The following is a 57,671-nucleotide window of genomic DNA, read 5'->3' on the forward strand; positions in this document are numbered from 1 at the left end:
GTGAAACGCCCTGTGCGGAGCCGCATGCAGGGTGTTGTGGGAGCTGGAGGTTAGACACCTCCGGCTACCCGATTATGCATTAAGCCATTTCTATTTTCCATACATTAACAGCAGCATCTGCTAATTTTAGCTGGCGATCTTCTATACTTTCTTTATTCCATACGCATACATCTGCGATGCTTTTTGTAAATTTAAACTCTTCTTGAGTTGAAAAAAGCTCTGATTTCTTTTCTTCGAAACCTTTGGCTCCTACTCGCTTGTTCTTTTCTTTTGAAACCAAAGCCATATTCCCCAGAAGGTTTACGTAATAGCTTCTTTCATCACTATTAACACCGGTATAGCTCTCATTCCAATTTTGATTAATCTTTTTCGGCATGACATGCTCTAAGTTCACCTTTTCTGGATCTGAATTGACTACTTTTTCTTCCCCACTGGCGTGATTTTCTATTTCTATAAGTAAATATCTGGCTCGTTTAGTATCTGATAATGATTTTGACAAGAACGAATTTTTAAATTCGTCATCGCTCGGGTAAATTGATTTCAGATGTTTAAAAACGTGCGAGGCCTTTTGGTAATCTCCTGAATTTATTTTTCTTGGTATTTCAGAGTAATAGTTTGACGATACTCCTGTCCTCCCTTCGCAAATCAAATTATACCTTACGGCCATTACGACCATAATCCACGCCAACTTTTGAAACTCCTTAGCATCAAATTTTCCCGAAGCCGCCATCAACACAGGTAAACTTTGCTGTGAATCCAATAGCCTTAACACGAGGATATGCTTTTTAGTTTTCTTCTCATGAGAATCCCAATAACTACTCTCTGGATTTTGAAGAGCAGCGTAGACTCTCGCGGAAGAAGCTAGCTCAGTGGCAAATTTTACAGCGTTAGCTGAACTATCTATTTGATCCCTTATAATTCTAAACAAACCTGTTTTAGAGCTACGGCCATATTTGGAAGACCAGAAATGCGACAAAAATCTATTCTTTGGGTCTATTTCAAAAAGCTTTTCTTTTACTATACTCCATTTCTCTTTGACTTCTGGCAGATAGCTCTTTGATTTTGAAAATAGGTGATTTTTTAATAAGTCCATCGTATCAAGGGTTTTCCCTCGATCATTTAATGTTTCAAAAATGACGTAAGCATCAGCCTCATCCTGGACTGTCAACACAAGGACCTTTACCTTTTCATAAAGAAAATTATGGAGTTCCAATAGCTTTTCATTTTTTGAACCAATATGATTTTCTACCAGCTCCCAAAGCGTCAGTATTGATTGAAGCAATAGATAATTTGAGTTCTTTTTAAGATACTTCTTTTGTTCGTTTTTTATATTTTCTTTGGTTGAGTCGGCTATAACAAAACTTCTAAATGTTTCGTTATTTTCCTCGTTCATGAAAAACTTCTCTGATGTTTTTAAAGTTACAACATCCTGCTTCCCAAAGAATTCATTCCTAAACCAGTCTGCCCTCTCATTATCACCGCTAAACCGAAACACTCTCCTAATAATACTTATCAAAATAAGGGAGGTAGTTAATCTTTGTTGGCCATCAATAACCTCTAACGATTCTTTGTTGTTTTTAACAACAATTGGACCGATGAAGTATTCGTTTTTATTGTTTTCTATTGCTTCAACGACGTCATCCCACAGCTGGGATACTTCATCCTCAGACCATGCATAGCTTCGTTGAAACTCTGGAACCTTGAGTATTTTTGACGTTGCAAGATATTTACTAATCGGCAACATCTCTGTTTCGATAAAATTAGCCATTGTCTATTTTATATCTCTTAAAGTTGGTCTGTGAGAAATCTCTTATTGCATAACGCTTACAATAACGGGAAAAGCTGAGCGACAGCGAGGCTTTTTCCCAATGAGCGAAGCGAATGTTGTTTATTGTTTTGTTAGGTTTGCGTGGCAATTATTACACCCCCTACCGTAGCCCCAAAGAAATAAATCAACATCTTAAAAATATCACTCACCATAAGACTTGAATGGTAATTTATAAAAACCTTAGGCTCAGAATAAAGTTTAGAAATTGGATACTTTATTCTCTTCGCAATACAGTCAAAACCAAGAGTAAATAAAAACATACTAAGTAAAAAATACACTACTAGAATCAAACTCGCTTGACCGTCAGAGATAAGAAAAGTGTTATTACCATCTGAATTTCTGTTGTTCAGCCAAATCATCGCACTCCCAATGGGAATACCAGATAAAAAAGCTGAAAATTTCGATGGACTAAACATTATAAAGAGTAAACCTAACGATTTGCATATGGGGATTTTAGGAGCGCTTTTTCAGCGAGTAAAATTCCGACCATGATGCACTTGTTATAAGGCAATTTGCACTGCCTGATGTTTATACTTTACTACAAAATCCTTAGCTTCAGCTAATGACTTAGGATAACTAATTTTATAGTAGCCAGAATCATCTCTTTGCTCGTAGATGGTTTGAAATACAAAACCATGCTCAACTAGAAACTCTATCTTTTTCCACTGAGCTAAGTCTGTTTTTTTGGGTGGTTTGAAGTGTCTACCAAAGTTAAATGCAACACCGTTACAAATAGGACATTCCATAGTATCGGGGTAATCGCAAGGCGCTTTGTCAAAGTACCTCATATTTGATGTTTTGCAGTTTAAACAGGCAAAGGACATAGCGTATTCGGGCCCTAACACCTTCACCTTAGGTTTAGGCAAATCTCTAAGACCAGTTTTTCTTCGAAGCTCCATCCTCGATTGTTTATCCATAAGTGATTAAGCCTTATAACGCTTATTATCGAGCATGTCGTATATGTAACTTCTCGATTTGATTTTTATTTCCGTTATTTCCAGTTCTTACCGTTTGATTTCATTGAATATTTTTTGTTTTTTATGCCATCAAAACCGCAAAGAATTGAAAAGCAAAAGGAGACCTGAATTTAACGCGACTTTTCTGCTTCCTATTAAAAACCATGAGCAAAATATTTTCCATAATTAAATTAATAACTTAGTGATTTTCTGAAAAACAAAGTGAGACTTAGAAAATTTACATAATAGGAAGCAATAAGGACAATATTTTACTATTTCCATTATACCTGTATATATTGACAGCCCTTCAATTAGCTAAAATACATCGATGGTAAAATTATTTAATAAACAACTGAATGTCTGCTTTCTTAAAATCATCATTCATTAGAGCCACTTTGCTAATGGTCGGCTTTTCGCTCTCAGCAGTTTGTCGAAATAGCTTGAGGTTTATCTACTCAAATTACCAGTTCAAATGTGAGCTGCTAAAGGTGAAGTGCCCATCAAATCTTAAATAATGGATTTTTAACTAAGTGTTAGATTAGCTATTGTTTAACTGTGTAATGCCCATATAAATATCTGTTATTCTTTGCGCAATATCATCATTGTTTTTTTACCCTTAAAAAGGAAGTCTATGCCTGGGTTACATCGCATTATTCTTATAAATTGTCACCTTCCTGGTTTTGTTGAACTTGATGTGTCTGGACACAGCAATATTTGTGGTACTAACGCTTCTGGGAAAACCACCTTACAGCGTTTGATCCCTGTTTTTTACGGTGAACTACCTAGTAAAGTCGTACCTAAAACCCGTAAAAAGTTTGACGATTTTTACTTACCTCATGCTAACAGTTATCTAATTTATGAATATCAAAGAGAAGATGGACAAGACTGCCAAGTTGTTTTGACTCGTAAAGGCTCTGACGGTGTCCAATATCGTTTAGTGGCGGCTCCTTATCATCAAGAGCAGCTGTTAGTGGATACTGAACAAGGTAATGTACAAGCTATGTTACCAGAGCAGTGGATCAAGCAGCTGCGTCAATTGGGTATCGATTTTTCTCATAAAATTCAATCTACTAGCGAGTTTCGTAGCATCATTCAAAATGATGCTAGTGTGGGCAGGGCGGTTGGGCGTGAAAACACCAAGCTTAGGCAGTTGGCGAGTCGTTATAGTTTGGTATCTAGCCAGCATCGTATTAGACACATGGAGAAGTTAGTCAGTGCGGTTCATGCTAAAGAAGGAAAGATGGATACCTTACGTACTATGCTTGCTGCTATTTTTGAAGAAGATGGTTTAGTACAACCTACTACTACAGTTAAAAATACCAAAGCCCGGGAATGGATCACCCAAATGCGCCAAACTATGCGCTTGCAGGCTATGCAGAGTGAATATCAAAACATTCAGGCTCAGACCGATAAATTGAATGCAATTGAAAGTCAGTTGTTGCAGCTTAAACCTGTTTTAGAGAAAGACTTACAAGCCCTAATTACTCAAAAAGCGGATAGCCAAGAACAGCGCAATAAAATCAAAAGTCAGCAAAGTAGTGAAAAAAGTGCTTTTGAGCTTGCTGAAGGTGCGCTTAATAGCCGCGTGAGCGAAACCGTTGAAAACCTTAAAGCAAAATCTTCTAGGCTTGATCATATTCAGCAACAATATGAAAAATATCAAGATTCAGATATTGAGCAGCTTCAAAAAGATACAGACGCATTACCTCTGAAGCGAGAGGAGTACGAGCAAAAGTTAGAGCAATATAACTTACTTATTGAACAACATAAGGATTTACAAAGTCAGCTTGAACAGCAAAAGCTTAAGCTTTCTGAATCACTAGAGCGTTTGTCTCGTAAAAACCAAGCGCAAGTTAAAGCCATTGGCCTACAAAAAGAAGCGAAACGGCAAAGCCATAACGAAAAAGAGCTGGAATTAAGAGGCCAGTTTGAACAACGTAAAGAGCTACAATCTGCTGAGTTTGATTCAGAATTATTAGTGCTAGAACGCAGTATTGTTCGTCATGAGCATCAAGCGAAACTGGCTACTCCAACTGAGCTAGAAGTTGAAAACGGCTCGTTGGCGGATAAACGTTTAGAACTAGCGCAGCGTGTTTGGCAGCAAACATCTAGTGCCAAGCAGCAAGCCGAGAGTGTATACCAACAGCAGCGCAGCATACGTGATAAGGCTGATAAAGACCTGCAGCAAGCCAGACAAACTACTAGGCAAGCTAAAGAGCTTTTAAGTCAGATAAATAAACAAGTTTCACCTGAACAAGACAGTTTGAGGCAGTTTTTACGGGACAATAAACCTGGTTGGGAGCAAAATATTGGGCGCATGATCCATGAGCCATTATTAGACCGTAAAGACTTATCCCCCCAGGTTTTAGCATCAAGCAAGAATAATGAAGCTGAACTCAACAGTTTATTAGGTGTGCAGTTAAATCTTAGTGTGATTGACGCACCTGATTATGCCCAAGACGAAGCTGCGTTAAGTTTGGCGTTAGAGCAGGCTCAAAAGCATTTGTTGGCTGCCGAAAAACAGCAAAAACAACATGAGACTGAATTAGACCAAGCCCACCAAGAAGCAGAGCTGAAGCGAGAAGCTGTAGCTGAGCAAAATCGTTTATTTGAGCAAGCTGAGCAAGAAGTGGCCTACGCTCAAAGTGCTAAGCAACGTTTTGCTGATGAATTAAAAGCTGCCTTGGCGAAACGTAAACAACAAGCACAACATGCCCTTCAAAAACTTTTAGGTGATAAAACTCAAATACTTGAGCAAAAGCAAGCAGCTATTGATTTGTTAAAGTCTAATTATGAAGAGCAGTTACTTGAGTTTAAAAGTGGCTGGCAAGATGAGTTAGCTATTTTAGATGAACAAATTGAAGAGTTGGAAAGTCAGGTTGAAGCTAAAAGGCAGCAAAACCGCGAACAAATTAAACAGTTAGAACACGCATTTAATCAAGAGCTAGCTGATCAAGATATTGATCCCAATACATTGCGAGAACTAAAACAACAAATTGAGGGCCTAAAAAGCCATATTCAAAGTGTTGTGGTAAGGCGTGATGAATTAAATGAATACAAAACTTTTGTGCAAACTGATTGGTTAAAGCAGCGCCCAGAGCTTCTAGAGCAAGAAGCCGAATTAAAGTCTTTGAGCCAGCAATTGCAACAGCAACAGTCTAGTTTGGTAAGTCAGTATCAAAGTAAACGAGCTGAATTATCGGCGGCCTTATCTACGACAGAAAAAACACTATCTAGTTGTGGCTCTTTGATTACTGAAATTGAGCCTATGGTACGTCAATTAAACCATATTGTGTTTTCATTTGAGCCAACAGAGCAAGCAAACATTAACTTCGGTGATCAGGCTGAGCGAATAAGCCGAGCTAATGAAGGGCTAGAAAGTCGTAGTCGCGGTGAGAAAAAGTTAAAAGAATCACTCACTGAATTTGAGGGAGTACTTGGGAAAGATGCAGGTAAAGACTTCCTTGATACTATGCATCAAGCTTTTTCTGTTCTAGACGAAGACGCTAATATTCGTGAACGTTTACCAATTTTACAGCGTTTATTGAGTATTTTAGAGTCTCGCCAGCGTCAAATTGTGGAGCAGGGCGAAACCATAGGTGGCGACTTAAATCGCTTCTTTACTGTGTTTAGTGATATTAACCGAAAAATTGCGCAACAAAGTAAACGCCTTACTGAAGAAGTGTCTGATGATTTAAGTTTGGACGGTATTGCTCGCTCTGAAGTGAAAATTATTTCTACAGTGGATGAACTGAATTTCTGGACCCCATTAAAACGCTTTGCACAGCAATACGATAATTGGAATAAATCTGATGATTATCTTCCAAGTGAAGCGTACTTAGATAACTTGGCTGATGTGGTTGAAGTATTACCCAATGATGCTAATTACAGTATCGAGTCCTTGTTACGTTTAGAGTTACATCTAAATGAAGGTGGTTCAGACCTAGTCATTAAAAATGACAGGCAATTACTTGAGTCTTCAAGTCATGGTATGGCCTACTTAATATTATGTAAGTTCTTACTAGCTTTTACTCGTTTATTACGAAATCACGCTGATATTCATATTCACTGGCCCATAGATGAAATTGGTACCTTGGCTTATCACAATGTTGAAAAACTATTTAAAGCCTGTGATACCAATAATATTCATATTTTAGGGGCATTTCCGAACCCAGAGTCTGAAGTCTTAATGTTGTTTAAACATAGATATTTGATTGATAAGCAAAAGCAGCAATTAGAAAAAATTGAGCCCAAATTGAGTCGAATCGCTGAGCGTTTACAGCAAAACAAAGCCGCAACCACAGAGGTGAAAGCATGATCGAACACGGCCCACTATTAGAACGCCTACTTGAAGGTGAGTTTATATGTACTGTGACAGACGAACACAGTTTTCATAAGTTACAAAATGAAGCGCTGGTGGAAGAGTTTAATCATTTTTTACGACCCTTAAATAGGCGCGTGGCAAAAAGTGAAGACAGCTCAGTTTATTTTCTGGCTTACTGTGATTTAAATCAAAATGCGCGGCACCACCTCAGTGGACAGTTTGCGAGTACGGTACAGTCTCTATTGCCAATGCTTGAATGGATGCAACTAGTGCAAGAAGCCCTTGGTCGTGATGGGGCTTTAAGTGCAGGTGATACTATTAAACTACAAGACTTTGAGTCTAAAGTGGTAGACAACCAATCTTTAATGCAGCGCTTAGCCCATCTTGCTGCAGACAAGGTATTTAAATCCAGTAGTGATAAAGCTGATATGCAAATTAAACAAGTGTTTAAACGAATTAAAGAATTGGGCTACTTGCATCAACCTCATAAAGATAGGCTATTTTATATTGTTACCGGGAAAATAGAGCACCTTATAGAGCTAGTGCGTTTTATCAAAGATGAAGAAAACTTGCCCATTGATGATGTACCTGAGCAAGAGGCGATGTTTTGAATCAAGCTTCAAAATCAAATAATACCTTACAAAGTAACCCGCTTTTTGAGTTAGGAAAAGAGCGGTTAGAGCTTATTGGTAAACATGCTGATGCTTTAATGCAGGGCTATTTACAAGGTCATGTAGACGAAGCTGCGTTTACTGTGCAGGCATTAGATAAGTTAATTAATGGGCGCATTTTATGGCGCCCCGACGAGCAACAGCCTTTAGCTTTAAGGCCTAATGTAAATGATTTAATTGCTAGCTTGACCCAAGATGAGCGTAAACGCCAAATTAACTCTGACGTGGGTGAGCATCTAGATCAAATTCACACTCGGGTGCAGTCATTACAAGCGGCCCGGCAAAAAGGCGATTACGCTGCCACCGAGCATCATATGCAACTGTTAACTGAACGTGTATATGACATGACAGGGCAGTTTGGTGATGCCATTGAAAGCTTGTGGCATAGGTTAAATACTGAGTTTGGCTTTGTAAGCAGCTTAGATGACAAAATACTAGAAATTGAACTCGCCCAGCGTCAATTACGGCGCATACTTGATGGGTTTAGCATTATTAATTTTGATGATTTAATTCAGCTAGCAGGCAGCGACGGTGCCTTGCGAAAGTTACTGGTGAGTCAGTTACAAGCCCGTATTTCGGAACACTCTGGCTCCTTGCTAGAGGTTCAAAAGCGCTTAGTACTTTTAATGGCGCGTTTTCGCCATCAACAAGACAGGGCCTTGTTAATTAATCGTATGAGTGCCTTTTTACGGCAACACCCGAATTTTCAAGTGGGAGATTATCCAAACCGCAGTCAGGTGCCCGCAGTTGTTAATCAAGCCCATGGTATCAAAGCCCAAGCCTTTGTTGCTTTAGACAGAGCTCAAGATGGCTATGCTTTAGCTGAGCTCGCCAGAGCGGTACCCAGAGAGCCAGAGCAAGGTTCACAATCAGAAACCCAAACCGAAGGGTTTGCTGTGGCAGTACAAAGCTTAGTGGCAACAGAGCAAAAGCAACTTGCTAAAGATGTTGAAGATTTCTTTATTAGGGTAATAGAAAGCCCAGAGCCATTAAGTGGTGTTGATTATCTTGCTGAGCAGGAGCTAACTTGGGATCCTGAAATTTGGTTATTCCAAGTGGTAGCCGAATATGAAGGCTTACCGCAGCAAAGTAAACAAAGTTTTATGCTTGAAAAAGAGCGAACCCCTAAAAGCCGGTTTAATCAGTTGTATATTATTAAAGACGTAAAAGTAGGGATGCGCTTTTTTGGTGACTTTCAGGCGGTCGGATAACCTCTATGGCAGCCTCGCTCACACCTAAAGCTAAGGCCTTGTTGTTAGAGCAGAATACCAAGCTTAAGTTTGATGATAGGGCTGCCACCACTGCTGTTGCAGCGGTTAAAGAGATACTTATATGGTGTGACAATGAAGATATTGTACCTGGCAAGTGGCTTGTTAAGGGCAAAAAGTACCGTTTCAATCGACAAGGCATAGATAAAATACAAGAGGCTTACCAGAGTGCTATGTCTGAAAATATCTTTGATGATTTTAGCCAAGATGATCATCAAACTGCATCAACAAAAAGTACTAATGAAAAACAAGGTAAATTAAAGCCAACCGCGCACCTTATTCTTGCAGCAGTAATAAAAGGTGCGAGTTATGATGGCTTTCACCGTGAGTTTTACCCATGTCATCAAGTTAACATTGAACTTAATATTAACGAGATTAAATTATCTAGGTATGACGCTTTAATCATGGTTGAAAATCGCGATAGTTTTAATGATTGGTATAGGTTTCAGGCTCAAATCACCCACAATTTTGGAAAAGTATTAGTTATCTATCGTGGTGACAGTGATTACTCTGAAGCTGCCTCATCGTTCTTAAAATTATGGCGAGTTCATGGGCCCAATAAACCAGTAGTATATTTCGGTGACTTTGACTTGTCGGGTTTGAGGTTAGCAGTATCGGCGAAGTGTTCTCATCTCTTATTGCCCAGCTATGAGTTTTTAAGAAATAATGTTATCTCTCATCACTATCCTGATGAACAGCAAAAATATTTAGTGGGTTTAGAGCGTGATTGCGCTCAAGGTTGGCAAGCATTATTGAGTTTGATGTATACACAGCGGGCGGGCTTAAGGCAGCAACGAATGTACAATACTGCCTTCGTTTTCTATAACTGCTGATAGACTAATTAGAAGGTGTAAGTCAGGCCCAGCGTTATACGCTTGTCGGTAATATCACGGTCTGCAGAGTCAGAACTCCTATCTAACAACCGTGCTCCTAAGTTAACCTTTAAGCTCTTAGCTACTTCACGGGACACATCTATGCTAGAGGTTAGGATGTTATCAGTATCATCTGAGCTTCTGGGTCTTGTTCTAGCGTATCGAGAACTAAAGTTAACATCTGTCTTTTTACCCAACTCGTAAGCTATAGTAATTTTTGCACTTCGCGTGGTCTGAAGTTGTCCTGACTCTAAGTACTCAGTTTCACCATAGGAAAGGGTTAACGCTGTTTTTAATCTACGTTTGTCATAACCAATGTTAAAACTTCCGGCCTTGCGTAAAATAATTTCTTCACTAATGTCGGTTTCGATATCCGTAGAAGCTATATACTCTTCACCTGCTTGTAATTCATAATTGAGTGAGTCAGGTTGAAAACACTCGCCTAAATCAACACTTCCAAAGGGACATACAAATAGTGTGGTACTGCCCTCACCGTAGGATAAGCGTGAAAACGAGGTGACTTGTTCAGAGTATGCTATTGAGCTTCTAAAGAATTTTAAGTTATGACTAAAATCTACAGTGTATGCGTCACCATAGAATTTTTTACCGTAGTTGAAGTTTAAAGCGGTTCTACTAGAAAACGCCCAATCTACATCTAAGCCAAGGTACTTAGTGGTGTTGTCACCTTCTTCCAGCTGATTATAGGTAACAGACACACTACGTTCATTCATGGGCTGCCAAGTAATACCTGCACCATAACTTGTGGTATCCAAATTGGTTCTAGTTGCGAAACCACTGGTGTCTACATCATATTTTGAAGAACTACCTTGAACAATTAAGCTAACTTTTTGACTTATGGGTATCCCTATGTCTCCACTTACTTCGGTGGAAGAAAAATCCTGAAAACTGGCTCGTGTGGTGTCATTATAGTTTGCAGACAAATTAAAACTAAAATTATCGATTTTTCTCCCTTCTGATATAGATGCAGATAATGCTGTGTTGGAACCATCTACACCAAATTCACTTTCTATGGATTCGTCAGTTGTTGTTTCAGAGTAACTAGTTTGAATCGCTAATCCTACGTACTCAGGATTTGGGGTGACAAAATTTAAAGCTGCAGCAGTATTTCTGTACTTAGTTAAATCCCCAGAAGCTAGTACTTTGTCACTTACATAATCTTGTTCTTGATTAATCACTCGGTAGTTTTCTTTGCCGCTAAGTGAGAATGTTAACGTGTTGTCTATTAATGTAGTTAAACCATCAAATGAAAATTCAGTATATTCTTTGTCTGCATCAACATTTCCGGATATTTGCTCAACTTTGATATGTTCAGCATTGACTGACATATTCATACGTCTATTTGAATATGTAGCTGTCACGGATGGAGTAATAGAGGCTACTTTATTGGTTCCGGATTCTTCAGAACCAGTTTCAGTTTGGTACGCATAGCCAGTTGTGGCTACTTTGCCTTCAACATCTAGGTCGTTAGCCTTTAGCTGACCGGAAGCGCTCACTAATGTAATAAGTGATAATTTAAAGACCTTATTAAATGAGTGTAAATGTCTGAACGACACTCTAATTAGCTCCTGCGTAATAGTATCCGTATCCAGAACCATCAGAGTTAGCTTTTTCAGCTTTATTGACAACAAAACCTATAGCCATGTCTGGATTGAGCTGTTTAACTGCATTAGAGACATCAGCTAGTTTAGTTTTTGTTTCTTCAACTACGACTAAAGCTTGGCCTGCTAAGTTCGCTAAAATTGCCGTTTCGTTAATTCCTAAAAGAGGTGGAGTATCTACGATAACGACTCTATCTGGATACCTATTTGCAAACTCTTGCACTGCTTCTTGCATTTTTTCACTCGCAAGTAATTCAGTTGATAGGTGATGTGATTTACCTGCTGGGATAATACGTAAATTTTCTAAGTTAGTGGTACACATAACCTCGGATATATTATCTTTTTCACCTAAAAGGAACTCCATCAAACCTACGGTATTCTTTTGTTCTAATGTTCTCATTACATTTGGTTTTAAAACATCAGCATCAACTAAGAGTACGGTTTTATCTTGCTCAAGGGCAATACTTAAGGCTAAGTTTACAGCTGTAAACGTCTTACCTTCACCTGGTCTGGAACTGCTCACCATAATAATATTGCTATTGTTTAATGACTTAGATAACGGACCAAAGGCATTGTCTAAAAGCTTTCTTTTTATGGCTCTATATTCTTCATTAATAATTGAACGTTGCGAATTGGTTGAAACAAACCCTTTCTTATCTAATGTCTCAAAATCAATTTCTATATCAACTTTACTTACTTGTGCTTTAGTTGGTTTAACACTAGCTGCGGCTTGGGTGTTAAGTGCTTTTTCTATAGAGCTAGTTGCATCGTCAGCTGAACTTGCGACTTCTTTTTGGGATTGCTCAGATGCTTTTTCATTTTGCTTCTGTAACGCTTTTTCAATTGAGTTCAAGAGAAAACCCTCCCGTAAATATCAATTTGCATGATTTCTGCTGCCATTAATGCGCTGTATAAGCCAAAAATGAGTAGTGAAGAAAGTAAAAACACCAGCAACCTTGAACGATTGACTTTATTAATATGTTTCTTGTTCAAGTGGCTAACTGTTCCCAATACAGGGTAATTAGTCAGAGCCGTTAACTGACTAGCTCGAATGACTACTGGTGTAATTTGACTGACTAAGAATGCCACGCCTAACCCAGCTGAAAACCCTAAAAACAGCACTACAGTGTAGTTTAGTAATCTATTGGGGCCAGCAGCATTTTTAGGGGCTAATGGTGGGTCAATAACACGAAATTGTACATTTTCATTTGAGACATCTGCCTTTTGCGCTAACTCTGCCGATTCTTTTCTCCCCAATAGCTCTTCATATTTTCTTTTGGTAATTTCATAGTCCCTGTTCAAAGCGGTTCTTTCAGCTTCTACTTGAGGCACTAAATCAATTTTTTGTTTAAGGGTTTCTATCTTGTTGGAGTAATCAGACTCTCTTACTTTCATCGAGGCAATTTGACTTTCTAATCGACTCATTTCTAGTTTTAATTCACTGGCTATTGAGCCTATTTGATCAGAGTTGTCGCCGTTGCTACCAGACAAATATTCAGCAATTTCTTTTTCACGGGCTTGCCTCAAAGAATCTAGTAAATTGTTCGCTTCGATTACATCGGGGTGAAGATCTGTATATCTAAGTGATAGCTGATCTAGGTTTTCTTCAAGGTTTTTAATTCTGTCATCATATCGAGTGGTTAGCTGAGACTGTTCATCTGATGGGCGAACCGAGAATTCATCTGACTTAGCGTTGTTACCATTTATTTGAGTAGATAAAGAAGCGATTTGTTGTTCTGTTTCCTTAATTTTCAATTGGATTTCTTCTAACTGTGACTCTAGCTGGGAATAGTTTTGGTAGAAGGTCCCTTGGTTAGGTAACAGTGCTGTATATTTTCGTTTGAAATTTGCGAGTCTCTGCTCTGCTGAAGCTAATCGGCTTTCGTATTCATCAATTTGTTCATCGATGAACTGACTAGCAGAATCTGAATCTTTTCTGCTATTACCTTTAGTGCCTTCAACAAATAAATCTAAGGTTTCTTGAACCACAGTTCGTGCCATTTCTGGGCTTTTATGATTATAAGAAATGGTATAGAGATTATCTCTGCCCGTTGATTTCAGTTTTATGTTATTAGATAAGGAGTTAATTAGATTTTCATATTGAGTCGGGTTAGTGGTGGTGATGTCTAGATCCGATTCCCTGGCAATGATTTCTAAATTAGGTCTACTCAATAAAGTTTTAACCATCATGGCAATTTCTTGTTGAGGGTTCGTTTGTATCGCTAGACCTCTCAATAAAGGTTGTAAAACCGAACGTGTATCTACATATACTCTAGCTTGTGATTCATATACATCAGGCATTGATGCTACGTAAAAAAAGCCAATCGGGCAGATTAACCATGAACAAATAATAATGTAACGCTTTTTTACCCACACACCCTTAATATACCCAATTAAGAGTTCGAGAGTTTTTTGAATATCCTGCATCTATTTATAAATCCATCTGTAGTTAGGGTCTAAAACCAAGCTTCTGGAATAATGATGATATCACCTGGGAGCATATCAATATTTTCTTCAATATCTCCATTTTTAATAAGGTCGTCGATACGTATGCTAAAACTTTTTTGTTCACCAGCAACCATTCTGACTAGTTTAGCATCGTTACCGTCAGCAAACTCGGTTAAGCCTCCCACAGCAATCATTAGATCTAATAAAGTCATACGTTCGGTATAGCTGACTGCACTAGGATTAGTTGCTTCACCTATCACTCTTACCTGCTCGCTTAAAGGGCCAGTGAAATTAGTGACACTCACAGTTACTCTCGGGTTGTTAATATATTTGCCTAATTGCTCTTCAATTTCTCTGGCTAACATAGTTGCGGTTTTGCCCGATACTTCAATATCTTCAACTAGAGATGTAGTAACTTTGCCATCAGGGCGGACGATAAATGAGCCTGATATATCAGGGTTTCGCCATACAAAAATTGATAGATTGTCTCCCGGCCCGATAAGATATTGATAATCATCAACCGAGGTGGTTATGGAAGTATATTTGGTTGCGCTTGGCAGTTTAGTTAAATTACTAGCACATCCAGTTGTTAATAAAGTTAGAAAAAATATCAATTTTGACAATGCTATTTTGTTAGTCTTCATGTAGATTACTATCCCGTAAGTTTGAAGTCGCTTACACTCAATGTAGCAAGTTTTACTCTTGCTAGACAACCTTAATATGATGATTATATTGAAAAAAGAATTTGATATAATGTTATTGGTTATCAATTGATATACAAGAGTTCGTATACTAATACATGGTTGGAAATGATAAATGAGTTTTGGAAGTAAAAAAGAAATTAGACGCTCAAATATATTGATGGCGTTGGAAGCTTTAATGATTGGCTATGTCGGGTATTTAGCATCTTTACTGATAAAACATTATTTAAACGAATCTTATAACATTATTCCAACAATAGACTTTTTTGTACAAATTGGTTTCTTTACAATTTTGGTAGTTGTGTCTGCACTTTCAGTGGGCTTATATGAGTCTAAGCTTCGTGAAACGTTCCGAGGAATTATAAGGCGCATTTTTGTTAGTGTGGCAATAGGGTACTTTGTTACCGAAGTAATAAGCAGTAGCTTGTTTCAAAGCACTGAAATTAGTGAGTTTTACCTTCCTATCTATGCTGGCTTCACGATTGTTGCTATGGTTTTTCTTCGCTATTTCGTGAATAGACTTGGCATTCTCGGTCTTGGTCAGGCAAAAATTATTGTTATTGGGGCGGGTGAGAGAGCCTCTATCATTGAAAAAAGAATGCGACGTGAAGTGGATAGGTTTGGTTTTGAACTGGTAGGCTTTATTCCTATTCCTGGTGATAACAGGGAAGAAGGCATACAGAATGAAAAGCTTATTCATGTCAGAATTGATGAAAATTTTAGAAACTTTATTACTGATAACGATATCGATGAAGTCATTATTGCCTGTGATCAAAGGCGCGGTACATTGCCGGTTGAAATCCTATTTGACTGTCGTTTAAGAGGAGTGGAAGTCACTGACCTTTTAGACTTTATGGAGCGTGAAACGGGCCAAATTGTCGTAAATCTAATGTATCCAAGCTGGGTAATTTATTCAAACGGCTTCAACTCTCAAAACTATTTAAGAGACGCTCTGGATTACACAGTTAATTGTCTTCTGGCTACTATAGTATTGTTAATGACTTGGCCTTTTATGTTGATAACCGCTTTGATTATCTTTTTTGAAGATATAAAAGTTAAAGGTGCTTCTGTTTTTTATAAACAAGAAAGAGTCGGGCTCAATGGTCGTCTTTTCAAAATTATTAAATTTAGAAGTATGCGACCTGATGCAGAGAAAGACGGTGCTAAGTGGGCTACAACAAATGATTCAAGAGTAACTAAGACTGGAGCGTTTATTCGCAAATATCGAATTGATGAGTTGCCCCAGTTGTTAAATGTCTATCGTGGTGAAATGTCTTTTATCGGCCCCAGACCAGAGCGCCCTCAATTTGTAGAGCAATTGATTAGAGAAATTCCATACTATAATCAAAGGCATAATGTTAAGCCCGGTTTAGCTGGTTGGGCGCAACTTAACTATCCCTATGGAGCCAGTGTTGAAGACTCCATGGAAAAATTGAAGTTTGATCTTTATTACGTCAAACATCAAAGTGTGATGTTAGATATTTTGATTTTAATTCGTACTGTAGAAGTCGTGCTCTTTGGCAAAGGAAGATAATTGTGGCTATACCCATTCTTAATGCTATGACTGTCGATGTAGAAGATTTTTTTCATGTATCAGCATTCGAGTCCGTAATTGATCCTTCACAATGGAAAGAGTATCAACCTAGGGTTGATGTTAATACTCGCAGATTGTTAGAGTTGTTTGCCAAGTATAATGTAAAGTCTACTTTTTTTGTTCTAGGTTGGGTGGCTGAGCGTTTTCCTGAGCTTATCACTGAGATTCATCGCCAAGGTCATGAAATTGCTAGCCATGGTTATGCCCACAGAAGGGCAACTTCGCAAAGTCGGAATGAATTTAAAGAGGATGTTATGCGCTCCAAGGAGCACCTTGAAGGGCTTATTGGAGAGAGAGTGACAGGTTACCGGGCTCCCAGTTTTTCAATTGGATATGACAATGAATGGGCCTTTGAGGTATTGACAGAACTAGATTTTGGTTACAGCTCTAGTACCTACCCAGTTAAACACGACCTTTACGGTACACCTGACTGGCCGAGGTTTACCTACAAACGTAAAGAAGGAATTGTTGAAATTCCTATACCAACTTTAAAGTTTATGGGCAAACAAACACCTATCGGTGGTGGTGGATATTTTAGGCTCTATCCTTATGCATTGTCTAAATATTTAGTTTCTAGTTACCTTAAAAAAGAAAGACAACCCTATTCGTTTTATTTTCACCCTTGGGAAATAGATAGCGAACAGCCTCGCCTTGCTAGTGCGCCCCTTAAATCTAAGTTTAGACATTATGTAAATCTAGATAAAACATACGGCAAGTTGGAAAAGTTGTTACAGGACTTCTCATGGGGAACCATGAAAGATGTGTATAATATACCATCCAAATAAGGAGACTGTATTTTGAATGGAGGCTTAGTAGTAAACAGAGAGCAACCTCAATTTAAACCTGTCATTCTTAGCTTATTTGCGATTCTAGCCTGTTGGGTCTTTGTGTTTTGGCAAGGCCTGTCAACTGCTATTGATATTTGGCTTATTTCTGAAATTTTCAATCATTGTCTATTTGTATTGCCCGGTACTGCCTACCTTATATATTTGAAAAAAGACCAACTAGATCTTAATCAATTAAAACCTAATTATTTTGTTTTACCTTTATGTTTAGGTAGCTTGTTATTGTATGCAATAGGCCTTGCAGGTGACGTACAGTTATTTATGCATGTTGCAACCTTCACCTTTTTACCCCTAGTGTTGTGGGTTTATCTTGGCAATAAACTCGCCTTGCAAATACTATTTCCTCTGACTTTTATCTTGTTTTGCATTCCTGTTGGAGAGGAGTTAATTCCCACATTGCAAGAGGTCACGGCCGACTTATCCATGGTTATGTTGAATTGGACGGGTATTCCTATTTATAGAAGCGGTTTGTATATCGAAATTCCCCAAGGCAGGTTTTTGGTCGCAGAGGCTTGCTCTGGAATTAGCTTTTTTATTGCTTCCATCGTCATAGGCTCCTTATATTCATATCTTAATTTGAGAAGCAATACACGGCGTATCGGCTTTATGCTTATATCTATTATTTTCCCGGTAATAGCAAATGCAATACGTGTATTTGGTATTATTCTAACGGGGTATTTGTCTAATATGGAGCATGCAGTAGGAGCCGACCACTTAATTTATGGTTGGATATTCTTTTCTTTGGTTATTGTATGTTTATTGGCAATTGGAGAGTTAGTTCGAGAAAATCATAGTAACCCCGTAATCAATACAGAAAAAACAGAGCCTTCCTCCAAGGTCAATGTGAAAGGTTGTTATCAAGCATCAGCCATTACCATAATTATTATGTTCGCCTTCTTTGTTTGGTTTAATTCAATTAATACTCAATTAAGTTTACGTGATACAACAGGTCATAACCTAAAAGCCTTGTTAATGACAGAGCAATCTATACCTTCAACTAATTATGAAAGTACATGGAAACCAGAATTTAACCTGCCTTATCAAGAATTTCAGTTTTTGAAAAAATTGAATGGTATACCAGTAGATTTATATATTGTGTGGTACCCAAAAGGTCATGGAGAGTTAATTAGTTCTCTTAATAGGTTATATTCTCAGAAAGTATGGACGTTAGAAAGTAAAAGCTCTTATCAGCTTGATGACAATCTCAATATCGATTTATCTATGATTGTTAACCCTCATGGAAAGCGGTTATTAAGTTATTGGTATGTTGTCGATGGTAAGGTGTTTACCAATAACCGAATGGCTAAACTCTATGAAATTTATAAAATATTAATGGGTAGTTATATGGGGAGTGGTTTAATCGCAATCTCTCAAACCACTGATGCTGTATCTATAGAACAAGATAAGCTTTATTTTAGCCGTTTAACTCAAGATAATTTCGTAGAGTTAAGTCAATATTTTGATTTTTAAAAAGTCAGGTTTACCGATGCAAGCATTTCAACTTTTCCCCTCTGGAGTCAATTATATTTTGACTACTCTGCAAAAAACTGAGTGGCGAGGAAAGTATAAGGTGTTTGTTTGGTTATCTAAACTTTTTCCCAATAAAGTAATTGTACATAACATAGATAATAGACGATTTTGTGTACCCGTGAGTGAATGGTGTTTTTGGCTAGAAAAGGGTCCAGAAAATTACTATCTAGGTGAATTTTTGCCTTTTTGTGATGTGTTGAACAATCTAAAGGCTCCTTTTACCTTTTTTGATTTAGGGGCTGACATCGGTGTAGTGTCATCATTAATAATTTCTCATTGCTCTAAAGTGAAGAATATAATTGCTATTGAACCAAACCCACATTCATTTCAAATATTGAAAGCCAACTTAAAAGAAATGGGTAAACCATATGAGTGTAAACAGGCTGCAGTCTCTAATTTTGATGGGAATGCTAAGTTCTACTTTAATGAGAATCGCTCGAATGATCATGAGGGTTATATCGATGAAACTAGAGAGGGCGCAACAGAGGTTCTTACATTAGATGTATGGTATTCGGGAAAAAACGCTGGTTTTTTGGAAAATACATTAGTATTCAAGATCGATGTGGAAGGGCAAGAGCTAGCTGTATTCGAAGGAGCCAAACGTTTAATTTCGCAAGCTAAATCTTGTATTGTTTTATTAGAGATACATCCTGATGTGCTAGAGAGAATTGGGCAGACTCCTGAAGATATTTTTATTGCGGCTGAAAATACTGCGTGCTTTAAATGGTTTGTACCTGAATTGGGAAATAAGCCAATAGCCCGAAACTCTGCTTTTTATGAACAATTTGAATTAAAGCAGTACGATGTAATTGGTGTATCTCAAAATGGTGATATTTGAAACGTAAGTTGATAACAAGTGCGGCTTTTTCTAGTGGAGCTAAATTTTTAAGTCGCGTCATCGGATTAATTAGTACGCTTATCCTAGCGCGTATTCTCACACCAACAGATTTTGCAATGATAGCTATTATTGCAATTGTCATACATCTCTTCGATATACTGTCCCATACAGGGGCTGAGCAATATATAGTCCAAAAGTCTAACGTATATGACGAAGACTTAAATACCGCATGGACCTTGGATCTTTTATTAAAAGTGTTGGTATGTTTCTTATTAGTTATTTTGGCTCCATTCATCACCACTTTCTTTGATAAACCTGAGCTTACCATTGTTATACAAGTCGCTTCGACTACGCTTATTTTTAATGCCTTAAGAACCCCAGGGTTATTACTATTAAAGAGGGGGTTAGAGTATAAAAAAATATTTTATCTATCCTTAGTGCAAAGAATTATTAGTTTTATCATTGTTATTTTTGTTGCTTTTTACTGGCGTAATTACTGGGCTTTTGTGGTGGCTGACATGGTTGGAGCAATAGTTTTTACTATAGGCAGTTACAGGATCCACACTTATCGTCCTTCTTTAAGTTTAATTAAGGTGAGTGAGCAGTGGCTTTTTTCTAAATGGCTTTTAGGTAAATACATTGTCGGTTATTTAGGCTCGCAAGTTGATACTGTACTTGTTGCTAAGTTTTTTGGAAATATCCAATTAGGTAATTACCATATGGCAAGAGATGTCGCTATGTTGCCTGGACATAATATTATAGGGCCAGCCATTGAGCCTCTTTTAGCCGACTTTAAAGATTATAAAAATACTCCCAATAAACTGGGTAGAAGAGTAAGTAAGGTATTGTGTCTCGTAGCTTTCATTGTCGTTCCTATCACTTCTTATATGCTTCTTTACCCTAGCTTGATTATAGATGTATTGCTAGGTAAGCAATGGGTAATAGCAGGTGAATTGCTTGGTGTTATGTCATTATTATTCTTTTACTATTGTTTTCTCTTGGTTATTGAAAGTGCTTTGACGGCTATAGGTCGAGTGAGAGTTCTTTTTTACTTTGATATTTTTAGTTTGATTTTGGTTGTAGTTACGCTACTGACTTATTTACAAATGTTTAATGATTTACATCTTACTGTATGGTTGCGAGTGTTGATTGGCCTTACATTAACATTCTTGATTACAATGATATTGCATTCTTTTGTACCGCTTAAGTTTATACAAGTTGGCATCACACTAGTATTATCAGCTGGGATATCTGGTATCTCTTTAGCTTTAAGTTATTGGATAACAATGCAGATAGAGATAGGTCAAGTGATGATGCTTTTAGTCTCAGGGTCAATATTTTGCGCTACATATACAGTTGTAACTGTTACCTTGTTGCCCATGCTAATGGGGACTACTTTAGGTAATCTTATAAAAAAGTATCGTTAAGCTGAATTTTTAGAAATAGTGCTGTGCCTCTGAGTTGGATAGTGTTGCTATGGCCCTTTGCCAGAAATGCTATCCTGCTTTTGGGGTTTTAGCTTTTGCTTTGTAATAATGTCATATTCTCTTGAAACTCGGTCGCTTACCGCCGATTCTTTTAAACTTCTCTACTTCTGATTATTTTAGCTGGGTTACCGGCAACGATTGCATAGTCTGGCACTTCGTTCACCACTACAGAGCCAGCCGCTACTACACATTTTTTTCCGACACTAGCCATAATTATCGAGCCGTTTCCTAACCAGCTATCCTCTCCAATAGTCACTTTTTCAAACTTGCCTCCTTGATCCTTTAATGGGGTGTTAATATCATCAAAATTATGTTGGCCTTTTCCACTTAGTATGTGTACCCCACTGCCTATTAAACAGTTTCTGTTAATAGTCGATTTTCCGATGTTGCATTGAGGGCCAATATAAGTACCTGAGTATATTTCGGTGTCTTGTTGAGAAAATAAAGTGCCAAATCCTACTACTACGTCGTTATCGCAATAGGTCATTGCAAATCTATAAAATGCGGCTCTTAGATATACACCAAACATACCTGGGAAAAGACTGAAGAATTGTCCAAAACTGGAAAACAAACCATCTGCAGAGCCAACTAAAGATAATAGCCAAAACAAACAATATATCGGTAACGCTAATAATTTGAATAAAATATGGGCTGCGGATTTTAATATGTTTTTCATTAGCTATTTTGGACCTTAACGCTTGTAACTTCGTTTAAAACTCTATCAAAAGGAGCAAGCACTCCCTCCCAAGCGTAATGTTGTTGTATTATTGCTAATGCATTGCCTGCAATTTTTTGGCTTAGTGCTTTATCTAACGTTAGGGTTGCAATTTCATTTATAAAGTCTTCCGGTGTATTTGCAAGTAATATGCTTTCTTTGTCTTTACACCTTATGCCTTCTGCTCCCATCTTGGTAGATATTACCGGTATACCACAAGCGAATGCTTGTAACACTTTATTCTGCACGCCACGTGCGATCCTAAAGGGTCCTATAAAGATGGTAGCTTGGTGAAAATATGGCAAAATATCATCAACAAAACCAGTGACAATAATTCCCTTCTGTTTACTTAAATTATTTACTTTATCAGATGGCGACATTCCGACAATATAAAATTTTGCTTCAGGCCATTTCGCTAATACTTGAGACCAAGCGTTTTCAACAAACCATACAACAGCATCGACATTTGGTGCGTAATTCATTACACCTGTAAAAAGTAATACCGGTTGTTCTGAATGGATAGGGAGGAGAGCCGGTTTAAAAGTCTGAGTATCCATCCCGTTTTCAACAGCAAAAATATTATCTGTATTAGGCGCCCCTTTGTTGAACAGCTCTTTCTCAGTATTGGTAATAAAAAAGCAGGCATCAAAACGTTCAGCAATATTAATTTCGAACTTGCTGATTAGTCTAGTTTCACGTTGATAAACCCATTTCATTGGTAAGGTTGAACGTTCAGAATATTGTCGCCATTTGTCTGAATCTAAATCCATAAAATCCATCAAAAGGGCGGGGCATGGGTTTTCTGCAAGCCAATGACTTTTAAAAATGTATTCAGCCATACTAGAAGCTGTACATACTATGGCATCGAATTTTTTGTTTTTGACTAGTTTATCAAAAGTCTGTTGTAAGTTTTTGCTATAAAAATTAGCCACACTAAGGGCTTTGCCTTTTACTAAACCAGTACTTAGCCGAAGTAGTTTGTTAGATAGCTTTACACCATCGGCTACCTGGCAATATTGCTGCTCTAGTGTTTTAAAAAAATCGAGTTCTTGCTCTTCTTCAAATGGGGCTAGTACATGAATGTTATGTCCACTATCACCAAGAAATTTAAGTTGATTAAAGGTTCGTATTTTTTCCCCTTTATTAGGTGGAAAAGGCACTCTGTGAGACAAAAATAAGATATTCATTATCGTGGATTCACTTGTTTTGATTGGTTAAGAACGACTTATTTCGTTAATGTTAAGTCTTCACCGATTTATTGCTGACAAGAAAAAACAATAACATAAAAAACAGACTACTCACTCGGCTAGAATCCAGTGGGTCGCCAAACAGCCCAAACGCTAGGTAAGCTAATATTATACTTGCGATTGCCCCATTTAAAGGTTGGCTCTCTATGGGGCTGGCAATCACTTTTTTGGTCGCAATCCCTAACATAATTACAAACAGCAGACTACCTATTGCACCTAACTGATAGAATACGGATAAATATATGTTTTTTATGTGCCATGGTAAATGTTCAAAATCATGGTAGAAGAACCAATGGTCAGTTCCTTTAGAAAAGTGACTATTAGTAACAGTTGACTCCAAGCTATCATCTAATAACTCAATACTCTTTATCGCTAGTGGGGCTGGCCCTTTCTTGTATCTTAGTAGCATAACAGTAGGTAGGCGCTTAATGCCTATATTAGAGCCAACTGTTTTACTGTTGATGATTGTTGAAATTGATAGTGTATCTTCGCTAGAGGGAATTTTAATTCTCTGAGCTTCGCAGTTTACCGCCCAATATTCGAAGATGATTAAATTTCGTTCGCATAAAGAGGCGACTAATTCAGTTTTAGTAGTGATGGAATGTGGTTCGAGTTCAATGTTCAATCTGTATTGAGTGTTTGGTTTTAAATCAAGTCGTTGTCCAAAAGCTAAATCTTCGCCTGGGCCAAGCAGTAGAGTGTTCTCTTTTCCGTTTGTTGTTAATGTATAGCTTCCAATACGACGAACCAAGTCAGGTTGATTGGTCACATAATTTAAAGGAAAACTGCCTAAGCCATTGCCCATAACCATATCTTTAAAAGACCACTGAGAAGAGTCAATAACGGTGTTCCAATGGGCTACCCTAGTATCTAAATCTCTTGATGTGGTGTCCATTCTCATTTGAATTCGCGTGCCACCAATAGCAACAGTCAATATTGCTGAAATTATAATAATGGCTAAGTGATGGTAAAAAGGAGTGTTACCTTTTTGTAATGAGGGAGAATTAGCAATAAATATAGTGATAATGATGCCGCTTAAGGCAACAAATAACAAAAACATATTATCATTTGTTTTTTCTACCCATTTACTATCATAAAAGCTATCAATGCAAATATAAATAATTAGAATATTTATCATTAGAATTATGGGCCAATAGGCTTGTTTTACCTTAGCTCTATATTGATTCACTAGCATGGTTAGGATTAGGCCGAGGGCTGCAGCGCCAATGACGTAATAACCTGTTTGTGCATAAGCAAACCAAACACTGATGATATAAACACCATAAGTGCATAATTTGAAGATAGGGAATGAGCTCATTTGATTTTTTTTTGCTTTTAATTCCCAAGCAAAATGCATAGTGGCAAAAGCTAGTAGACCAACAGCAGTGGCTACATATGTTGCGCGAGTGAAACCTACCAAAACACAATATAAAATGCTAAGTAGTCCAACTAGAGCGAACACTTTGGCTTTATGAGACTTAAACACATAAACGCCTAACAAATTAATTGGGGCAAGTAGTAAGAATATACCATCTAAACTCTCTCCTCCTGTATGCATATCAGCCATGACTCCTGTCATGCGATAGGCACCAGAAAAGTTTAGAAATGAATGAGCAACTTTCATCCAAGGGGTGTGATCAAGCAAGGCTCCAAAAGTCTTTCTTTCCCACAGTGCAATAATAAAAAGTAATATAGAGGTTAATACTGCGGCAAAAACCAGATAGGACACAACTAATTTTCTATCTTGTTGGCAATGCTTTATTAGGAGCCAACAAAGGCTTGACCCATAGGCTATACCTTTTGTCACAGAGAAGGGGTAGGCCTCTGAAAAATAAAAGTTTTGGGTTGTGGGGCCAAACAACGTAGCAAGTGGGACATGGGTGATGGATATCAAACAAAAAGCAGTAAAAATATAAGGGACTAACATATTGTATGTTTGTCCTAGGTTTGGTGATCTAAGTGTATTCAATAGTCCTACTGCAACGGTAATCAACATGAACATATCGTGTTCGTTAAAGATAAACCTACCGCTCCACGGAGATAAGCTTAAACCAACTGTAATTAACGGTAGAATAATTATCCAGCTCAGTGGCTTGTAAAATAATAAACCCACATAAAGTATGATTGCAATTAGTAGAGATATTTGAGCAATGGGAAAATACCATAGGGCGCATAATGACAAAGCTGCAAGAAAGATACTGGGTGTAATAACACAGATTTTCATGCTGGTCGATATCGAAGTAGGAGCACTGATAGTCAAACTTATTCCTTCTTATTTTAAATAAAGTTCTATACAGATTAAACGATAATATGCGCGTTCTTCCAACTCTAGCCTGCACAACCTATCATTGAACGCATTATTGCATAAGGACATTATGCCAGACAGTGAAAAAGTTGTTTTAATGTCATTCTGTGTTACTAGAGGTCTCAGTGGCAATTCGGATGAGTTTAATTAAAGGGTGTAGATTGTATATACATATTGTCAAGCTAAGAGATTAAGGTCGTTTTATAATCTTATCGAGTGTCAGTTCTATGCATACTTGAAAGTTGACATAATGACTGACATTTTGGAGTAGAGTGAATGGAAGGGTAAGATATTTGTTTATGTTGAATCACTATGATTGAATTAAACAGAATCTTATATTGTGGCGTTAAGTCTATTTAGGTTATTACCTTATCTTGGCGTATCGAGACTCTAGTATCGAATAATATAATGAAACTTTAAGTTACACTGCTATGATTTATCATGAAAGTTATTGCAGTAGGAGCGAAGTTCATGTTGTCAATTTATTATGAATGAAAGCGATTTTTAGTTGAGTTATCGAATATTGACATCACTCAAAAGTATTTAAAATTAATTTTTAGACAATGCAAAGCGTTTAAGTTTACAGAAGTAAGATGATTACAAAATGATTAGTGTTTTAATGTTTTATGGAACGTTCATAGCGTGCATTGCTCTAGCTTTCCGAAAGTCAGCCGTGTTTATTTTTGTATTGTATCAAGGCGTTTATTTTTTTAATCCTGCCACAAAATGGTGGGGGAAAAGTATTCCAGATCTTAGTTATTCTTTCTATATCGTTCTTTCATTGATATTAATCGTAATGATGAATTTTTCTAAAATAATTGAAAATAACCCATTGAAAGTCCCACAATTACGTTGGTTATATATAGTTGTCTTGTTATATGTTATCGCTTCAGTCTACGCTGTGTTGCCTGTACCACATTCAATTGCAGTAGAGGCTTTTGTCACTTTAGCAGTAATTGTTTCATTGGGGTACATTCTTTGTGACACTGAGAAAAAGTTAGATTATTTAATCTATGGCTATCTGTATGGGGCATTTTATCTATCATTTTACGTATTTCAGTTTGGTCGTAATTCAGGCAGCCGTGTTGAAGGTGTGGGAATGGTCGATGCCCCAGATTCTAATGGTGTTTCTGCAGCATTAGCACCCGCTGTGGTTTTGTGTCTTTATTATTTCTGGGTTAATTCTAACGTGAAAATTAAAGCCCTTTTTGCGATTACCGGAGTGTTTGTAGCTAATGCGCTAATACTAATAAATAGTAGAGGCGCTTTTCTTGGTGTGTCAGTAGGGCTTAGTGTGTTTATTTGGAGTATGTATTTCTCCTCTTTTCAGAGAAAAAATCAGAAACTTACCGTGATTGCTATCGTTATTTTAGGCCTAGCTGGCTCTACAGTTATTATTGATGATGGGTTTATCAAACGAATGCAAACATTAATGGTTGAAACAGAAGTAGACGAAGAAAAAGAGTCAGGTGCAACTCGAACTGCTTATTGGGTAGCCGCAATTGAAATGTCTAAAGATTACCCCTTTGGCGCAGGTCGAGCTGGTTTTAATTACTACGCACCTGTATATATTCCCGAAAATATTAATACGGGGAATAGTAAACATCGTTCTGTTCATTCCACTTGGTTCGAAACATTGAGTGAAATTGGTTACCCTGGAATAATCGCATTTATGATGATGTTATGGGGGGCCTATAAAACAACACAGGCAGCTAAGAAAAAATTAAAGGGTGTTGGGAATGTGGATGCGTATTTTAAAATACTTGCAATACAGTGTGCTCTTATTACCTTTATTGTAACAATGACATTTCTAAATAGGTTAAGAGCCGAAGTTTTATATTGGATTATTTTATATACAGCTTGTGTGTACAATGTGTACATTTTAAAACCTCAAGAAACAAAGAATGCAAATCCTGAGTAGATTGTTAGCAAGCATTGGTGTCGATAAATAACGGTTTTCGGTGTTAAAGGTGTAGTTGTTGTAATGAAGAATAAAAGTATGTATTTAACGTATAGGTTTATTAGCGTCTCACTCATTATTGTTGGAGCAACTTTGCTGACAATTAATCTTATTGGCTTAACTAAAAATATCCGAAGCGAGTTTGTCCACAAGACAGATACAAGGTTTGATAATGAGAAGCTGATAACATTTGAAGAAGCAATGGAAACATTACCTAAAGGTGATAAAGAACAGTCAGATGATTACTTATTAAGGCTTACAAAAGTCATATCAGAAAGCCTTTTGCATATTAACTGGCATGCAGAAGAAGATACAGATAGGTTTCATCAACTCATACCTATATGGGAAAACTATTTTATTTATTTCATGGGGAAGTTTTCTAACATTCCCGAGTATCAAAAATATCACTATGCTGATTATGAGCGCAGTATTAGAAGAGGAGTAGGTATCTGTGGTGATGCATCTATGGTGATGTCCCAATTACTTACTCAGTCTAATATAAAGAATAAAATAATTTCATTTCCTGGTCATGTTGTAGTCATGGCTCAAACCAGTGACAATAATGAAATAGTGTTGGATCCTGATTATGGCGTTGTATTACCTTATACACTCAGTGAAATAAACCAACAGCCTGCCCTAATAGGAGATTTTTATACACAAGCGGGATATAAAGCGTCTGATGTAAGAGTATTGCAGCGCATTTATGGTAACTCTTATCAAAAATGGAGTGGAGTTGAACACTTTATCACTAATAAATATTACTTTGAAAAATTAGCTTATGCTTTAAAGTGGCCTTTCCCTATTTTACTAGTTGTATTTGGACTATTTTTAATGAGATGGAATATGCGAATTACTTCCAATGTTCAAGATTGACGCCTAATAAGCTTTCCAGTTTTTCGATATCTTGTGTGAAATCTTTTTTGTATTCAGCTAGATCATTTTTGTTATTAGTTTTTGAATTGCCTTGAAATTTTTTCTTTATCAACTCAGAAAAAGGAGACTTTTTCACAAGTTCGATGATAAAACTTAAGCCTAGGCGGTTAAGTTTATCTTGTAAATCAGGCAGCACTATACGATTAATTCTCTGATTAATTTTCTCAGGAACGAAGTCAACGTTAACATCAATAAATTTATAAACGCTAGAAACAAAGTTCTCAGGTTGCTTACTGATATCATCGTAAAACTTAACTAAGACATGTTTATTACCAAATATTTCAAATACATTTTGTAAATGTTGTGATTGATTGCTTAGATATTTAATCACATTAAACTGCTGGTAAGCATCCTTGAAACTCAGACCTTGAAAAGGCCCCATAGAACTAAGTTGATAGTGAGAAAAGGCTCTAGACACGGGTTCACGTAAAATAAAAATAATTTTCACGTTAGGATAATGCTCTTTTATCCTTAATAACGCAGTTTTGTCGTGATAATAGTTTGGGGTAACTTCACCTACAACTAAGTTTTTATTGTTTTCATCGGCTTCTAAGAAATGGGACTGGTAGTACTCCAATCCTTTTTCATAATGGGTATTAAAAAAGTGTAATTCTTTTTGTTCAGGTACGAATACGTCAGGGTGTTCTGATAAACATTCATGTAGCCAAGTCGTTCCAGCTCTCTGTGAACCGATACAAATAAAATGGGGTTTTTCAATTGGCGAGTTCTTCTTCATAATTCAAAAATCTATCATTACTACACTTTTTATTAGTCTACGTCGTCAGCGGGAACAGTACAAATAGATATTTAAATGATGTAATCATAGTGAATTTTTAATATATTTTTCAAGTGATACATCACAAGTAATATAGCTTTGGGGGGACTTACAACAAAGTTTAGAATAGTTCTGTTGCTGGTTTGGCTGTCTATTGATGATAGGCTCCCTAATAGACGGCTGATCTAGTATTTTTTCACGTCTCTTTGATATCTATCAGAACCAAGTGTGTAGACATCATTATGCTGTAATAGCTTGACTGTAAAGCGCTTTAAGTAAACTTTTAATTTGTTGAGACGAGTAAATTCTAGTTTATCTTAAATTACCATCATAACTGTAAGACATCAGTTTAGTTGGTAAAACAGTTTGTAGTTAATAATGAAGTGTTCTTTTTGTGGATAAGTTTGATTTTAAATTTTTATAGTACATTGGATTAGATATGCCGAGTATGTATCTATAGTGCTTTAATTGGTATGGTAAAAAAAGGAGAAATCTCTAGAATGTAACAAGCTGATACACTTAATGACAACTGAGGCAATTCGCTCAATGCCGACATTATTTAGCCATATTTATACTTTTAGGCACAATACAGCCGTAATTAATGATAGCGGAGAGCATTATAGTTACGCGAAATTATATGCTGATGCAATAGTATGTACCGAACAGTTAGGGCAAGAGTCAAAGCTTGTTTTTATTAACGCTCGAAACAATTATTCAACAGTTGTTGCCTATGTAGCCTGTATGTTAGGAGGCCATCCTGTTTTATTAGTCGCTGCTGATAACCCTCAACAACTTGAAGAGCTCGTTAATTCATACCAGCCTAACTTCATTGTTAATACTCTTACAGACACACCTGAATTTAAAGTCTACAACTCGAAAACAGTTCAATTGCATAACGAGCTTTGTTTACTCTTGAGTACATCGGGATCGACAGGCTCTCCTAAATTAGTCAAGATATCACATAGCAATATTATATCTAATAGTGACGCTATCATTCGTTACTTAGAGGTAACCACTACTGACCGTGCTATTACCTCATTGCCTATTCATTATTCTTATGGGTTATCAATCTTAAATATTCATCTACGAGTAGGAGCTTCAATTGTCCTTACGGATTTGTCTGTGACAAATGAAAATTTTTGGAAAATTTACAAACAATTTAGCGTGACGAGTTTTTCTGGTGTGCCTTATAGTTTCCAAGCATTATTATCGGTCAATTTTGATTTCTCATCAGCTCCATCTACTCGTTATGTTACTCAAGCAGGAGGGAAATTATCTCAAAATGTTATATTGCATTTTGCTAATCAATTAAAACTCACCAACAAACTATTTTTTATAATGTACGGCCAAACTGAAGCATCCCCACGGATTAGTTATTTACCTCCAGATCAGGTATTTGAGCATTCAGATTGTATTGGTATTGCAATATATGGTGGTAGTTTAACGTTACATGACGATAAGGAAAAAGAGATTACGGACTCAGGAGTTGCTGGGGAGTTAATTTATCGCGGTCCTAACATAATGATGGGTTATGCACTTGGTCAGAATGATTTCGCTTCAATGGAGTATATGGAAGCCTTACATACTGGCGATATCGCATTAAGAAAAAGCAATGGGCTGTTTAAAATTATTGGTCGCGTGTCTCGTTTTGTTAAACCTTTTGGGATACGAGTTAATTTAGATGATATTCAAAATAACTTATCAAATACAGACGCCATCGTTGCTGTAACCGGAAATGATGAGAAAATATTAGTTGTAATTCAAACAGAGAACGAAACTTTAATTTCATCAATTTCTCATCAAATATCATTAAGTTATACATTGCCCCTTGAAGTTTTTCAAATCGAGATGGTAAGTACAATACCTAGATTATCAAACGACAAGTTTGACTATAAATATCTTCTAAAGCTATTTGTAGAAGATGTTAAGCAAAAATCAAATACACGGTTATTTTTAGATGAATTTAAAAAAGAAGTCCTTATATTATTAGGGGTAGCTGCACAGCCTTGGAACAGTGTTGCAGATATATATAGCTCTATTCTAAATAACCCTACATGCGATGATTTAAGTACGTTTAGGTCTCTCTCCGGTGACTCCTTATCATACGTTGCTGTTTCAAGTGCACTTAACCAATACCTTGGTAATTTACCTGACAACTGGCACAACATGAGTATTCAATCATTACAAGATTTAAGGTATGGCAATGAGTTTTAATTACTTTACTTCGTTTCGCACAATTGAAGTTACAGATTTCCTGAAAGCGTTAGGAATATGTTTAGTGGTACTTAATCACTCTAGTTGGCATAATCTAGAAGGTGGTCTTAATATCCTGATACTCATATCTGGACTAAATTTTGCGCGTTTTTCCTTAAAGAAAGGTAACACAGAACTAGCTGTAGATATTGCAAGGTTACTTAAAAAGTTATTGATACCCAGTTTATTACTAATGGGATTTTATAGTTTACTTTTCAATAAGTTTGATTGGAAAGAGATTATGCTAATTAGTAACTTTTTCTATACTCAAAAAATAGCTGCTTTCCCTGTTTGGTATGTACAAGTGATTACTCAGCTAATGTTAGTAATCGCCGTAAGCGCATTTATGTTCAATTTTGCTAAGTGGACTCGCATATCGCTTTTGGGTTTTAGCCTTGTAATGTTAATTTTTTCAATATTGATTCCACCATTTATAGATCAATATATAAGTAGTGCAGAGCTTTTTTGGAAGTTACCTCACTATATTGCTTGGAATTTTATATTGGGTTGGGTTGTGTGGGCATGTATTGAGGACGAAAATCAATCACCATTAAAATTATGTATATGTTGGTTACTGATTGTTATTAGTGCATTTATTGTGTTTCAAATATACCAAGATATCTCAATAAATCGATTTTTAATATTCTCTAGCTTCGCGACAGTGCTTTTATTGTTTAAAAAAATACAGGTACCAACAATTTTTTATCGACTAATTGTAATTTTAGCTAGTGCTGTGTTTTACATTTTCTTATTACACGGCGGTATCATGTATGTCATTCAAATTTTGATGAGAGACCATTTTAGTTATGCCACCATCGCTGTGTGTAAATTTTTTATATCAATATCATTATGCTGTATGCTTTTTATACTAATTACTGCGACTTTAAATGCTTTGAAGACCGTTAGAGAAAGTTCGAGTAAAATGAGTAACAACAACTAGCAAAATGGCTTAGTCAAGTATGATGACATCAGGTATTAGGGGGGAGTCTTAAATTTAGAGGGCTGATTATATCAACTCTATAATTTTACTTTTTTTTGCCTCTTAACTGGCTCTTTAAATAATTATATCCGCCATATATACGTTTCTTCCACTTGTAGATACTCCCATCAGTTGGCGCTTCATTATTGTCTTTATTAAAATATGATTTAACATCATGTGATAAATCCCAATAAATCATTTTTATGGCATTAAATTCAAAAGATATTAAGTATTTGACTAAAAAAGCTCCTTGGCCAATTAAGTAGTTTCTTTTTAAAGTAATCCTAGCGTCTTCTGAGCGACGGCCATGGTTATGATAAACAAACCAATCAGGGCAATAGATAATATCTTTTCCACTCAACCAAATGCGGTAATAATAGTCCGTGTCTTCCGCCGAGCCACATTTACTTCCTGCGCCAAGGTAGGTGTCAAACTTCCCTATTGTATCCATGACATCTTTTGAAAATAACATACAGCAACCATGTACAAACCCAAATAAGTTCAAACCACCTGTATATTTTTCGTGCTCTTTACTTGTTTTGATTGTTATTGGTAAGTCTTGATCGTTAAATAATTCAACTCGGCCACCAATCATCCCAGCATTTGGATATTGTTGAATACTCGTGAGCAGATTAATTAAAAAGCTTTCTGGTAAAACCAGATCATCGTCAATAGTGCAAATATAATCAGTGTTGACTGCAATTGCATCTATGGCTGCATTTCTGGCGTTACTTAAACCTTTTTTCTTTTGGTTTATATAAGATAATTCAAAAGGGCATTCAATAGTATCGACCAAGTTTTTGAGATTCCCATCCCCACTATTATCTACTAACAAAATACTGAAACTAATTTCGGTTGAGGGAGTTATTTGGGCGATTGAGTCGAAAAGGCGACGAATATCATTATGCCTGTTTAAGGTGGGAATGATGCCAACCAATTTCATTTATTGCCTACTCTATTGATGCTATGTTGCTAACTTGCCTAGTTTATCTGAATATTTAAATGAAATCTTATTACTAAGGAAATATTTTAATCTCTGCCAAGTAAGGCCTTCAGATACCTCCTAACTCTATGATGAAGTGGTGGGCTAGGAGGCTTTTTGTTTAAAGCGTAAGTTAACGCCTCGCTTAATTCCGCTTTTTCTGGAAACTGTGTTAAGGCTTTTAGATTTTCTAATACAAACTTTCTGGCACTGTGGCTGTTTATAGGCATAGCTCTAACTTTCTCAAAGGTGAGTTTGTCGGGAAAAGCGGCGCTTCGATCTAGCGCATCATATATCTCTAAATTAATCATAGTACGAATACATTTTTCACATTTACAACAATTATAAGTACTGTCTGGATTTCGCCAACATACTCTGAGGCTTTCAAGGGCTAAATTATTTGTAGCAATTAGCTTGGCCTTATCGATTCTTTTGGCTTCACAGCCATCATGAATAAAAGCTAAGCTCGAAGAACTCCATTGTGGATCTAACAAGGGGTGGGTGCCCCAAGGAAATAGGTTGCCATAATGATAAGATGAAGGAATGGTAATAGTTTCAAACTCGTGGCTTAACAAGTGACCTATGCTTATTAACGCGGCGCCATGTCCTAATTCACCCCAAGTCACATATTTATCTAAGTAATCTCGTAGATTAGTCTCGATTTCAATGAGATTGACATTATTTTGTTCCGCAACCTTGTGGAGTTGAGCAGACGTTTTTGCTCTTAATTCATGATCTGAGAGTTTAATGTCATAACCATGTACAAATATCAGATCTGTAATTTTGCTTTGGTGCTTTAGAAAACTGTAAAACGAGTCCATTCCACCAGAGAAAAACATACCGTGTCTTTTAAATTTTTGAGGGTTAACCTTAGTTTCAGAGGAATTAATTACAGGGATAGAGGTAGCCTGGTTGTGCTCAAAGTCTACTTGAGTAAAGTTTTCATGCCAGCTTTTGTAAATATTTTGAACCGTGTACTGACCAGCTTTAAAGTTTGTATCTAATTCTGCTTCTAACAATACTTTGGGTATTCCTTGTTGCATGGCTGGTAGTAATGTAACCGTAGCTTCCACCTCTGCAGACATAACTAAAGGGTGTTTACTTTTAAAATATATTTCTTGGGGGGCAGATGTGTTCTGAATGTTCACAACAAAACCAGCTCCATCAAGTAGTGAGCTTGATGAAACATTGAGCTGAGAACTCTTAAGCTTGTTAGGCATACTCTGTTCCATTATAGGTGATCTTTTAAGTCATCGACTTCGTTGAGTAAGTAAGTTAAATCGGACTCCGTCATCCAGGTATGGTGAAAGTTTGAAATTTTCCCCCCTAAAGAGTCGAAAGTGTAATTTTTCACCCCAAGTAGAGTGCTCATTATAAAAGCATGCAGACGGTCGGTTACCACTCGTTCACCTTGACTAAGCAATGCTATTCCTCTGGTGAGATTGGTGTGTGCATAATGTAGTCGTAGCTTTTCATAAAATGGTTGTATTAACTTGGTTTGGCTAGGATAGCGTTTGATTAAGTAGCATAACCAAAGGTTTAGTTTGCTCTGTAATGGGGCTTTTTCGACAACCCAATCAGAACAAGAGTAGGTTAGCGCCTTGGCTTTTAGCAATTGGTTAATTGCCTCAGTTTTATTCACTAAAAGTTCTTTGTCTTCACGAAGTAAGCAGAACACATCAGACTTAGCTGGCAGACGCACTATCGTTGGTAAATAGAAAGCCATATCGGGTATTAGCTTAGTTGCACAACTGAAATTGTGTTGCGCAAACTCCAAACTTTTTTTATCTCTTACAAACAGTGAATAGTGAGCACATCTTGTTATAGCATCTGCCGTTTCTTTGATTGAATCTTGGGTTTCAAAGTGAATGCTTTGCGGAAATTGTATTAACCTTTTATGTGAAAATTCATTCATTATAGCAAGGCGAATTTTTTGGTGACGTTTCCAAAGATCACCAAAATTTCCTCCACCTTGAAAAAATATACAATCAGCTTGTTCTAAGAGGTATTTTTGCCCTGTAGCGTAGCTTCTATGATCAATAAAATGCACTTTAGCTCGTGGAAAATGAATGTTTAAAAAATTCATTTGTCCCAGAAAAATCGCACTATCACCTACGTTTGGATAATCTGGCGGATCAACTAATACAATATTTAAAATGCTCTCAGGTAGGCTTGGTAGTAACGCCTGTTTAATTATGTTTTTTAAAAACATATTGCATTTCTAATTAACATCTTAATTTTCCTTAAAAAATGTTGTACAAGCCACGCTAAACATTCTCTGTACCTATCTTATATTAATGTTACTAGCTCACTCGTCTTCGTACTATTTTATTGTTTCTCTTAAGTCATCCACATCGTCAATTAGATGGGTAATTGATGCGTCACTTAACCAAGCCTTATAAAAAGACGCTACCTTGCTTCCTAGCGAATCAAAAGTGTAGTTAGTGATGCCTAATAAATGACTCATTATCATGGCGTGCAACCTATCGGTTACAACTATTTTTCCTGAGCTTAACAATTTAACCCCTCTTTTTACATTGTCTCGCATATAAAGAATACGGATATATTCGTAAATAGGTTGCAGTATTGGAGTGATACTAGGATGTAATTTAAACCAGCGACATAATAAGTCATTCAGTTTGGCTTTTAGTGGCGCTTCTTCAATGACCCAGTCTTCATGCATATGAGTAAGGGCAAGCTCGTCAAGAATGGAAATAATCGCTTTAGTTTTGTCTACTAATAACTCCTTATCTTCTCTTAGTAAGCAAAAGGTATCTAGGTGCGGTTTCAAACGTGTCAACTTAGGCATATAAAATGCCATATCTGGACTTAAGTTAGTTTTACATGAGAAGTGTTTTTCAGCGAAAGCTAGGCTATTTTTATCCCTTACAACTAATGTGTAATCTGCACAGTTGTTAATTACCTCAGCCATTTCGACTATATTGTTCTGGTCTTTGAAGTGAATACTCTGTGGAAATTGCAACATAGGTTTATTAGGAAATTCGCGCATTATTCTGAGGCGTGTGTTTTGATGTCGCTTCCACAAATCCCCCAAATTGCCACCACCATGAAATAAAATGCAGTCTGCTCGTTCTAATAAATATTTTTGACCATTTGCATAACTTTTGTAATCAACAAAGTTTATTTTTGCTTCTGGAAAGTGCACAGATAGAAACGTCATTTCACCATATAATATAGCACTGTCTCCCACATTGGGGTGATCGGGTGGGTCTACCAAAACAATCTTAGTTACGTTTGGTGGTATTGCTGACAAAACTTGTTGCCTTATTACTTCTTGTAAAATCATACTGTATCTCTTTTCAATTTTTTATTGACTATGCCGCTGAGTTTTTGCTCTATACCTTGTGGTTTTCCTTGCATTATCCAAATAAGAAAATGACAACTGCAATAGGTGAGTGCCCCAGCAGTACAAAGTAGACTTAGTTCTATCATCAAGTCCAAGGGAGTGGTTTCAAAGGTTAACTGACTCTTTAATAACAGCATTGTAAAATACATAACACAGACACTTAAAACAGGACGACACAAGACTGTTAACTGCTGCACTATGCCTACATTAAGTAAGTAGCGTACTAAGAAAAAGTTGTACACAAGGAGAAATATTAAATTAAGCAATTTAGAGTATAAAAGCCCAAAGAAACCGTAAATGTAAAGGCCGCCTAGACTTAGAACCACTTTAACGATAAAGAAGAGCACGTCTCGTTTGAATATAATTTTAGTCTTACCTGTGGCCATGGCAATGGCTTTGGTTACTGAAGTAATACAAGCCACAGCATAAATACCAGCCAGTATTTCTATGACAAGGATTGCGCCTTGCCATTTTTCACCAAGAGCCAAGAGAACCATTGGCTCAGCTACAAGCACCAACCCAAAACCTATGGGTAATAAAATAGAGTAAAAAATAGAAATGCTGGTGAGGTAAGCTTGTGTGAAACGTTCTGGTTTATGGAGAAGTTGAGAAAAAGCTGGGAACAAGGCCCTATTTAAAGGTGTGGTTGTTTCTCTTGTTGGCATACTCGCCAATTCATTGCCGATATTATAAACCCCTAGGGTGACCGTACCAAAAAATTTTCCAATCAATAGTTGATCAAGCTTCCAATTAATATTGTTGATAATATGGCTTAATGAAACCCAAACTGAAAAAGATAAAATTTCTTTATTTTTTTTCAAAGAAAACCTTGGAAGGTAAGGTAAGAAGTAATAGGTAAAAATAACATTCAGAAGTTGGGTAATGACACTACCAATTACTAGTGCCCAATAAGACTGGGTGTAATATGCAATAGCTAAAGAGGCTCCTGTGGCCAGTAACTTTGATAATACACTCGTAAAAAAGATGTAAGAAAAATTCAGGGATTTTTCGAAAATTACAAACTTTGGGTTGATAAAGCCATCAGCAAAAGCAGCTACTGAGAAAATAATCAGTATTTGTGTCACCTTAGGTTCATTGTAAAAATTAGCAATGGGTATTGCTGACACAAGTAACACTAAGCAAATTAATGTGGTTCGGATAATATTGATGGTAAATGCAGTATCGAAATGTGCTTTAGTGGGGTTCTTTATGGCAATTAGTGCCTGACTTACAGGAATCTGCACCATTGATTGCAATAAGGTGGCCACCACACTAGCAATGGCCACTAACCCAAAGTCTTCTGGTGTTAATAATCTTGCCAATATAAAGATGCTAGTCATGCTCAAAACAGTAATGACAACCCGAGTAAACATGAGCCAGCTGGACGCTTTAAATACTTGAGGTACGAGTGATTTAGGCACTAAAATCCTTAAATAATTTAATCATGTTATGAGTAGCACTGCTTGGTAAGTGCACCAACTTTTTCCCAAGTCAAGTTAAGAGCTGCTGCTCTATTAGTTGTTGCCATTGCCTGTAGTGGAAGTGTGTGAATATTTTGTAGTACTGATGTAAGTTCGGCTATATTTGCAAAATACTTTACCCCTGGTTCGGGGACACAACCAAATACTCTTGCTTTTTCTGGCAATATTAATGGCTTCCCTTGCGTCATGGCTAGAATGGTTGAACCTGAAGTTAAAGTGTCGGCAAAGGGTATTACAACAATATCTGCAGCTGTGATTTGATCCACTAATTGCTGTTCTGGCAGAAACTCAAAATTGGCAACGATCTTACCGTTTAGTTTTACTTTTTCTGATAATTCATTTTTATAGTTTGCATCGGACACGCCGCCAGCAAGGGTTAAGGATGAATTTCCTAGAGTGGATTCAATACTATTGAAACAGTCAATTAAATTATCCACACCTTTGTAAGGTCGTATCGAACCAAAGTATAGAATATTAATGACATCAGGCTTGATATTTAAGCTTTTTCTTAAGCTATCTTTAGTTGCTGAAGGCTTTGGGTAACAGTTGTCGTAATTACCATGAAATATTACCTTAGTTTTTTGTAGCAACGGATATTCGTAGAACTTAGTAACAAGCTCCATCGCTTCAGTGCTATGAATAATTATTTGGTCTGCTAGGCGGCAAAATTGACGTCTAATTAACAACTCTCTTTTCTTATTTAAACCTTGGTGGGAGAGCTTGTTATGTATGGTCCAGATTACTTTGATACCACTTTTTTTTAGCCTCCATAAGTCAAATAACATCAAGCCTAATTTGATATAAAAAAACAGTGATGACTTTGACCAACTTAAACGGTGAATAAGCTCTGCAACCCAATGTAAGTGCAAAACCGTCATGTTGGGATTCTGTTTATGTAAACTCGTAAATGGTCGTAATCCCGCTGGATAATTTTGCATTTTCACTTCATATTTATCAGAAATACTATCAGCTAATAAATTTTGATAGGGATTATTCTTAGACCAGTTAGGTGCAAATATCACCAAGTCTTTCTTCTTGCTCATGGTTTTATGCCTAAAGGAGCTAGGCATAATCTGAGTAAACTCACTAGATAAGATTTTGCAAATCTCCAATTACTAGGGTCTAACTTCCATGCTTCCAACATGGCACTAGACGATGCTTTAAGTTTCCCAAGGTCTTTTAATGCAATAGATAACTCCCATGCGTTAACCTTCGCTAATTGTTTTTTTATGGCTAATTTTTCTTGTTTTGTATGGGCTAAATCTAATAATGAGGAATAACCCCGAAGCATTGTTTTTGCGCTGCGTTCAGCTTTTTCGGGAGATGCCCCTGCGACTAGTGAAATATGGGCATCATGTATATGATAAATTTGGTGTGTAGTATCTACAAAGGCAAATTTGTGTCCCTGCAATACTGATTTTATAGCATAAAACCTGTCATAGGCCGTTCTATAACTTCCGTCAAAAACGTTTTTTTCAAATATACTTTTTCTAATAATCGCACATTGAGTACTTCCTGGTACACAGTGTTCAATGGCAACAGTTTTTATATTTTCGTCAACAATGACTGATATAGCGTTTCTTTTTTCAGTGAGTAGGCTCACAAAAGGATGGCGACTGCCATCGGCCATAATGAAGTTACTTGACTCCTTAATCTCTTTAGTGTCGTGATCGATTCTTTGTAAAGAGCCAAAAAGCCAATCAATGTCTGAATGTTCGTCGAGTGCTTTTACAAACTCATCAAGATGGTAGTTTGGCCATTCATCGTCGCTATCTTGAAAGGCAATATATTGACCTTTAGCTAAGGATAGACCGTAATTTCTGGCGACATAGGGGCCTGCATTTTCTTGATGTCGATAAATAACATCTTGACCATGGGCTAAAGAGTGTTCTTGTAACCATTGTTGAGTATTGTCTGTGCTGCCGTCATCAATCAAAATAACCTCAAAATCTTTAAATGTTTGTGCATCTAAAGTGGCATATAACTGAGGTAGAAATTTCTCTCTATTATAGAGAGGAACGATAACACTTACTGTTGGGGGTATTTGCTCATTCATTAAATTTATTTTCCAATTGTTGAGACAATATTCTCCAATCATAATTTATTGAGTGCGCGCGGGCATTTAATTTCATCTCACGCAGTTTGTTGGGATTAGCAAGCATAAATTGGACTTTATCACTTAATGGTTGAGGTGTGTTGCAATCAACAATATATCCAGTTTTACCTTCGATCAGGGTCTCAGGTGTACCGCCTGAATTTCCGCCAATGACAGGAACTCCACAAGCTTGGGCTTCTATCATGACTATTCCAAAGCCTTCTATGTTCCGTCCAATATCTCTGTTAGGTAGAACAAAAATGTCGCTTTGTTGATAACACTCTATCATTTGTCGATCTGATAACTCGGACATAAACATTACATTATCTTCGAGGCCGAGCTCTGAAACTAATTTTTCAAGTTCTGGTTTTTGAGGTCCACCTCCGATTATGGCGTAGAGAACATCAGGAATTTTGACTTTTATATCGACTAAAGCTTCAATTAAAGTTGCATGGCCTTTTCGTAACTCTAATCGCGATACAGTGAGTAAAACTGGGCGTTCATTCCAACTAAATTTAGCTCGTAACTCTAAGCTTTTTGGGGCTGGTTTGAATGTATTTGTATCAACTCCGGGAGTTATTACTGTAGTCAACTCAGGGTTTACATCCCAGTGAGCTAGCAGTACTCGTTTAGAGTTTTCACTATTACAAATTAATAGATCTGCACCTTTTAGGGCCCGACGAACTATCCAGCTAAATGAGCGACTGGTTGCTGCATTTTCAACATCTTCGCCATGAATATAGCAGTAGTAAGGTATGTTTAAAGTTGACTTAATAAGGTATGCAATAAAGCCCTCGGGAATACATCTACCACAGTGAATCACGCCAATTTCGTGTTTTTTAATCGCTTTCCATGTGTCAATAAACAAATTAATATAGAAAATTATTCCAGAGATAGACAGAAGTCCCCAATCAGACCATTTTTTATATTTAAACGTGATTCGTTCTATTGTTAAATTTGCCTCATCATCAAATACCTTCTGTTCTGGTGTGGTGCCTGCCAGAATGACGTAGTTATTAGGATCAAGCCGGCTGTATACTTCCCAAAACCACCGGCCGCTTCCTCCATGTATTGGAGGAAAAATTTCACTAAATAATAATGTTTTTTTCATTGCATAGTTCTTAGGTTAGAGTGCCGTTTAGCAGTAAGGTTAAATTGTGTTCGCAAATTTTTTCATGTTGCTCAAACCATTCATTGCTTGCATACTTTTGCCATTGATTCTTGGGCGGTGCTTGAATTACCTCACACAGTTTACTTATGCCGGTTTGCGAGATATCTAAAACATCATAGAGCTGTTTAATTTGCTTTTCGGGGTCTTCAGTTAATTGCTCAAAACTTAGATTATGATCGCTGTAAGCTACGCCATGTAAGTATGAGAGTTTCCATAAATAATAAAATCTCTGATAGGGATGGGGTGTGTTAACTTTAGACAATATGGGGTAATGCTGTGACAAGTCTTTACACCAAACATCTAAATAAAATGCATCTTGATAGGTATGTTCCACATCATCTTTATTCATGATGTTTTTATCTGTTAAAAATGAACACCATTGGTCTCTTGGATGCCGATGTAAGTGAATAATTTTGGCATTTGGAAAGTGTTTTTTGAGCCAAGGTAATCTGAAATCTATACGATTAAATTGTAAAATGGGTCTGCCTTTGGCGGAGCTAACCAACGACTCAATGTAAGACTTCATACTTGGGTTCCAACTATCTTCGGTCATTAATAGTTGTTTTCTAATCCAATCTTCATTGTAGAATTGTGTAAGTTCGTTCAGACCATCATATTCAGCTGAATAATCTGCAACGCCTCTGTGTGAACTATCAACTGTGTTTCCTCTTAAAGCAGGATTAAACCATTGTCTTTCGTTAAAAGGTTCATAATAAGAGGTGCAGCCTGAAGTTTGCCTGAATAAATTCCATAGCAAAGTTGAACCACTACGAAATCGACTGGTTATAAATACAATATCATCTCTATTCGCGGGAGATTTTAGTTGTTTGCTACTCTTCTGACAGTAGGGTGACTGAGTGTTCTTTATTTTAGGTAGAGGATTCGATGTATGATTTATTTGCTGCTGCAATTCTGTCTGTATCTCTTCGCGACGAAGAAATTGCATGAAAATATACGTTAGTTTTTGTTTTAAGTTATAGAGCATCTGTTTACCCATTAGACTTGATAGGAGCTTGCTTATTCTTAGGTAAACATTTTAAATAGATGGCTTTGTAAGCATTAGCCATATTAGGGATACTAAACTCCTGATTAAATCGCTCTTTACCAGTTTTGCCAAATTTATGCTGTAATTGCACATCATTTATAAGGCGCACAATTGCCGCTGCATAAGCATCTTCATTGTCATTCGGAGTCACTAAGCCTGTAACTTCATCTAACACAATTTCTGGGTTGCCCCCTGCATGTGTGACTATACAAGGTTTACCCATTGACATGGCTTCTAAGAGAGTCATAGATGTACCTTCACTCAATGAAGGTAATAGATATATGTCCATTAAGGCTAAATGATTTTGAGGTTTAGGCTCATACCCAGTTAGAATAACGTGCTTCTCTAGCTTTAATTCGGAGACTAATTTCACTATGTTTGGCATTTCTTCACCGTCGCCTACTAAGAGCAGTTTACAGGTTAATCCTGTATCTAGGGCTTTCTTAAACGCTTTTAACATCATGCTGTGATTTTTGATCGGGTCTAATCTTGCAATGGTTCCAATGCAAGGTACGTGTTCTGAAAATGCTAATTCTTTAGATAACAACTTGGTTTTGTCTTTATCTTCCTTTAGGCCAAAAATACCGTTATAGACAATTTGTATTTTATTGTTGGGGATATTTTCAAACTCGAATAATGCCTGTTTCGTTGCCGCCGATATGGCAGTTGTGGCAGCTGTAAAAATATTTAACAGTGGATTAAGTAGTTTCCGCTTCCAACTACTTGAGTCAGGGTAAAAGCGCCCGTGCTCAGTGAAAATTACTTTAGCATTAGTGTAAAAGCTTCCGAATAATCCGTATACGTATGGTGTGTACTGATGACAGTGCACAATATCAATTTTGTTTTCTTTTATATAATGGCGTATCTGGGTAATGAGTTTTGTGTCAAACCCTGGTCGCCTAGATAAGGCTTGAATTTTTATATCTTGCTCAAGTAGCTCATTTGCAAAAGGCCCCAGTGGAGATTCTATACATAGGATCGACATCTCAAAAGTGTTCTTGTCAGAGCCTTGAATTAAGTTTTTTATGACTTGTTCGGTGCCACCAATTCTCATGTCATAAGTCACATGTAGGACTTTTATTTTAGCCATGAAGTAGTTTCTCAACAGTTTGGAGGTAAGTTGATATAGTCGAGCAATTGAGAGTTAAGATGTTCTTAAGCTGCATCTGAGTGTTGCTCAAGCTGCATATATTTGAACCACCACATTTGAAACATCAGCATACTCCATAACACATTACTATGGTCGGCTTTATTTTGCTGATGTTGCTCCCACAAGTGCTCAACAATGTGCATATTAAAAAACTGCTGAATACCTGAGGATTTAGTGAATAAGTAATCTTCGGCTAGGTCTTTTATTTCGCCCCGCAGCCAAGTGGCAAGTGGCACTGAAAACCCCATTTTTTTGCGATATAAAACGTCGTCCGACAAAACCGGCTTAAATGCTTCTTTGAGAATGTATTTTTTCTCTCCATTATTAAACTTTAGTGAGGAGGGCAAGGTGGCAGCAAACTCAATAATGTCTTTATCTAAAATTGGCGCTCTAACTTCCAGTGAGTTTGCCATGCTCATTCTATCCACCTTTACTAATATGCCCCCAGGTAAATAGGTTTTCAGATCTGTATACAATATTTTCGAGACATGATCGGGTCCATCAGCTTTATTGTATGCGTCTACAGTAATTTTAGAAGGGTGGTAATCACCTAGGGTTTGTAATGTGTTTTCTGAGGCGAGTTGTTGCCATAACCTATCTTCAATTTGTGAATTTGTGACGTAAAACCCCATAGCAGGCTCTAAGCTTAAACTATTAAAAAGTGACTTAGCTTTGCGGAATATGGGCAACTCACTTTTGGCAAATAGCTTAGACAGTTTAGGAAATATATTTTTGCGTAATGCTTTTGGAAATTTATTGCGAAGACGGTTTTCGATATCGTCTGTTGTGTATTTTTCGTAGCCAGCAAACACTTCGTCTCCACCATCACCAGCAATTGCCACAGTTACTTGAGAGCGAGCTAATTCAGATACAAAATAAGTGGGTACCAGTGATGGGTCTGCGAAGGGCTCATCAAAGTAGCCGACGATTTCTTCTAAACTATCATTTACATTTTGATGCACAGTAAATTCATGGTGTTCGGTGTGATACTGCTCTGCGACGGCTCTAGCAAACTCAGTTTCGTTATATTTTTTATCATCAAAGCCAATTGAGCAGGTTTTAACTGGGGTCTTAGAGTTTTGTGCCATCATAGCCACCACGCCACTTGAATCAATACCCCCACTTAGAAATGCCCCTAAGGGCACGTCACTTACCATTCTATCTTTAGTGCAATTCGTGGCTAATTCAAATAATTCTTTAGTGAGCTCTTGTTCAGATTTTGTGGTGGTTTTACTATAGCTCACATCCCAATATTGCTCGATATTCATCCCGTCATTGGAAACTGTCATTAAGTGGCCTGGGGGTAACTTATGAATATCATTGAAGATAGTTTTAGGATCTGGAATGTATTGATAGGCAAAAAAGTCATGTACCGCATCTAAGCGTATTTCTTTAGGGACATTTGGTAAGGTTAATATCGCTTTAATTTCTGATGCAAAGGCAAATTGTGTAGCAGTTTTAAGGTAATAAAGAGGTTTCTTTCCGATTCTATCTCTAGCTATTAATAGTTCTTTGCTTGCAGTATCCCAAAGTGCAAAGGCAAACATGCCACTTAACTTACTTAGCATTTTTTTACCCTCTTGTGCATAAAGGGCGAGTATCACTTCTGTGTCTGTGTGGGTTTTAAAAGGATAACCTGCGGCGCTCAGCTCCTTTCTTATGGAAAGGTAGTTATAGATTTCACCATTGAATACAATAATGTATTTACCATCATGGGAGGTCATGGGTTGTACACCAGCTTCTGACAAATCAATGATTGCTAAACGTCGGTGTGCAAGTCCTACATGGTCATTAATGTATTCACCGCCAGCGTCAGGCCCGCGGTGATAGATACTATTACCCATTTTCTTAAGGGTTTCTGTATCACCCATGTTTCCCAAAAAATGGGTAAAACCTGCAATTCCACACATTAACTCAATTCCTGTGTTTTAGTTTTAAAACCAACAATAGCTATATTTTATAAACTGATATGTTTGCGTATTTTTGGCCCAATAACTGTTGTCACTTTCAAAGGCAGTTTTGACCAAATATTTTCTACTAATTCTCTGGTTTTACTGGTTCCAGCTGCTTCGTCATGATTTTTTATATCAGAATTTAGGTTGGACCATTTCAATGGAGTTGGCACTGCTCCCCATTGGCGTTTAAATTTATAAGTACCTTCATTATAGGTAGACCTTCCAAAATCAAACTCGGAGATACTTGTGTCAGCTACATGTTGTAGTAGGGACCAGTAAAGCATCATATTGGGTGCTAACCTGTTGTATTCAGATACTGTTGAGGCCCATGGTATACAAGCTTTATTACCATTGGTTAATACTATGCCTGCGCCTACTGGAGTGTTCTCAACGTACACAACAGATAAAACGATATTTTCAGCATAGTTATTAAATATAGTCTCAAACCATTTTTTACTATGTACGGGTGAGCCTAATTTTCTCATGTTAATTGAAAAAATTTGATAAAAGTCATCAATGTTTTTGGGGCTTGAAGTTATTTCGAAGGTCAGGCCATTTTTTTCTGATTTACGAATTTGACTACGTAACTTTGACTTAAAACCCGACATTAATGCTTCAGAAGTTTCTGGCAAAGGAAGTAGCATACGTACTTTTTTGCCGTCTAGGGTTGTCTCATCTGTTACTACAGAGCTGTTATCCCGGTATTCAAATGTTGTTCCCTTTCGGGATTTTAAAGCCTTAAGAGCTTCCTCGATTAAGGCTTTTTGAATTGTTTCATTATTTGCTAAACAAAATCCTAAGTCGCAATAGGGGAGGGAACAAAACATCGTATTAGCAAAAGGTTTCTTCATACTGATACAAGGTAGAACTCCAACGACAGAGTCACCTTCTAAGGCGATGAAGCTTATATTTTTATGATGGTAGGCTTGTTCAATACTGTTAACCCAAGCGAAGCGATGATAAGGAGTAGCGTCTGGATGAGTACTTACATACTGATCCCAAGCTTGCTCATCAGTTACTGCACTTAGCCTGATATTCATTCAGCGGAACTGCCATTGTGGGAGGTACGTTCCTGCATTTTTTTCGCAGCTTCAGATATGGTACAAAACTCAATATTGTATTGAGATGATAACTCATTGATAACTGTTTTTATGGCATTAGAAATAAAGGCAAATGCGTCTTTATTACCAAGTAAGCTATTTTTGTTGTCTACTAAACTAGAGCTATGCATATACATATGTAGAATGGGATAACCTTTATCAATGACAGATTTACATAATGAAATCATATCATTAGCTGCGGATAATTCTGGACACAAATAGTTTTTTCTTAAAACATTAGTATGCCATGCTATACCATTAAACCTAGTCCAGTTTAACGGTGGCTTAGTAAATGCTGTGTGGATTTTATTAGCCAATTCAAAATTGCTTCGATTAAATCCAACAGTAACAGGAAGCTCATAAATCTTATTTTGTGAGGAAACCTTAAGGGGGTTGTTTAAGTCAGGCCAATAGGGCAGAGATGGTGCGCCATTACAATGAAAATATTCATTTTCATAGAAAGGGTAAACGCTAGAGTCCACATTAAAGCCTTGCTCTACAAGTAAACTCATAACTGTCTTGTCAATCCCCCAACGCCCTGTTCTAAATGATTTTGGCTTAATAGAAAAGCTTTGCTCAAGTTTTTTTACTAAGTTTTCTAGTTTTTGGGAAACTTGTTCTTTAGGTAAGTTAACAACATGAGACTCGAACTCTCCAACCGGACCGAAGAAAGGAGGGTTACACCAAGGGTGAAGATGTGCTCCTATTTCACAGTTGCCTTCAGGTATTAACGGCAATATATGTTTAACGGCTTGTGGGTTATCAGCTACCGCGTAATCTACAAAATAAGTGGGGCGCAGGCCCAACCCTTCACATATTTTTTGGAAGGCCGGAATAGTGTCAATGTTGGAAACGTTAGCATCCTGCTGCGGAAAAGCCTCACCCCATTCCCACTCTTCTTCTGTATCAATAGATAATACAAATAGGATAGGTTCAGTGGTGTCCATTTTTGGGGTCATGAGTTTTCCTTAACCAGATCTTCAAACAATTCTGTATATTCTTTTGCCATACGGTTTGCGGAATAATGCTCATACACATACTTTTTGGCATTTGCGGATAGTTCACCAGCATATTCTTGATTAAATAATAACTCTTCCCAATAATTTTGTAGGGTTTGTTTTTCTCCAAGTGGTGCTAACAGACCTGTTTTTTGGTGTTCTATTAATTGGTCAATGCCCGGAATATTGTATGCCGCGACAGGTATACCCGCTGCGGTCGCTTCCATCAGGCACCTTGGTATGCCTTCTAGTGTTGAGGTCATAACAAATAAATCAAAGGATTTTAGAAGCAATAGACGGTCGTCTCTAAAGCCTAAAAACTCAATTTTACTATGGCTGGACAATGTTTTTGAATAGTTTTCTAATTCGGGACGTGCATCTCCGTCTCCTAACAATACTAATTTGGTTTTAGGGTGCTTTTTATGGAGCTGTTCGAATATATCTAAGATATCAAATATGTTTTTACGACTGATCATTTGGCCCACAAAACCGATACGCTTTTCTTCTGAGCTATCTCGATTTGGCGCTATGGTGGCCTCAACTTCAGATAAATCTACGCCATTTTGAATATATAAACTTTTACTTTTGGCTACTCCCATTGATAGCACATCGTCTAATAACTGTTGGGATAATGGTACAACCTTAGTTGCGTATTTCATTGCTTGGCAGCCTAGCCAAATGAAGGTTCTTAGCTTAAAGTCTTTTGCATTTTCAAAGCCATGGGGCGTAACCACACAGGGAACACCAGCTTTTTTTGCTGCCCAAACGCCAATAATGTCTGACTTATAGCCATGAGTATGCACTATATGAATGTTTTCTCTTTTTATAAGTTCTACGATTTTGTCGACTGCAGATAGGTCAAACTTACTTTTCATATTTATGGTGTGACAAGGTAAGTTTAGCTTTTGGTATTCTTTTACTAATTCTAATGGTTTTTGAGCTGGCTCCATGGTGACGGCTAAGTCACTTCTAACTATCTCTGTATCTAAATGTTTAGATAATGCAAGTACCCATCGCTCTGCGCCGTAAAAACCCGTTGGGCATATAAACTGCAACACATTAATTGTTTTTGTCATTTGTGTTAGTCCTTAAAGAGTTTTTACGCCAATGGATTTAAATAACCCTGCAAATGTACCTATTGCCCTAGCAGGAAAATAAAATATATAAAAAACCACAATATACCAAAGGTGAATTTTTTTATTGGCTAATAAGTAAAGCCGGATACTGTAAATAAAAACTGGAATGACAGCAAAAATTAAACTAGTCATAGCAAGTAGGTTCAGATTAATAATAAATAAAAATATTGAAGAGATTAACATCAGCATTATAGCAGGAGGTACGGCAAAGCTTGGCCATTCACGGATAGGAATATTACGGCCAGAGATTGATTGAAGATTAGACTGTCCTCTCCAAATTTCTTTATAAAACATAGCTTTATATTTTTTATCTTCGCCTAGATGAATATAATTGGCACTTGAGGTGTAAAATAAAGTTCCCAATTTGGCGGCTTGATCTGTGAAATAATAATCCTCACATGTAATGAGATGTTCCGGAAAACCACCTATATTTTCAAATGAGGTCTTTTTTAAGCACAAATTCCGCCCAGGAAGAAAAGCTACGTCAGTATCAAGTTCTGCATTACTTAGAGCCGTGCGGATTTGCTCTAATGGTGGGGCACTTTCCTCACAAATTTGCATGGAACTGCAGATTATTCTATTACTATCATGGTCGAGTGCCGTTAGCATTTGCTCAACCCAATTATGAGATAGGTAGACATCCGCATCTAGAAATGCCAAATATTCTCCATTAGCCTTTGTTACTCCGTAATTTCTTAATGCTGATATGGTTTCTGATGTGGGCCGAATATGTACACTCAGTGATAAGGCATTGTTTGTTGACAACACTTGTTGCTGAATTTCTGGTGTTTGACTAACCACAATGACTTCAATGTCATTCTGATTGCAAGTTTGTAGACTGATAGATTCTAAGGTCTGGATCAGCATTTCAAATCGCCCCTTGTGGGGAATAATAAATGATACTTGCATATGAAATTATTTTTCCTGTAAGTGCTGGCTTAAGATAGCCGTTTTTTTAGCCATTCTAACTCTCCCTTTAATGAGATATTGAGCAACCGCCTAAAAACTGTTGTTATCACGGCTGTTGCCAATGAAAGCTTTTGATAACTAGCTTTGGGCCAGTCCTCTCTTATGTTGTCAAAATCTACTTTTGGGATGTTTTGATAAAACGCTACTGCACCGTAATTTTGCATAGTTAATACTAAAATTCGAGTATAGGTTTTTGTGTCTGAGCTATTAAGTTTATTGGCTACATAGTCTTCAAAGTACTTAGCTTTTGTTAAATACTCATTATTTTTTTCAGGGGAAAAATAAAAAGCACTCGCAAATATATGTGCCTTCCTTAAATCTTGTGCTGTCCAAGTATCGTTTGGGTACTCCAATATATTGGGTTTTTCTAAGTAAGGGTATTCATGCTCAAACATCCATTGGGCATAATTTAATAAACTATCCCTACAATAATAAAAGTTTTCATCTAATTGCTCTTGGTTAAGTTTTACATGCAGGTATCTACTCATTGCCTGCAGCAATACTGTATAAAACCAAGTGTTTTCTACATCATCTAGTGATCTTTGTGCCACTGATTCGTTAGGGTGCAAGGTATGAGTAATGATGTGCTCGACTTGATTTAAAAATGTTTGGTCTTGAGTTAATTCGTAACTATCTAGCAATGCAACTAGGTAGTTTGCGGTGCCTCTATCTAAAGGGTACTGCCCCGTGAAGTGGTTTTTAATACCCGCAAGATGTCTATTTTTAAAGGTTAATAGTAGCTCTATACAGGTCCCTGAGCCTTCATACACATTGGTTATCCATTTAGTTAATGTGAGGACTGCTGCCTTGGAACTTTCACTAGCAGTTAAAAAATGATGCAGCATTAAACCTGTTGTATAACAGTGCTGACCACCCGGACCTCCGCCGCCAGCATGATCTTGGTAGGCATTACTTGCTTGATCTTTAGAATATGAGCGATGGCTCGATGTATAAGCTTGTAGATAGTGGTCTGTATGCCAGAATAAGCCACCATTGTATTCACATTTGTCTTCTTGGGTATGGTAGATATCTATATCTTTAATATGTCTGGCTAGGTCATCTGCTAATTCAAACCATCGGGATTCGCCTGTGGTTAAAAATTGCTTTATAAACCCCATTAGAGGATCATATTGATTGTTGTAATGGGAAACAAATATATCTTTACCTTCATGACCTGCAGTTTCATGGTCTGCATAGATATCGCCAAAATTTCGCCATCCATATTCGTCTAGCTTTTCCCGTTTTACGAAGAAGTTATTGTCTCCGTCAATTCCTTTTTTTATCAGGTTACTAAGTAATTCATTTTCATGAAATGACGCTAATGGGTATAACACTTTTGTCAATTGAATCCATTGAAACGGAACATTAACTTGGCGCGTATGGTGTACCCATTCTAAGGTGTCGGAATCGTTTCCAAAACCTAGCCACAAGACGTGGGACTTTTTCTCTCCTGGCTGTAATTCATGTTGTAAGCCTTCTTTCTGAGGAAAGACACTTACATTAATATTTTCAGAAGACAATTCGATTCCGTTAGGGAAATTTTGCCAAAATTTCTCTAGGGTAATGGCGAATTGTTTATCAACCTTGATTGTAGGCGTGGCTCTTTGACCTTGATGTATAACTTGGTCATTCTCAACGCTTTGGTACCCACAAATTGAATGTGGGATCTTGTTGAAACGATCTAAGTGCACAGGGCTATTCCAATTTTCTCCACCACTAGAAAACTGTTCTATTTGTATAGCTTTGTTATCTATGCCTTGCCAATTTGCCATTAACTCTGTTTGATAGCTTAGGCCTGACTTGTCAAATTTTCTAAAATTAAAAATTAATGATTCAAAATAAAGTGAATTAGGGTCTCCTAAATCCCAATGGCCATTTGGATGGGCTGCAGCTTTAGAATTATGAATGGTATGTTCTATTTTTACATAAGAGCTGAATTTATAGAAAGTGAGCTCAAGTTCGAAGTCTGTCTGTCTTTTAGATCTAAGTGAATGATAATAACCACATAACTTAACTTTAATAGTACTTGCTAAACCATCATTTAAGTTTTTGTATGTCTCTATAGTAGTGCTAGTCACTTTACCTGTTAATGGTGTGTGTACATCTTCTTTGAGGCTTATATTGGATAATTCAAGTAATGGATGAGTTGTCGTTCCATCAATTGCTTTTATGGATAGTGACACTCTTTCGGTATTGATCGCATAGGTATGTATACAGTTATCTAACTCTAAGATATTACCCTTTTCAATGACTTTGAAATCATCTAATTCTTTTAAAAGTGGCTGTTCTTTAGGATATACAACAACTGAGTAATTCTTTTTCTCTTCCGGTTTAATAAAAAAACTGACAAACATCCATTTAATGCTGGCATCGGGCCAGCTTCCACATACTTTTACTGAGCAGTCAATTGCATGGTCATCAGAAAACAGGCTAACCTGTTTTATATTACCGACTAAAGCTATGGGGAAAGGAATTGCAAGCTCATATAAACCATTCTCTTTAACTTCCGTAGAGGTTATTTTAAGTGGAATGACGTGCTTATCGGAATGTTCGAAATTCATATTACTTGCTACTTTTTATAAAGTCAGAATACAGGCTCAATATTTGCCGTTTTATAGCTCTTAATTTTTCCTTACACAGGGGTAAGGCTGTAGGACGATAGAAGCATACCAATTCTTGTAAGGATACGGGTGTATTACTCATTGAACGTTTATACCTAGCTTCTCCAGCAAGGAAACTATAACAGTTAGCGCCATTATTAATGGCCTCATTAATTAATAAGGTATGGATTACTAATCCTATTTTGACTTTATTATCTCGGTTATTTTTGATAGCAGATAAATAAAAGTACCATTTATCGGTGTTTTTTATGATGTATACATATGCAAGAGGTTTATTGTCTAGATTTAAACTATAGAGCCTGCAATGTTCTCCTTCTATATCAGCATGCAAATTATCGGAATGAAATTTTGTAAATATAGGATTGCTAAAGCCACTACCAAATTGGGTATTTCCCCATTTCTGAATGTGAATTTTTGAAATTTCTTTTAAAAACAAATTTTTTTCTGTTCGAGTCATTGCTTGTTTTAGCTCGATACTTCCTTGCTGAGATAATAATTTGAGAGATCTATTTATCTGTGAGCGAGTGTTTTTTGAAAGATCTTTTAGATAGTCATCTGAGTCTTTTGTATTTATTAAATTAACTACAAAATCTGGGGAGCATATATCTACTCTTTTAAATCCGAGCACTTCAGTAAATTTGTTTACAGTATTTTCGGTTGCCATGCCTAAATAAAGTTCATCCCATAAACCTTTGTTTTCTTTTAAAAACATCAGCATGGCTTTCCGAATGATATCTTTATTTTTATCTGCTAATAAAAAGTCATTGTGCTCTATCCAGACTTGGTCGTAATCCTGCTGTCCAAACCGATGTAACCAAAGTTGTTTGAGCTTTGTGCCAATAACAGTCCTCTCTTGCTTTTCACAAAACAAGGCTAGTCCTACAATATTACCAGCTTCTCGAGCTTCTATTAGATGAGGAATCTTTGGTAAAGAGCTTAACCATGAGTTGATCCAATAGATATTGTGAAAAGGTGATGCCGAAGAGATCTTAAATAATGCTGACCACTTTTCTTGAATTTCTACAAGGTCATCTGGTTGGTAATATTTAATTTTAATATCTGAAAGCACTTACTGTACCCAAATACTAAGTGATTTAATGGGCAAGTTGAGCTTGCTAATTAACAAAGAGGTAAACATTTTTTAAACTTTATTTTGCTTGCGCAGTTTATCAATTTGCGTTCTTTGTTCGTCATTCTTGGGTGAAATGTTTTTTAGTATCTCTAAGACTGTTTCAGTATCTCCTATTTTAGTGAGTAATTGAGCATAGTGAATGGCAACATCTAAATGGGTGTTATCAATTTTATATGCTTTTTCTAATAGTCTTAGAGCACTTTCAGTATCATCTAGCGCTATTTTAACCGCTGCGGCAGTATCTAAGATATCTGGCATTGTGGAAGCAATAGTTAGCGCTTTTTCAGCGTACACCTCTGCTTTAGATAGCTGATTTTTTTGTAATGCGTGCCAAGCTAAATTATTTAAAGCTATTACGTTTTCTGGCGCCAATTCGAGTATTTTAGAATACTGTTGGTATGCACGGTCATCATTGGCTTCAACCATAATATTAGCTAATTGGGTTCGAGCAATTACATCATTTACGGATGAAGCTAAATGAACTTGCAAAAATTCAATTGCAGCTGTTTTTCCATTGGTAATTTTAATTTGCTCTGATAACCAAATTGCTGTGTTAGATTCTGGCAATAATTGATAACTCGTAAAAAGTAGCTCTTTCGCATTACTATTAGCATTATTTGCCGCTGCGATGCGGCCCTGAGCATAAAGACCTGTTGCCGTTTTAAGTAGATTTTGGTCAGTAACTTTTTGTATTGAGCGTTCAGCTAATAAAATGTTGCTTACTTTTAATTGTAATAAAGCTTCAGCAATATACATTTGGTTATTCTGATTTTTACTATTCCACAAGCTTAACTCTTCAATTGCTTGAGTAATATGCCCAGATTTTTCTAAAGCAATGGTTTTAAAATATATAGCTGAAACACTATTTGGAAAGCTTTTTAACCAAGAATTTAGTGTTTTTATAGTTGACTCAAAGTCAGGTAGGTTCATTTCTGCAAGGGCTAATGTGCGCCAATAAAACTCCGGAAGTTGCTCGTTTTTTTCACTCGTTTTTAATAAATTTACAGCCTGCCTATACATACGTTCTGAATTATAGACTCTTGCTAGGGCAATTTTGAATTCCCTTGTAGAGTAGGTTGCATACTGCTTTTTAAAGTAGTTTACGAACTCAGCTCCTTTCCCTTGCTCTTTTCTAATTAGATATAAGTGTAGATAAGCTCTAACATCATTCGGTTGAATCTCAATGTATTGTTCCATTTTTTTAGCTGCTAGCTGAAGCTCACCCTCGGATAACAATTTGTTTTTTAAAAAAAGGTAAGCTCGAAAATTACTCTTATTGATTATCAAAGAGTCTAAGTATGCTTTTGCAGCAAGTTCCAATTTACCTTGTTTATAATAGATGTAAGCTTCTAAGTTCTTGGTTTCAACATTGTGAGGCTCCTCTGCTTGCCAATTTAAAGCTAAATTAATAGCCTTATCGAACTCATTAATCTGTATATAAGCCGTTGCTAGCATAAGTTTAGCTTGTAGTTGATTAGAGTTTTTATCTAAAGATTCTTTTAAGTCATTTATACCTGTAAAGTCATTAACAGATAATTTTAATTGTCCTAGACGAGTAAGCATTTCAAAGGAGCCATCTAGTGTTGATTCTGTTTTTGCTATTAAGTCTTTAGCTTTATCAAGTTGACCACTTTTCATTAATCCATAACTAATTGAAGTATAAAGCTCGAAATCCTCTTCAGCCGACGTGCTAACTTGCTCCAAAGTTGTGGCTGCATCTTCAAAATTTCCAACTTTCAATTGAGCTATTGAGAAAATTTTATGAATTGGGTGGTTGATTGGGGCTTTTTTTACTAAAGATTCTAGATAACTGTATGCTTGCTCATAGTTCCCTAATTGCATAGCGCTAACTCCAGCAATAAATTTGGTAGTGTCTTGCTTATCACCAAATTGTAATGCCTTCTCTGAGTATTCTTTTGCAAGTAAGAAGTGTTTGTTTTCGAATTCAACAACTGCTTTTAACTGGTTTATTAAAGGTTGATTAGGAAACAACGCTAGCAGCTTTTTCAATTCAATATTTGCTTTATCATAGTTTTCAGCTCGAACTAAGGCTTGGGCATAGTAGATTCTAGACCAGTGGGCATTTGCGTAATAGTTTAGATAAATTTCTAAAGTAGCAGCTGATTCGGTAAACCTTTGTTGTAAATAATGTATGCGACTTTTTAAAACTAAAGCTTCTGCGAAATCTGGTTCTATTGAGAGTAAGTTGTCGAGCAGGTTTATACTGCTATTTAAATCTTGTTCAAGGTACGCAAGATAGGCTTTAGCGAGGCTTTGGTATTTATTATATTTTACATCGTCTTCACTTGCTGATGTAAACCATGCTCTAGCTTTGTGAGTGTAATTTTGTTCTATATAAGAAATACCTTTATAAGTATTACTAGCGATTTTAAGAGAAGAACTTATTGTGCTAAGCGATTCTAAATAATTTAAAGTGTCCTCTACTTTATGTTGCATCACTAATGATTTTAAGTACTTTAGGATTGTTTTGTCATCTTGTAAACCAAGCTCTAACGCCCGTCTTAGCTCTTTTTCGGATAAAGTAGCTAAACCTTGACTAAGATATAATGTGCCTAATTTGGCTCGTAAATTTTTATCTTGAGGATATTTTTTTATGGCCGATTTTAATGTTATCTCTGCATCATTAAGTTTTTCTTCCGCAATATAAATGTTTGCTTGTTCTATAAATTCATGTGAATTTTTTTGTTCACAGCTCGAAAGTATCAATAGAATAAATGCAATTTTAACAGCGCTTTTTATCATCCCTTTTCCCTTTAGTAGGCGGTTCACTTTAGGTGTATATCACAATTTACCTGTACTAAGAGTGTATCGATTCGTAATCATAAAGACTACAAAAATAAGATTGTTATACGCATAGCATTATAGCAAAAAATTGAATTTCATTGTGTTTTCATGTTTTTAGTTCTATTAAATGTGAGCTTGTGCAGGGAGTGATTGTTTGAATTTATATCTAATCTCACAAAGGGATAAAACTTAAGTTTTCCAAACTAGTATTTTATGAATTAGATTTAAATCAATTTGAAGAGATGCATCGTGTATTATAGATCAGTTAGTTGCTGAATATTCTCAGCACTATAATTAGGTGCGTTTGTTTTTAGCAAGGTAAAAGTGAAGATACTAAGATGATTTTAGAGCATAAAAAAAGGCTCATTAAGAGCCTTTTTTATTTTTTATAGGCTTTTGTTTTCTAAGTATTTAATTGGTTTTTAATTTTTAAGTGGCGACAAAAGGTCTGCAGTTGACTAAGTTGAATTAGATTTTTCTTGTAAATAAATAACCGCAACTTCGATACTACCAAATACACTTGTAATTTTTCTTTCAACCTCGAGTTTAAATTCTTGTTCCATATCAGACTTAAGTAATTGCAACCAAGTTTGAACGAGAATAGTAGGTGGATTTTGATTTGGCATAATGTTCATCCGTGAGAGCTAAAACAACTAGCATAGTTCACGAACAATAATTGTCTATTTTAACGAACTAAAACCTCATTGAAATTTTATCTCTAAGCTCTAATGCTAGATGCTCCAAATCTGGGAATATTGTAGATTGATTATAAGAAAATAATTTTAATGCTTTAGTCATTTCCTTTACTCCCTGCTGAGTAAATCTAACTCTATTAAGAAATGATTGCCCCAAATTAGTACGGCTTAAACAATTAGAGGAGCCGTGAATGGTAAACTTTGCCTTTTGAGCTAATAATCTGCTGTCTACCTCTGGGGGATCAACTGCCAAAACTGAAGTCTCATCATTATAGTCATTCTTGATATTTAACAAATGATTGGATAATGATTTATCTGGTGTTCCATCCCTCAAAATTAATATTGGTGCAACTGTATTATGCAGTTCGTTTAAAGTAGTAGGACTAAGTATCCATATGTTTGGAGTCTTTAAATTAGAAGATGATAAAGCGAAATAAGCAGCCACAAGAGGACAAGTGCTCCAATCTAACAATCTAGTTGGAACTCCATAATGTCTCATCAGGCACAACCATTGGCTGATATCATTTTGATCTGGAAGATTTTCTGAACGTGAATAAGCACCACTTTGAAACTTAACTAAAAAAGTTCTTTCTAGACTCCAATTTGAACCATTAACACCATTATAATAGGGTATATCTCTATAAATAGACGGTTGTAACGCCCACCTATTTGAAGCATGTCCTCTGAACCATAATGAGGTATTACCGTAAACCGAAAGGTCTCTTCTACTTTTCTCTATTGCATCCAAATATTCAGCTATAGAATTAACATCAATCGTTCTTACAACAGGTCTAGTGCGCTCCCTACCCATTACAACTTTA

At 36.7% G+C, this 57,671-nt stretch carries 44 protein-coding genes; 13 read left to right on the plus strand and 31 right to left on the minus strand.

The features are described from left to right. Window positions 1-79: 79 nt before the first annotated feature. From EOK74_RS13200 to EOK74_RS13210, 3 genes are all read right to left on the minus strand, one after another. The gene (locus tag EOK74_RS13200) at window positions 80-1,768 is read right to left on the minus strand and encodes a DUF262 domain-containing protein (protein ID WP_133470491.1); all 1,689 of its coding nucleotides are present in this window, start codon (window positions 1,766-1,768) and stop codon (window positions 80-82) included. A 131-nt stretch (window positions 1,769-1,899) separates the two neighbouring features. Continuing rightward, a complete protein-coding gene (locus tag EOK74_RS13205) occupies window positions 1,900-2,244 on the minus strand; it encodes a hypothetical protein (protein WP_133470492.1) in 345 nt (114 codons plus the stop codon). Between the two features lie 84 nt (window positions 2,245-2,328). Next, complete coding sequence (locus tag EOK74_RS13210) at window positions 2,329-2,745, minus strand: hypothetical protein (RefSeq protein ID WP_133470493.1); 417 nt, start codon at window positions 2,743-2,745, stop codon at window positions 2,329-2,331. 670 nt (window positions 2,746-3,415) lie between these two features. Here EOK74_RS13210 and EOK74_RS13215 point away from each other — a divergent pair. Genes EOK74_RS13215 through EOK74_RS13230 form a run of 4 tightly spaced genes read left to right on the plus strand, consistent with a single transcriptional unit; the run spans window position 3,416 to window position 9,880 of the window. After that, a complete protein-coding gene (locus tag EOK74_RS13215; RefSeq protein ID WP_133470494.1) occupies window positions 3,416-7,102 on the plus strand; it encodes an ATP-binding protein in 3,687 nt (1,228 codons plus the stop codon). Beyond that, on the plus strand, window positions 7,099-7,719 hold the full coding sequence (locus EOK74_RS13220; RefSeq protein ID WP_133470495.1) for a hypothetical protein: 621 nt from the start codon (window positions 7,099-7,101) through the stop codon (window positions 7,717-7,719). Before EOK74_RS13215 ends, EOK74_RS13220 begins: the two co-directional genes overlap by 4 nt. Continuing rightward, window positions 7,716-8,990, plus strand: coding sequence for a hypothetical protein (locus tag EOK74_RS13225; protein WP_133470496.1), 1,275 nt, complete (start codon window positions 7,716-7,718; stop codon window positions 8,988-8,990). The genes EOK74_RS13220 and EOK74_RS13225 overlap by 4 nt, the downstream gene beginning before the upstream one ends. A gap of 5 nt (window positions 8,991-8,995) precedes the next feature. Further along, a complete protein-coding gene (locus EOK74_RS13230) occupies window positions 8,996-9,880 on the plus strand; it encodes a DUF7281 domain-containing protein (protein WP_133470497.1) in 885 nt (294 codons plus the stop codon). An 8-nt stretch (window positions 9,881-9,888) separates the two neighbouring features. Here EOK74_RS13230 and EOK74_RS13235 read toward each other — a convergent pair whose 3' ends face one another. Genes EOK74_RS13235 through EOK74_RS13250 form a run of 4 tightly spaced genes read right to left on the minus strand, consistent with a single transcriptional unit; the run spans window position 9,889 to window position 14,630 of the window. After that, on the minus strand, window positions 9,889-11,493 hold the full coding sequence (locus EOK74_RS13235) for a TIGR03016 family PEP-CTERM system-associated outer membrane protein (protein ID WP_166638764.1): 1,605 nt from the start codon (window positions 11,491-11,493) through the stop codon (window positions 9,889-9,891). A 1-nt stretch (window position 11,494) separates the two neighbouring features. Next, on the minus strand, window positions 11,495-12,391 hold the full coding sequence (locus EOK74_RS13240) for an XrtA-associated tyrosine autokinase (protein ID WP_133470499.1): 897 nt from the start codon (window positions 12,389-12,391) through the stop codon (window positions 11,495-11,497). Further along, window positions 12,388-13,965, minus strand: a complete 1,578-nt coding sequence (locus EOK74_RS13245) for an XrtA system polysaccharide chain length determinant (protein WP_133470500.1) — start codon at window positions 13,963-13,965, stop codon at window positions 12,388-12,390. Before EOK74_RS13245 ends, EOK74_RS13240 begins: the two co-directional genes overlap by 4 nt. A 29-nt stretch (window positions 13,966-13,994) precedes the next feature. Continuing rightward, window positions 13,995-14,630 carry an XrtA/PEP-CTERM system exopolysaccharide export protein gene (locus tag EOK74_RS13250; RefSeq protein WP_133470501.1) on the minus strand — a complete coding sequence of 212 codons (636 nt, stop codon included), beginning with the start codon at window positions 14,628-14,630 and terminating at the stop codon, window positions 13,995-13,997. 172 nt (window positions 14,631-14,802) lie between these two features. Here EOK74_RS13250 and EOK74_RS13255 point away from each other — a divergent pair, with 172 nt between their 5' ends. Genes EOK74_RS13255 through EOK74_RS13275 form a run of 5 tightly spaced genes read left to right on the plus strand, consistent with a single transcriptional unit; the run spans window position 14,803 to window position 20,921 of the window. Then, window positions 14,803-16,221, plus strand: coding sequence for a TIGR03013 family XrtA/PEP-CTERM system glycosyltransferase (locus EOK74_RS13255; RefSeq protein WP_133470502.1), 1,419 nt, complete (start codon window positions 14,803-14,805; stop codon window positions 16,219-16,221). A 26-nt stretch (window positions 16,222-16,247) separates the two neighbouring features. Beyond that, a complete protein-coding gene (locus EOK74_RS13260; RefSeq protein WP_420818931.1) occupies window positions 16,248-17,066 on the plus strand; it encodes an XrtA system polysaccharide deacetylase in 819 nt (272 codons plus the stop codon). Between the two features lie 12 nt (window positions 17,067-17,078). Then, on the plus strand, window positions 17,079-18,596 hold the full coding sequence (gene xrtA / locus EOK74_RS13265) for an exosortase A (RefSeq protein ID WP_133470504.1): 1,518 nt from the start codon (window positions 17,079-17,081) through the stop codon (window positions 18,594-18,596). After that, window positions 18,586-19,494 (plus strand): FkbM family methyltransferase, encoded by a 909-nt coding sequence (locus EOK74_RS13270; RefSeq protein ID WP_239024116.1) that lies wholly within the window; start codon window positions 18,586-18,588, stop codon window positions 19,492-19,494. The genes xrtA and EOK74_RS13270 overlap by 11 nt, the downstream gene beginning before the upstream one ends. Next, entirely contained in the window at window positions 19,491-20,921 is a 1,431-nt protein-coding gene (locus tag EOK74_RS13275) for an oligosaccharide flippase family protein (protein WP_133470505.1), read from the plus strand. The genes EOK74_RS13270 and EOK74_RS13275 overlap by 4 nt, the downstream gene beginning before the upstream one ends. A gap of 151 nt (window positions 20,922-21,072) precedes the next feature. Here EOK74_RS13275 and EOK74_RS13280 read toward each other — a convergent pair whose 3' ends face one another. The 3 genes from EOK74_RS13280 to EOK74_RS13290 are packed head-to-tail and all read right to left on the minus strand — an operon-like array spanning window position 21,073 to window position 25,203. Next, window positions 21,073-21,657 carry an acyltransferase gene (locus tag EOK74_RS13280; RefSeq protein WP_133470506.1) on the minus strand — a complete coding sequence of 195 codons (585 nt, stop codon included), beginning with the start codon at window positions 21,655-21,657 and terminating at the stop codon, window positions 21,073-21,075. Further along, the gene (locus tag EOK74_RS13285; protein ID WP_133470507.1) at window positions 21,657-22,883 is read right to left on the minus strand and encodes a TIGR03087 family PEP-CTERM/XrtA system glycosyltransferase; all 1,227 of its coding nucleotides are present in this window, start codon (window positions 22,881-22,883) and stop codon (window positions 21,657-21,659) included. The genes EOK74_RS13280 and EOK74_RS13285 overlap by 1 nt, the downstream gene beginning before the upstream one ends. 52 nt (window positions 22,884-22,935) lie before the next feature. Further along, window positions 22,936-25,203, minus strand: a complete 2,268-nt coding sequence (locus EOK74_RS13290) for a hypothetical protein (RefSeq protein WP_133470508.1) — start codon at window positions 25,201-25,203, stop codon at window positions 22,936-22,938. Between the two features lie 649 nt (window positions 25,204-25,852). Here EOK74_RS13290 and EOK74_RS13295 point away from each other — a divergent pair. Continuing rightward, a complete protein-coding gene (locus EOK74_RS13295; protein WP_133470509.1) occupies window positions 25,853-27,169 on the plus strand; it encodes an O-antigen ligase family protein in 1,317 nt (438 codons plus the stop codon). 63 nt (window positions 27,170-27,232) lie between these two features. Continuing rightward, window positions 27,233-28,081, plus strand: coding sequence for a hypothetical protein (locus EOK74_RS13300; protein ID WP_133470510.1), 849 nt, complete (start codon window positions 27,233-27,235; stop codon window positions 28,079-28,081). Here the strand turns inward: EOK74_RS13300 and EOK74_RS13305 are convergent. Continuing rightward, window positions 28,059-28,877, minus strand: a complete 819-nt coding sequence (locus tag EOK74_RS13305; protein ID WP_133470511.1) for a sulfotransferase family protein — start codon at window positions 28,875-28,877, stop codon at window positions 28,059-28,061. The two genes, EOK74_RS13300 and EOK74_RS13305, sit on opposite strands and share 23 nt — an antisense overlap. A 585-nt stretch (window positions 28,878-29,462) precedes the next feature. Between EOK74_RS13305 and EOK74_RS13310 the strand changes: the two genes are divergently transcribed. Beyond that, entirely contained in the window at window positions 29,463-31,130 is a 1,668-nt protein-coding gene (locus EOK74_RS13310) for an AMP-binding protein (RefSeq protein WP_166638765.1), read from the plus strand. Next, window positions 31,120-32,109, plus strand: coding sequence for an acyltransferase family protein (locus EOK74_RS13315; RefSeq protein WP_133470513.1), 990 nt, complete (start codon window positions 31,120-31,122; stop codon window positions 32,107-32,109). The genes EOK74_RS13310 and EOK74_RS13315 overlap by 11 nt, the downstream gene beginning before the upstream one ends. A gap of 85 nt (window positions 32,110-32,194) precedes the next feature. Here the strand turns inward: EOK74_RS13315 and EOK74_RS13320 are convergent, their stop codons facing one another. The 20 genes from EOK74_RS13320 to EOK74_RS13410 all read right to left on the minus strand — a co-directional run bounded on the left by EOK74_RS13320 (window position 32,195) and on the right by EOK74_RS13410 (window position 57,661). Next, entirely contained in the window at window positions 32,195-33,091 is an 897-nt protein-coding gene (locus tag EOK74_RS13320; protein WP_133470514.1) for a glycosyltransferase family 2 protein, read from the minus strand. Between the two features lie 86 nt (window positions 33,092-33,177). Continuing rightward, window positions 33,178-34,350, minus strand: coding sequence for a hypothetical protein (locus EOK74_RS13325; RefSeq protein ID WP_133470515.1), 1,173 nt, complete (start codon window positions 34,348-34,350; stop codon window positions 33,178-33,180). 11 nt (window positions 34,351-34,361) lie between these two features. Beyond that, entirely contained in the window at window positions 34,362-35,342 is a 981-nt protein-coding gene (locus EOK74_RS13330; protein ID WP_133470516.1) for a polysaccharide pyruvyl transferase family protein, read from the minus strand. Window positions 35,343-35,453: 111 nt separating this feature from the next. Further along, the gene (locus tag EOK74_RS13335) at window positions 35,454-36,437 is read right to left on the minus strand and encodes a polysaccharide pyruvyl transferase family protein (RefSeq protein WP_133470517.1); all 984 of its coding nucleotides are present in this window, start codon (window positions 36,435-36,437) and stop codon (window positions 35,454-35,456) included. After that, window positions 36,434-37,918 carry a lipopolysaccharide biosynthesis protein gene (locus EOK74_RS13340; protein WP_133470518.1) on the minus strand — a complete coding sequence of 495 codons (1,485 nt, stop codon included), beginning with the start codon at window positions 37,916-37,918 and terminating at the stop codon, window positions 36,434-36,436. The genes EOK74_RS13335 and EOK74_RS13340 overlap by 4 nt, the downstream gene beginning before the upstream one ends. 26 nt (window positions 37,919-37,944) lie before the next feature. Next, the gene (locus EOK74_RS13345) at window positions 37,945-39,021 is read right to left on the minus strand and encodes a glycosyltransferase (protein ID WP_166638766.1); all 1,077 of its coding nucleotides are present in this window, start codon (window positions 39,019-39,021) and stop codon (window positions 37,945-37,947) included. Then, window positions 39,018-40,034, minus strand: coding sequence for a glycosyltransferase family 2 protein (locus tag EOK74_RS13350; RefSeq protein ID WP_166638767.1), 1,017 nt, complete (start codon window positions 40,032-40,034; stop codon window positions 39,018-39,020). Before EOK74_RS13350 ends, EOK74_RS13345 begins: the two co-directional genes overlap by 4 nt. Next, entirely contained in the window at window positions 40,027-41,184 is a 1,158-nt protein-coding gene (locus EOK74_RS13355; protein WP_133470521.1) for a glycosyltransferase family 4 protein, read from the minus strand. Before EOK74_RS13355 ends, EOK74_RS13350 begins: the two co-directional genes overlap by 8 nt. Window positions 41,185-41,194: 10 nt before the next feature. After that, window positions 41,195-42,190 (minus strand): sulfotransferase family protein, encoded by a 996-nt coding sequence (locus EOK74_RS13360; protein WP_239024117.1) that lies wholly within the window; start codon window positions 42,188-42,190, stop codon window positions 41,195-41,197. A gap of 43 nt (window positions 42,191-42,233) precedes the next feature. After that, on the minus strand, window positions 42,234-43,379 hold the full coding sequence (locus EOK74_RS13365; protein WP_133470523.1) for a glycosyltransferase: 1,146 nt from the start codon (window positions 43,377-43,379) through the stop codon (window positions 42,234-42,236). 65 nt (window positions 43,380-43,444) lie between these two features. Continuing rightward, window positions 43,445-45,349 (minus strand): asparagine synthase (glutamine-hydrolyzing), encoded by a 1,905-nt coding sequence (gene asnB, locus EOK74_RS13370; protein ID WP_133470524.1) that lies wholly within the window; start codon window positions 45,347-45,349, stop codon window positions 43,445-43,447. Window positions 45,350-45,396: 47 nt separating this feature from the next. Next, window positions 45,397-46,434 (minus strand): FemAB family XrtA/PEP-CTERM system-associated protein, encoded by a 1,038-nt coding sequence (locus tag EOK74_RS13375; RefSeq protein ID WP_133470525.1) that lies wholly within the window; start codon window positions 46,432-46,434, stop codon window positions 45,397-45,399. Further along, the gene (locus tag EOK74_RS13380; protein ID WP_239024118.1) at window positions 46,431-47,453 is read right to left on the minus strand and encodes a polysaccharide deacetylase family protein; all 1,023 of its coding nucleotides are present in this window, start codon (window positions 47,451-47,453) and stop codon (window positions 46,431-46,433) included. The genes EOK74_RS13375 and EOK74_RS13380 overlap by 4 nt, the downstream gene beginning before the upstream one ends. Next, a complete protein-coding gene (locus EOK74_RS13385; RefSeq protein WP_133470526.1) occupies window positions 47,450-48,568 on the minus strand; it encodes a glycosyltransferase in 1,119 nt (372 codons plus the stop codon). The genes EOK74_RS13380 and EOK74_RS13385 overlap by 4 nt, the downstream gene beginning before the upstream one ends. Before the next feature lie 12 nt (window positions 48,569-48,580). After that, a complete protein-coding gene (locus EOK74_RS13390; protein WP_133470527.1) occupies window positions 48,581-49,537 on the minus strand; it encodes a glycosyltransferase family 2 protein in 957 nt (318 codons plus the stop codon). 29 nt (window positions 49,538-49,566) lie between these two features. Further along, window positions 49,567-52,158 (minus strand): exo-rhamnogalacturonan lyase family protein, encoded by a 2,592-nt coding sequence (locus tag EOK74_RS13395; protein ID WP_133470528.1) that lies wholly within the window; start codon window positions 52,156-52,158, stop codon window positions 49,567-49,569. A 1-nt stretch (window position 52,159) separates the two neighbouring features. After that, window positions 52,160-53,287, minus strand: a complete 1,128-nt coding sequence (locus EOK74_RS13400; RefSeq protein ID WP_133470529.1) for a GNAT family N-acetyltransferase — start codon at window positions 53,285-53,287, stop codon at window positions 52,160-52,162. Between the two features lie 72 nt (window positions 53,288-53,359). Beyond that, window positions 53,360-56,113 carry an XrtA/PEP-CTERM system TPR-repeat protein PrsT gene (prsT, locus tag EOK74_RS13405; RefSeq protein ID WP_133470530.1) on the minus strand — a complete coding sequence of 918 codons (2,754 nt, stop codon included), beginning with the start codon at window positions 56,111-56,113 and terminating at the stop codon, window positions 53,360-53,362. Window positions 56,114-56,613: 500 nt separating this feature from the next. After that, window positions 56,614-56,790 carry a hypothetical protein gene (locus EOK74_RS20850; protein ID WP_166638768.1) on the minus strand — a complete coding sequence of 59 codons (177 nt, stop codon included), beginning with the start codon at window positions 56,788-56,790 and terminating at the stop codon, window positions 56,614-56,616. A 58-nt stretch (window positions 56,791-56,848) separates the two neighbouring features. Continuing rightward, on the minus strand, window positions 56,849-57,661 hold the full coding sequence (locus EOK74_RS13410) for an FRG domain-containing protein (protein WP_133470531.1): 813 nt from the start codon (window positions 57,659-57,661) through the stop codon (window positions 56,849-56,851). Between the last annotated feature and the right edge of the window lie 10 nt (window positions 57,662-57,671).

This window comes from Paraglaciecola marina, from assembly GCF_004360155.1.
Lineage (GTDB): Bacteria > Pseudomonadota > Gammaproteobacteria > Enterobacterales > Alteromonadaceae > Paraglaciecola > Paraglaciecola marina.

Coding starts and splice junctions, on each gene's coding strand:
- prsT (WP_133470530.1), bottom strand. CDS start 56,113: ATGATAAAAAGCGCTGTTAAAATTGCATTTATTCTATTGATACTTTCG.
- EOK74_RS20850 (WP_166638768.1), bottom strand. CDS start 56,790: ATGAACATTATGCCAAATCAAAATCCACCTACTATTCTCGTTCAAACT.
- EOK74_RS13395 (WP_133470528.1), bottom strand. CDS start 52,158: ATGAATTTCGAACATTCCGATAAGCACGTCATTCCACTTAAAATAACC.
- EOK74_RS13355 (WP_133470521.1), bottom strand. CDS start 41,184: ATGAAAAAAACATTATTATTTAGTGAAATTTTTCCTCCAATACATGGA.
- EOK74_RS13390 (WP_133470527.1), bottom strand. CDS start 49,537: ATGCAAGTATCATTTATTATTCCCCACAAGGGGCGATTTGAAATGCTG.
- asnB (WP_133470524.1), bottom strand. CDS start 45,349: ATGTGTGGAATTGCAGGTTTTACCCATTTTTTGGGAAACATGGGTGAT.
- EOK74_RS13205 (WP_133470492.1), bottom strand. CDS start 2,244: ATGTTTAGTCCATCGAAATTTTCAGCTTTTTTATCTGGTATTCCCATT.
- EOK74_RS13260 (WP_420818931.1), top strand. CDS start 16,248: ATGACTGTCGATGTAGAAGATTTTTTTCATGTATCAGCATTCGAGTCC.
- EOK74_RS13310 (WP_166638765.1), top strand. CDS start 29,463: ATGCCGACATTATTTAGCCATATTTATACTTTTAGGCACAATACAGCC.
- EOK74_RS13305 (WP_133470511.1), bottom strand. CDS start 28,877: ATGAAGAAGAACTCGCCAATTGAAAAACCCCATTTTATTTGTATCGGT.
- EOK74_RS13280 (WP_133470506.1), bottom strand. CDS start 21,657: ATGAAAAACATATTAAAATCCGCAGCCCATATTTTATTCAAATTATTA.
- EOK74_RS13250 (WP_133470501.1), bottom strand. CDS start 14,630: ATGAAGACTAACAAAATAGCATTGTCAAAATTGATATTTTTTCTAACT.
- EOK74_RS13410 (WP_133470531.1), bottom strand. CDS start 57,661: ATGGGTAGGGAGCGCACTAGACCTGTTGTAAGAACGATTGATGTTAAT.
- EOK74_RS13245 (WP_133470500.1), bottom strand. CDS start 13,965: ATGCAGGATATTCAAAAAACTCTCGAACTCTTAATTGGGTATATTAAG.
- EOK74_RS13350 (WP_166638767.1), bottom strand. CDS start 40,034: ATGAATGAGCAAATACCCCCAACAGTAAGTGTTATCGTTCCTCTCTAT.
- EOK74_RS13360 (WP_239024117.1), bottom strand. CDS start 42,190: ATGCAATTTCTTCGTCGCGAAGAGATACAGACAGAATTGCAGCAGCAA.
- EOK74_RS13295 (WP_133470509.1), top strand. CDS start 25,853: ATGATTAGTGTTTTAATGTTTTATGGAACGTTCATAGCGTGCATTGCT.
- EOK74_RS13335 (WP_133470517.1), bottom strand. CDS start 36,437: ATGATTTTACAAGAAGTAATAAGGCAACAAGTTTTGTCAGCAATACCA.
- EOK74_RS13230 (WP_133470497.1), top strand. CDS start 8,996: ATGGCAGCCTCGCTCACACCTAAAGCTAAGGCCTTGTTGTTAGAGCAG.
- EOK74_RS13320 (WP_133470514.1), bottom strand. CDS start 33,091: ATGAAATTGGTTGGCATCATTCCCACCTTAAACAGGCATAATGATATT.
- EOK74_RS13220 (WP_133470495.1), top strand. CDS start 7,099: ATGATCGAACACGGCCCACTATTAGAACGCCTACTTGAAGGTGAGTTT.
- EOK74_RS13345 (WP_166638766.1), bottom strand. CDS start 39,021: ATGAGCAAGAAGAAAGACTTGGTGATATTTGCACCTAACTGGTCTAAG.
- EOK74_RS13210 (WP_133470493.1), bottom strand. CDS start 2,745: ATGGATAAACAATCGAGGATGGAGCTTCGAAGAAAAACTGGTCTTAGA.
- EOK74_RS13365 (WP_133470523.1), bottom strand. CDS start 43,379: ATGGCTAAAATAAAAGTCCTACATGTGACTTATGACATGAGAATTGGT.
- EOK74_RS13300 (WP_133470510.1), top strand. CDS start 27,233: ATGAAGAATAAAAGTATGTATTTAACGTATAGGTTTATTAGCGTCTCA.
- EOK74_RS13285 (WP_133470507.1), bottom strand. CDS start 22,883: ATGAATATCTTATTTTTGTCTCACAGAGTGCCTTTTCCACCTAATAAA.
- EOK74_RS13200 (WP_133470491.1), bottom strand. CDS start 1,768: ATGGCTAATTTTATCGAAACAGAGATGTTGCCGATTAGTAAATATCTT.
- EOK74_RS13215 (WP_133470494.1), top strand. CDS start 3,416: ATGCCTGGGTTACATCGCATTATTCTTATAAATTGTCACCTTCCTGGT.
- EOK74_RS13375 (WP_133470525.1), bottom strand. CDS start 46,434: ATGAATATCAGGCTAAGTGCAGTAACTGATGAGCAAGCTTGGGATCAG.
- EOK74_RS13325 (WP_133470515.1), bottom strand. CDS start 34,350: ATGCCTAACAAGCTTAAGAGTTCTCAGCTCAATGTTTCATCAAGCTCA.
- EOK74_RS13385 (WP_133470526.1), bottom strand. CDS start 48,568: ATGACAAAAACAATTAATGTGTTGCAGTTTATATGCCCAACGGGTTTT.
- EOK74_RS13315 (WP_133470513.1), top strand. CDS start 31,120: ATGAGTTTTAATTACTTTACTTCGTTTCGCACAATTGAAGTTACAGAT.
- EOK74_RS13330 (WP_133470516.1), bottom strand. CDS start 35,342: ATGTTTTTAAAAAACATAATTAAACAGGCGTTACTACCAAGCCTACCT.
- EOK74_RS13380 (WP_239024118.1), bottom strand. CDS start 47,453: ATGACCCCAAAAATGGACACCACTGAACCTATCCTATTTGTATTATCT.
- EOK74_RS13255 (WP_133470502.1), top strand. CDS start 14,803: ATGAGTTTTGGAAGTAAAAAAGAAATTAGACGCTCAAATATATTGATG.